At 69.7% G+C, this 57,671-nt stretch carries 56 protein-coding genes, 1 tRNA gene, 1 rRNA gene and 1 pseudogene (1 of these 59 running past the window's edge); 22 read left to right on the top strand and 37 right to left on the bottom strand.

The window, feature by feature from the left end:
- Nucleotides 1-259: the 3' portion of a TetR/AcrR family transcriptional regulator gene (locus ACWEPG_RS27160; protein WP_452595769.1), read on the top strand. It extends 488 nt beyond the left edge of the window; 259 of the gene's 747 nt are visible here — the last part of the coding sequence; its start codon lies off the left edge, out of view; the stop codon is at nt 257-259.
- Nucleotides 260-347: 88 nt separating this feature from the next.
- Here the strand turns inward: ACWEPG_RS27160 and ACWEPG_RS27155 are convergent, their stop codons facing one another.
- The 8 genes from ACWEPG_RS27155 to ACWEPG_RS27120 all read right to left on the bottom strand — a co-directional run bounded on the left by ACWEPG_RS27155 (nt 348) and on the right by ACWEPG_RS27120 (nt 9,338).
- A complete protein-coding gene (locus ACWEPG_RS27155) occupies nt 348-1,835 on the bottom strand; it encodes an MCE family protein (protein WP_452595768.1) in 1,488 nt (495 codons plus the stop codon).
- On the bottom strand, nt 1,832-2,989 hold the full coding sequence (locus ACWEPG_RS27150) for an MCE family protein (protein WP_452595767.1): 1,158 nt from the start codon (nt 2,987-2,989) through the stop codon (nt 1,832-1,834). The genes ACWEPG_RS27155 and ACWEPG_RS27150 overlap by 4 nt, the downstream gene beginning before the upstream one ends.
- Entirely contained in the window at nt 2,986-4,245 is a 1,260-nt protein-coding gene (locus ACWEPG_RS27145; protein WP_452595779.1) for an MCE family protein, read from the bottom strand. The genes ACWEPG_RS27150 and ACWEPG_RS27145 overlap by 4 nt, the downstream gene beginning before the upstream one ends.
- A gap of 86 nt (nt 4,246-4,331) precedes the next feature.
- Complete coding sequence (locus ACWEPG_RS27140) at nt 4,332-5,402, bottom strand: MCE family protein (protein ID WP_452595778.1); 1,071 nt, start codon at nt 5,400-5,402, stop codon at nt 4,332-4,334.
- An 85-nt stretch (nt 5,403-5,487) separates the two neighbouring features.
- Nucleotides 5,488-6,513 carry an MCE family protein gene (locus tag ACWEPG_RS27135; protein WP_450116335.1) on the bottom strand — a complete coding sequence of 342 codons (1,026 nt, stop codon included), beginning with the start codon at nt 6,511-6,513 and terminating at the stop codon, nt 5,488-5,490.
- The gene (locus ACWEPG_RS27130) at nt 6,510-7,649 is read right to left on the bottom strand and encodes an MCE family protein (protein ID WP_452595766.1); all 1,140 of its coding nucleotides are present in this window, start codon (nt 7,647-7,649) and stop codon (nt 6,510-6,512) included. Before ACWEPG_RS27130 ends, ACWEPG_RS27135 begins: the two co-directional genes overlap by 4 nt.
- 67 nt (nt 7,650-7,716) lie before the next feature.
- Nucleotides 7,717-8,559 carry an MlaE family ABC transporter permease gene (locus tag ACWEPG_RS27125; RefSeq protein WP_450116342.1) on the bottom strand — a complete coding sequence of 281 codons (843 nt, stop codon included), beginning with the start codon at nt 8,557-8,559 and terminating at the stop codon, nt 7,717-7,719.
- 14 nt (nt 8,560-8,573) lie between these two features.
- The gene (locus tag ACWEPG_RS27120) at nt 8,574-9,338 is read right to left on the bottom strand and encodes an MlaE family ABC transporter permease (protein ID WP_450116333.1); all 765 of its coding nucleotides are present in this window, start codon (nt 9,336-9,338) and stop codon (nt 8,574-8,576) included.
- Nucleotides 9,339-9,708: 370 nt separating this feature from the next.
- Between ACWEPG_RS27120 and ACWEPG_RS27115 the strand changes: the two genes are divergently transcribed.
- The 3 genes from ACWEPG_RS27115 to ACWEPG_RS27105 are packed head-to-tail and all read left to right on the top strand — an operon-like array spanning nt 9,709 to nt 13,050.
- Nucleotides 9,709-11,412 carry an acyl-CoA synthetase gene (locus ACWEPG_RS27115; RefSeq protein WP_450116332.1) on the top strand — a complete coding sequence of 568 codons (1,704 nt, stop codon included), beginning with the start codon at nt 9,709-9,711 and terminating at the stop codon, nt 11,410-11,412.
- Between the two features lie 58 nt (nt 11,413-11,470).
- Nucleotides 11,471-11,908: a Zn-ribbon domain-containing OB-fold protein gene (locus tag ACWEPG_RS27110; protein WP_450116331.1), complete on the top strand. Its 438-nt coding sequence runs from the start codon at nt 11,471-11,473 to the stop codon at nt 11,906-11,908.
- A complete protein-coding gene (locus tag ACWEPG_RS27105; RefSeq protein WP_450116330.1) occupies nt 11,905-13,050 on the top strand; it encodes a thiolase family protein in 1,146 nt (381 codons plus the stop codon). Before ACWEPG_RS27110 ends, ACWEPG_RS27105 begins: the two co-directional genes overlap by 4 nt.
- A 68-nt stretch (nt 13,051-13,118) precedes the next feature.
- On the opposite strand, the gene ACWEPG_RS27100 is transcribed toward ACWEPG_RS27105, so the two are convergent.
- Complete coding sequence (locus ACWEPG_RS27100; protein WP_450116329.1) at nt 13,119-13,310, bottom strand: ferredoxin; 192 nt, start codon at nt 13,308-13,310, stop codon at nt 13,119-13,121.
- Nucleotides 13,307-14,512: a cytochrome P450 gene (locus ACWEPG_RS27095; protein WP_450116328.1), complete on the bottom strand. Its 1,206-nt coding sequence runs from the start codon at nt 14,510-14,512 to the stop codon at nt 13,307-13,309. Before ACWEPG_RS27095 ends, ACWEPG_RS27100 begins: the two co-directional genes overlap by 4 nt.
- A 210-nt stretch (nt 14,513-14,722) precedes the next feature.
- Between ACWEPG_RS27095 and ACWEPG_RS27090 the strand changes: the two genes are divergently transcribed.
- The 6 genes from ACWEPG_RS27090 (at nt 14,723) to ACWEPG_RS27065 (ending at nt 18,466) form a co-directional block, all read left to right on the top strand.
- Entirely contained in the window at nt 14,723-15,538 is an 816-nt protein-coding gene (locus tag ACWEPG_RS27090; protein ID WP_452595765.1) for a coniferyl-alcohol dehydrogenase, read from the top strand.
- 36 nt (nt 15,539-15,574) lie between these two features.
- Nucleotides 15,575-16,861 (top strand): cytochrome P450, encoded by a 1,287-nt coding sequence (locus ACWEPG_RS27085; RefSeq protein ID WP_450116326.1) that lies wholly within the window; start codon nt 15,575-15,577, stop codon nt 16,859-16,861.
- A 100-nt stretch (nt 16,862-16,961) separates the two neighbouring features.
- The gene (locus ACWEPG_RS27080; RefSeq protein WP_450135640.1) at nt 16,962-17,381 is read left to right on the top strand and encodes a MarR family winged helix-turn-helix transcriptional regulator; all 420 of its coding nucleotides are present in this window, start codon (nt 16,962-16,964) and stop codon (nt 17,379-17,381) included.
- 34 nt (nt 17,382-17,415) lie between these two features.
- Complete coding sequence (locus ACWEPG_RS27075; RefSeq protein WP_452595764.1) at nt 17,416-17,871, top strand: hypothetical protein; 456 nt, start codon at nt 17,416-17,418, stop codon at nt 17,869-17,871.
- Nucleotides 17,868-18,134, top strand: a complete 267-nt coding sequence (locus tag ACWEPG_RS27070) for a hypothetical protein (RefSeq protein WP_452595763.1) — start codon at nt 17,868-17,870, stop codon at nt 18,132-18,134. The genes ACWEPG_RS27075 and ACWEPG_RS27070 overlap by 4 nt, the downstream gene beginning before the upstream one ends.
- The gene (locus ACWEPG_RS27065) at nt 18,131-18,466 is read left to right on the top strand and encodes a rhodanese-like domain-containing protein (protein ID WP_450116322.1); all 336 of its coding nucleotides are present in this window, start codon (nt 18,131-18,133) and stop codon (nt 18,464-18,466) included. Before ACWEPG_RS27070 ends, ACWEPG_RS27065 begins: the two co-directional genes overlap by 4 nt.
- Here ACWEPG_RS27065 and ACWEPG_RS27060 read toward each other — a convergent pair.
- The 7 genes from ACWEPG_RS27060 to ACWEPG_RS27030 form a co-directional block, all read right to left on the bottom strand.
- A complete protein-coding gene (locus ACWEPG_RS27060; RefSeq protein ID WP_452595762.1) occupies nt 18,459-19,256 on the bottom strand; it encodes an SDR family NAD(P)-dependent oxidoreductase in 798 nt (265 codons plus the stop codon). The genes ACWEPG_RS27065 and ACWEPG_RS27060 overlap by 8 nt on opposite strands.
- Nucleotides 19,257-19,286: 30 nt before the next feature.
- Nucleotides 19,287-20,057, bottom strand: a complete 771-nt coding sequence (locus tag ACWEPG_RS27055; RefSeq protein WP_450116320.1) for an SDR family oxidoreductase — start codon at nt 20,055-20,057, stop codon at nt 19,287-19,289.
- An 84-nt stretch (nt 20,058-20,141) separates the two neighbouring features.
- On the bottom strand, nt 20,142-20,903 hold the full coding sequence (locus ACWEPG_RS27050; RefSeq protein ID WP_450135644.1) for a crotonase/enoyl-CoA hydratase family protein: 762 nt from the start codon (nt 20,901-20,903) through the stop codon (nt 20,142-20,144).
- Between the two features lie 100 nt (nt 20,904-21,003).
- The gene (locus tag ACWEPG_RS27045) at nt 21,004-22,179 is read right to left on the bottom strand and encodes a thiolase family protein (protein WP_452595761.1); all 1,176 of its coding nucleotides are present in this window, start codon (nt 22,177-22,179) and stop codon (nt 21,004-21,006) included.
- Between the two features lie 120 nt (nt 22,180-22,299).
- Nucleotides 22,300-23,205, bottom strand: coding sequence for an enoyl-CoA hydratase/isomerase family protein (locus ACWEPG_RS27040; protein ID WP_450116317.1), 906 nt, complete (start codon nt 23,203-23,205; stop codon nt 22,300-22,302).
- Nucleotides 23,202-24,443, bottom strand: a complete 1,242-nt coding sequence (locus ACWEPG_RS27035) for a CaiB/BaiF CoA transferase family protein (protein WP_450116316.1) — start codon at nt 24,441-24,443, stop codon at nt 23,202-23,204. Before ACWEPG_RS27035 ends, ACWEPG_RS27040 begins: the two co-directional genes overlap by 4 nt.
- Entirely contained in the window at nt 24,440-25,105 is a 666-nt protein-coding gene (locus ACWEPG_RS27030; protein ID WP_452595760.1) for a hypothetical protein, read from the bottom strand. Before ACWEPG_RS27030 ends, ACWEPG_RS27035 begins: the two co-directional genes overlap by 4 nt.
- A 151-nt stretch (nt 25,106-25,256) precedes the next feature.
- On the opposite strand from ACWEPG_RS27030, the gene ACWEPG_RS27025 reads away from it, so the two are divergent.
- From ACWEPG_RS27025 to ACWEPG_RS26975, 11 genes and pseudogenes are all read left to right on the top strand, one after another.
- Complete coding sequence (locus ACWEPG_RS27025; RefSeq protein WP_452595759.1) at nt 25,257-26,093, top strand: enoyl-CoA hydratase/isomerase family protein; 837 nt, start codon at nt 25,257-25,259, stop codon at nt 26,091-26,093.
- Between the two features lie 65 nt (nt 26,094-26,158).
- On the top strand, nt 26,159-26,962 hold the full coding sequence (locus ACWEPG_RS27020) for an enoyl-CoA hydratase/isomerase family protein (RefSeq protein WP_452595758.1): 804 nt from the start codon (nt 26,159-26,161) through the stop codon (nt 26,960-26,962).
- Between the two features lie 101 nt (nt 26,963-27,063).
- Nucleotides 27,064-27,864 carry an enoyl-CoA hydratase/isomerase family protein gene (locus tag ACWEPG_RS27015; RefSeq protein WP_452595777.1) on the top strand — a complete coding sequence of 267 codons (801 nt, stop codon included), beginning with the start codon at nt 27,064-27,066 and terminating at the stop codon, nt 27,862-27,864.
- A 17-nt stretch (nt 27,865-27,881) separates the two neighbouring features.
- The gene (locus ACWEPG_RS27010; RefSeq protein ID WP_452595757.1) at nt 27,882-29,432 is read left to right on the top strand and encodes an AMP-binding protein; all 1,551 of its coding nucleotides are present in this window, start codon (nt 27,882-27,884) and stop codon (nt 29,430-29,432) included.
- Nucleotides 29,422-30,099, top strand: a pseudogene (locus tag ACWEPG_RS27005) (hypothetical protein); the annotation flags it as partial. The gene ACWEPG_RS27010 and the pseudogene ACWEPG_RS27005, both read left to right, overlap by 11 nt.
- 120 nt (nt 30,100-30,219) lie before the next feature.
- Complete coding sequence (locus ACWEPG_RS27000; protein ID WP_452595776.1) at nt 30,220-31,899, top strand: class I adenylate-forming enzyme family protein; 1,680 nt, start codon at nt 30,220-30,222, stop codon at nt 31,897-31,899.
- Nucleotides 31,896-33,023, top strand: a complete 1,128-nt coding sequence (locus ACWEPG_RS26995; RefSeq protein ID WP_452595756.1) for an NDMA-dependent alcohol dehydrogenase — start codon at nt 31,896-31,898, stop codon at nt 33,021-33,023. Before ACWEPG_RS27000 ends, ACWEPG_RS26995 begins: the two co-directional genes overlap by 4 nt.
- A gap of 138 nt (nt 33,024-33,161) precedes the next feature.
- Nucleotides 33,162-33,983: a mycofactocin-coupled SDR family oxidoreductase gene (locus ACWEPG_RS26990; RefSeq protein WP_452595755.1), complete on the top strand. Its 822-nt coding sequence runs from the start codon at nt 33,162-33,164 to the stop codon at nt 33,981-33,983.
- An 18-nt stretch (nt 33,984-34,001) separates the two neighbouring features.
- Nucleotides 34,002-35,501: a class I adenylate-forming enzyme family protein gene (locus ACWEPG_RS26985; RefSeq protein ID WP_452595754.1), complete on the top strand. Its 1,500-nt coding sequence runs from the start codon at nt 34,002-34,004 to the stop codon at nt 35,499-35,501.
- A gap of 67 nt (nt 35,502-35,568) precedes the next feature.
- Entirely contained in the window at nt 35,569-36,186 is a 618-nt protein-coding gene (locus tag ACWEPG_RS26980) for a TetR/AcrR family transcriptional regulator (protein ID WP_450116308.1), read from the top strand.
- Nucleotides 36,183-37,757: an MDR family MFS transporter gene (locus tag ACWEPG_RS26975; protein ID WP_450116307.1), complete on the top strand. Its 1,575-nt coding sequence runs from the start codon at nt 36,183-36,185 to the stop codon at nt 37,755-37,757. The genes ACWEPG_RS26980 and ACWEPG_RS26975 overlap by 4 nt, the downstream gene beginning before the upstream one ends.
- Before the next feature lie 86 nt (nt 37,758-37,843).
- Here ACWEPG_RS26975 and ACWEPG_RS26970 read toward each other — a convergent pair.
- From ACWEPG_RS26970 to ACWEPG_RS26935, 8 genes are all read right to left on the bottom strand, one after another.
- Nucleotides 37,844-37,917, bottom strand: a tRNA-Pro gene (locus tag ACWEPG_RS26970).
- 164 nt (nt 37,918-38,081) lie between these two features.
- Complete coding sequence (gene der, locus ACWEPG_RS26965) at nt 38,082-39,518, bottom strand: ribosome biogenesis GTPase Der (RefSeq protein ID WP_450116306.1); 1,437 nt, start codon at nt 39,516-39,518, stop codon at nt 38,082-38,084.
- Nucleotides 39,515-40,177, bottom strand: coding sequence for a (d)CMP kinase (gene cmk / locus ACWEPG_RS26960; protein WP_450116339.1), 663 nt, complete (start codon nt 40,175-40,177; stop codon nt 39,515-39,517). The genes der and cmk overlap by 4 nt, the downstream gene beginning before the upstream one ends.
- Before the next feature lie 32 nt (nt 40,178-40,209).
- Nucleotides 40,210-41,241: a pseudouridine synthase gene (locus ACWEPG_RS26955; protein ID WP_452595753.1), complete on the bottom strand. Its 1,032-nt coding sequence runs from the start codon at nt 41,239-41,241 to the stop codon at nt 40,210-40,212.
- 81 nt (nt 41,242-41,322) lie between these two features.
- On the bottom strand, nt 41,323-42,108 hold the full coding sequence (scpB, locus tag ACWEPG_RS26950; protein WP_450116304.1) for an SMC-Scp complex subunit ScpB: 786 nt from the start codon (nt 42,106-42,108) through the stop codon (nt 41,323-41,325).
- Nucleotides 42,105-42,941 carry a segregation and condensation protein A gene (locus ACWEPG_RS26945; protein ID WP_450116303.1) on the bottom strand — a complete coding sequence of 279 codons (837 nt, stop codon included), beginning with the start codon at nt 42,939-42,941 and terminating at the stop codon, nt 42,105-42,107. Before ACWEPG_RS26945 ends, scpB begins: the two co-directional genes overlap by 4 nt.
- Complete coding sequence (locus ACWEPG_RS26940) at nt 42,942-43,907, bottom strand: ParA family protein (protein WP_450116302.1); 966 nt, start codon at nt 43,905-43,907, stop codon at nt 42,942-42,944.
- 109 nt (nt 43,908-44,016) lie between these two features.
- Nucleotides 44,017-44,427, bottom strand: a complete 411-nt coding sequence (locus tag ACWEPG_RS26935) for a hypothetical protein (RefSeq protein WP_452595752.1) — start codon at nt 44,425-44,427, stop codon at nt 44,017-44,019.
- A gap of 274 nt (nt 44,428-44,701) precedes the next feature.
- On the opposite strand from ACWEPG_RS26935, the gene ACWEPG_RS26930 reads away from it, so the two are divergent.
- Nucleotides 44,702-45,496: a potassium channel family protein gene (locus tag ACWEPG_RS26930; protein ID WP_452595775.1), complete on the top strand. Its 795-nt coding sequence runs from the start codon at nt 44,702-44,704 to the stop codon at nt 45,494-45,496.
- Nucleotides 45,497-45,533: 37 nt separating this feature from the next.
- Here ACWEPG_RS26930 and xerD read toward each other — a convergent pair whose 3' ends face one another.
- From xerD to rrf, 12 genes are all read right to left on the bottom strand, one after another.
- Nucleotides 45,534-46,457, bottom strand: coding sequence for a site-specific tyrosine recombinase XerD (gene xerD / locus ACWEPG_RS26925; RefSeq protein WP_450116300.1), 924 nt, complete (start codon nt 46,455-46,457; stop codon nt 45,534-45,536).
- A gap of 1 nt (nt 46,458) precedes the next feature.
- Nucleotides 46,459-47,100, bottom strand: a complete 642-nt coding sequence (locus ACWEPG_RS26920) for an NUDIX domain-containing protein (RefSeq protein ID WP_450116299.1) — start codon at nt 47,098-47,100, stop codon at nt 46,459-46,461.
- Between the two features lie 7 nt (nt 47,101-47,107).
- Complete coding sequence (locus ACWEPG_RS26915) at nt 47,108-48,856, bottom strand: CTP synthase (RefSeq protein ID WP_450116298.1); 1,749 nt, start codon at nt 48,854-48,856, stop codon at nt 47,108-47,110.
- 148 nt (nt 48,857-49,004) lie between these two features.
- The gene (locus ACWEPG_RS26910) at nt 49,005-49,949 is read right to left on the bottom strand and encodes a copper transporter (RefSeq protein WP_450116297.1); all 945 of its coding nucleotides are present in this window, start codon (nt 49,947-49,949) and stop codon (nt 49,005-49,007) included.
- Nucleotides 49,946-51,130: a putative cytokinetic ring protein SteA gene (steA, locus tag ACWEPG_RS26905; RefSeq protein ID WP_450116296.1), complete on the bottom strand. Its 1,185-nt coding sequence runs from the start codon at nt 51,128-51,130 to the stop codon at nt 49,946-49,948. Before steA ends, ACWEPG_RS26910 begins: the two co-directional genes overlap by 4 nt.
- 134 nt (nt 51,131-51,264) lie before the next feature.
- Nucleotides 51,265-53,040, bottom strand: a complete 1,776-nt coding sequence (gene recN, locus ACWEPG_RS26900; RefSeq protein ID WP_450116295.1) for a DNA repair protein RecN — start codon at nt 53,038-53,040, stop codon at nt 51,265-51,267.
- On the bottom strand, nt 53,030-54,043 hold the full coding sequence (locus tag ACWEPG_RS26895) for an NAD kinase (protein WP_452595751.1): 1,014 nt from the start codon (nt 54,041-54,043) through the stop codon (nt 53,030-53,032). The genes recN and ACWEPG_RS26895 overlap by 11 nt, the downstream gene beginning before the upstream one ends.
- Nucleotides 54,040-54,855: a TlyA family RNA methyltransferase gene (locus ACWEPG_RS26890; RefSeq protein WP_452595750.1), complete on the bottom strand. Its 816-nt coding sequence runs from the start codon at nt 54,853-54,855 to the stop codon at nt 54,040-54,042. The genes ACWEPG_RS26895 and ACWEPG_RS26890 overlap by 4 nt, the downstream gene beginning before the upstream one ends.
- 1 nt (nt 54,856) lies before the next feature.
- Complete coding sequence (locus ACWEPG_RS26885) at nt 54,857-55,072, bottom strand: hypothetical protein (RefSeq protein WP_450116292.1); 216 nt, start codon at nt 55,070-55,072, stop codon at nt 54,857-54,859.
- Between the two features lie 84 nt (nt 55,073-55,156).
- A complete protein-coding gene (locus ACWEPG_RS26880) occupies nt 55,157-56,116 on the bottom strand; it encodes an HAD-IIA family hydrolase (protein WP_452595774.1) in 960 nt (319 codons plus the stop codon).
- 5 nt (nt 56,117-56,121) lie between these two features.
- Nucleotides 56,122-57,498, bottom strand: coding sequence for a hypothetical protein (locus tag ACWEPG_RS26875; RefSeq protein WP_452595749.1), 1,377 nt, complete (start codon nt 57,496-57,498; stop codon nt 56,122-56,124).
- Nucleotides 57,499-57,585: 87 nt separating this feature from the next.
- Nucleotides 57,586-57,671, bottom strand: a 5S ribosomal RNA gene (rrf, locus tag ACWEPG_RS26870); the annotation flags it as partial.

The raw sequence follows: 57,671 nt of genomic DNA, 5'->3' as shown, positions 1-57,671 counted from the left end.
CGTCGTCCTCGCCCGACTGGGCGACAAGGCGAAGGCCGCCGACCCCAATTCGCATGCCTACTACGAGGACCTGAGGATCACCGCGGAGGACACCCCGCTCCTCGCGGAGGCCGCCGCCCAGGGACGCAGCGGTGCCGCCCCGGACGACAGCAACTTCGAGTACGGCCTCGAGTGCATCCTCGACCACGCCGCATCGGCGATCGGCGCCCAGCGGCCGCCGGCGAAGGCAAGCCGGCGCCCCGCGCGCAAAGCGAAGTAGCCCGCTCACCCGAAGCGGGCTCGGCCGCAAGGCTTCCCGACTCCACGCCACGCCGGTCCCTCATCCCGCGCACAACCCTGCTGTGCGATCAACCCTGCTGCGCGGTCATCAGGTCCTGCCAGGCGGGAGCCTCCCGAGCGGCTCCGCCGGGGGCGATGCCCGGCTGCGTGTAGCGGCGTCCGTCGGGGCCGACGTAGACACCCGTCTGCGGGTCGTACAGTCGCGCCGCGGGCTGGGGTCGACCCGACTCGCCGTACGAGAACGGCTGCACCTGCACCCCGTCCGCGGCGCGGCCACTTTCCACGCCGGACGCGGCGCGGCCACCTTCCACACTGGGTGCCGGATGAGCCGAACGCCAGGGGTTGTCCCCTTCGGGGGCGTACGGCTCACCGCTGCGGCACTCCTCCACCGTCGCGGCGCGCCTGCCCGGGTACTCCATGCAGGGCGCGTTGCGTGCGCCGCGCACCACCATCGGACTGTCCTGCGGAACCTTGCAGAACAGGTTCGACGGTGTGTCCGGCACCGACAGGTCGTCGGGCGACCGCCATTGCGTGGACGACAGGAACCCGGTGGTGCACGCCGGCGGGTCGCCGAACTGCAGGTGGAAGTCGACCAGGGCACCGTCCTCGAGCGGTCCACGCACGACGGTGCCGAGGGCCGCGATCAGCGGCGGGAAGACGACCAGGACCTGTTCGATGCTGGGGTTGTAGATGCTGGTGACCTGCCCGACGCTGACCAGGTTCGCCAGGAGCAGCGGCAGCGTCGGCTTCAGTTCGGCGAACAGCCGGTCGGCCTCGTGCACCGCGGCGGGACCGTGCTCGATCAGCGACCGCAGCTGTGGTTCGCTCTCCCGCAGTTGGTCGGTGACGCGTGCGAGGTCGGCGGTCCAGGACCGGATCGCGTCGGCGCTCTCGACCTGGGTGTCGAGCAGTGGACCGGCCTGCTCGATCAGGGTCCGCGTCGGCTCCGCACCGTCCAGGGCCTCCTGCACCAGCAACTGCGCGGAATCCAGCAGCCGCTGCAGGTCCGGCCCCGTGCCGTTGAAGGCCTCGAACGCCCCCTCGACGAGTTCGTGCAGTTTGGTGTCGGCGATGCCGTCGAGCAGCCGGTCGGCCTGATCGAGGATCGCGCCGACATCCTGCGGGAGCTCGGTCCGCTGCACCGGGATCACGGCACCGTCGGACAGATCCCCGGTATCGCTCGCGGCGCCCGGATCGCCGGCAGTGCCCTGCGGCGGGACGAGGTCGACGTACTGCTCGCCGATCGCCGACACACTGCGGACCCGCGCCAGCACGTCGGCGGGGATCGGGTGGTCACGGGAGATCGTCAGGTGGGCGTCGACGCCGCCCGGGCCAAGCACGACGGAGTCGACCGTGCCGACGTTCGTACCGAGATAGGCGACGTTGGCGTGGGGGTACAGACCGCCGCTCGCCTCGAGTTGCACAGTGACCCGGTAGCGGCCGATGCCCACCATTGCGGGCACCCGGATGTAGGAGGTCGCCATGACGACGAGGCCGATGACGGTGAGGACGGCGAAGACGACCAGCTGGCCGCGCACGAATCGGGTCAGGGTCACGGTGCGCCTCCGGGGGTGGCACCGCCCACGGGCGCGCGCAACGGATCGGTGGCGTGGCCGGCAACGCCGGCCACGGTGCCGAGAGCCCCCTCGACCCCGCCGAGGGTCCCACCCAGCGGGGTGCCGATCAGGAAGTTGTTGTCGAGCCGGGCGTTCGTCAGGTCGAGGTTGATGTCCAGGTTCGCGTAGTCACCGAGCAGCCACTTGTCCATGTTCTTCGTCGAGAATGGGAAGGTCGGCAGGAGCGACATGACGCCGGCGAGGTGCTCCCCGGTACCGGCCAGTGTCTGCAGGACCGGCGCCAGGTGCTTCAGGTCCGCCTGCAGGTCTGCGCCGCTGGTGTCGAGGATCTGGTTCGTCACCGCGGCGAGCCGCCCCACGGAGGTGACCGCCGTGGTGATGTCCTGCCGTTGTCCGACCAGCACGTCCAGCGCCGGAGGGAGTCCGTCCAGGGCGTTCGTCAGCACCTGCCGGTCCTGGTCGAACTCGCCCGAGAGGCGCTCCAGTCCGTCCAGGGCCGCCACGATGTCGCCGCGCTGATCGTTCAACCCGGAGGTGAGCGAGTTCAGTTTCACCAGTACATCTCTGGTCGTCTCACCCCGACCACCGAGAGCGGTGTCGAGCTCACGGGTGATGTCCTGCAGCTGCGCCAGGCCACCGCCGTTGAGCACGACGGACAGCGCCGAGAGGGTCTGCTCCGTGGTCGGGAAGGCACCGGCCCGCTCCAGAGGGATGACGTCACCGGCCTCCAGACGCCCCTCCGGTGCGACGTCCGTGGGCGGGGCCAACTCGAGGTGGTTGGAACCGAGCAGACTGGTCTGCCCGATCCGCGCGGTCACGTTCGCCGGGAGCACCACATCCGCGTCGAGACCGATGGTGACCATTGCGTGCCAACCCTCGGCGGCGATCCTCCGGACCGACCCGACGGTCACGTCGTCGACCCGCACCGGCGAGTTCTGCGTCAGCGTGGTGGCATTCGGCAACTGGACGGCAACCTCGTAGGAGTCCTCGCCGGTCCCCCGCGCCCCCGGCATCGGCACCGAGTTCAGGCCGTCCCACTCGCAGCCTGACACCGACAGCGCCACCGCGATCGAGGTGGCGAGTGCGAACACACCCCGGCGCAGCCTCGGCATGGTCGTGATCCGGACGTTCATCGGGTACCTCCGGGGAGGAGCAGAGCACCGAGATCGGTGGGAGCAGTGGCATTTCCGGCCACGGGCCGGGTGATGTCTCCGGCCGCGCCGGGGGCCGTGGCCCCCGCTGCCGTGGTCTTCGAGGCCACCTGCGCCTCGACGCTCGGCGGCTGGAACTCCAGCTGATCGGGGAAGGCGGTGATGCCGCTGACCGGGTTGGTCATGATCGGCGGGTAGTTCACGATCATCCCGTTCATCAGCGGCGCCAGGTATTGACGACAGAGCTCGCCGGTGCGTTCGGTGCCCTCGTTCGCGGTGCCCTCGATGGCACCGCACAGCAACGCCGCCGGATTGGCGACCTCGTTGAGGCCGAACACCCCGGTCAGGGTGCCCTGGGCGGGTTGGTACAGGTTGTAGAAGTTCACCAGGGCGGTCGGGGCGATGTGCAGGACCTGCTCGATCTCCGGACGCTTGTCCGCGAGAACCTGTGTCGCGGTGGCGAGTTCGGTGACACTGTGCGCCAGCTGGTCGGTGTTCGCACCGAGGAACCGCTGCACATCCCCGACTGCCGTGTCCAGGTCGGTCAGTGCGGTCCCGAGCTGATCGGAGCTGGACGCGAGGACGTCCCCGACGGTGGCCAGCCGTCCCCCGAACTGGACGATCTGGGAGTTGCTGTTCGACAGTGCGGTGACGAACGTCTGCAGGTTGCGGATCGTGCCGAGCAGGTCTGTGCGACCATCCGAGAGCGTGCTCATCGTGTGCGACAGTTCGCGCAGCGCGGCGTTCAGCGCCGGACCGTTGCCGTCCAGGTTGTCGGCTGCGGTGTCGACGAACCGGCCGAACGAGCCCTGCGGATCGTCGGCCTGGGGACCGAGAGCGTCGGTGAGTTTGTCGAGCTCGTTCTTGATCTCGTCCCACTCGACCGGAACGGCGGTGCGTTCGAGGGGGATCTCGGTGCCCGCGGCCAGCGTCACTCCTCCGGTGAAGGCCGGGGTCAGCTGCACGAACCTCCCGGACACCAGGGACGTCGCCATGATCACGGCCTTGGCGTCCTCGGGAATCTCGACACCGCGGTCGAGCGACATCGTCACCACCGACGAGTCCCGTCCCGGTTCGATCCGCTCCACCGTGCCAACCCGTACTCCCATCACACGCACGTCGTCGCCCTGGTAGAGGCCGGTGGTGGACGGGAACCGGGCCGACAGCCGGTAGTGCGTGGCGCGGTCGACCACCAGGTATCCGGCCACGGCCAGTGCCGCGACGAGCACGGCGACCATCCCCCAGCGCAGCACGGTCCGGCTGGGACGCAGTGCGGTCAGCGCACTCGCGGACGGCTTCGCCGTCGGTCCACTCGTGAACGGTTTCATCGCGGGTTCACCCCCTGGTACTTCTCGATGCTCGGCGGCGGGTCCATCAGTGCCTGCAGGTCCTTCGGCAGCTGGCCCGGATTGACCAGGGAACTCATCAGCGGGGCCAGGAACTCGCCGGCCGCGTAGTTCTGAACGAAGGCCTGGAAGTAGGGCCCGCTGCCCACCGCCTCGCCGAGGGCGGTCGAGTACGGGCCGAGCCCGTCGAGGGCGCCGACGAGGCTGTCGCGGTTGCGGATGAGCAGGGCGGTCACCTGGTCGAGCTTCTGCAGGGTCGGACCGAGCTGTGCCTCGTTGTCGTGGACCACCCCGCTCAGCTGCCTCGAGACCGCCGACACGCTCGAGATGAGTTCGGTGATCGCGTCCCGGCGCCGCTCGAGTTCCCCGAGCAGGTCGTTGCCGTCGAGCAGGAGGGCGTTGATCTGGTCACCTCGCTGCGCGAGCACCGTCGTGACCGAGTGCGCCTTCGCCAGGAGTTCCTCGAGCCCGGCGTCCCGCTGGTTCAGGGCGGTGGTGAGATCGGTGATGCCGCGCACCGCCTCCCCGAGGGGCTGCGGTGTGCCGGACAGCGCACCCGACATCGCGTCGAGGGCCGAGTTCAGCTGCACGGTGTCGAGGTCGTGCACCGTGCCCGTCAGATCGCCGAGCGCATCGGTCAGCGAGTACGGCGAGGTGGTGCGGTCGTCGGAGATGGTGCCCCGCGCAGGCAGCCGACCCGCGCCCTCGGGAACGACGGCGAGGGACTTGCGTCCGAGGATGGTGTTTGTCTTGACGGCCGCGGTCGTCCGGTCACCGAGGGCGACGTCCTCGGCCAGGGTGAACGACACCACGATCCGGTCGCCCTCGATGTCGATGCGGTCGACCGATCCGGAGGTGATCCCGGCAACCTGGACCTTGTCACCGGGCAGCAGTCCGCCTGCGTCGACGAACACCGCACGGTACTGCAGTCCAGAGTGCAGGAACGGCAGCTTGGCGTACTGCAGGGCGGCGAGCACCACCGCCACCGCGAGGACGGTGCCCACCGTCCCGCGACGCAGCAGGCGCCGCCCCGCGGCGTCGGGGTTCATCGGCCGCCCGCTCACCCGATCCCCCCGCTTGTTCTCACTGGTACGGACGCCATTTCGGCCACGCAGCGAAAGTCCTCGGGTCGGCTCATTTCGGTCCGCACCTTCCCTCGTTGCTCGATCCGGGAACCTTGATCTTGATGGTCTGGCCGTCGCCGGCGCTGAAGCGCAACGAGGCGGTGCAGATGTAGAACTGGAAGAAGGAGCCGTACGCGCCGAGGCGGCTCAGCCGGCGGTAGACGTCCGGCAGGGCCTGCAGGTTCTCCTCCAGCGTGTCGCTGCTCGCATCCAGATTGCCCGCCAGGATGCCGGTCTGTTCGATGGTCTTCTGCAGGTCGGGGCGGCCGGCCTGCAGCAACTCGGCCAGTCCCGATGTGGCGTCGGCGATCCGCGGAATCGCGTCGCCGATCGGGTCCCGGTCGGCGGAGAGTCCGCTGACGAGTTGCTGGAGCCGGTCGAGGGTGCCGGAGAACTCGTCACGTTTGCCGTCCAGGGTCGCCAGGACGGAGTTCAGGTTGTCGATGACCTCACCGATCACCTGGTCTCGCTCCGCCAGTGTGGAGGTCAACGACCCGGTGCTGCCGAGCAGGGAGACGAGGGTGTCGCCCTGCCCCTGGAACACCTGGACCAGCGCCTCGGACAGGCTGTTGACCTGATCCGGATCGAGTCCGCGCAGCAGCGGCTTGAAGCCGCCGAGCAGCAGGTCGAGGTCCAGCGCGGGTTCGGTCTGCGACAGCGGGATGGTGTCGCCGGCGGCCATGGGCTCCGTCGATCCGGGCCCCTCGCCCAGTTCGAGATAGCGATCCCCCACCAGGTTCTCGTAGCGGATCGTCGCACGTGTCGCGGCGGGCAGCGAGTAGGTGTCCTCCACATCGAAGGTGACGTGCGCGAGATTGTCCCGTCCGCGGTCGACGCCCGTGACGGTGCCCACCTCGGCGCCGGCGATGCGAACCTTGGCACCGGAGTGCATCCCGGACGAATTGGTGAACACCCCGTGGTAGGTGGTCGTGGACGCGAAACGGGCCTCGCTGAAGACCACAACGAGCCCTGCGAAGATCAGGGCCATCACCGCCGCGAAGACGGCGAACTTGACGATCGTCGCGTTCCTGCTCACTGTCCCATCCCCGGGTAGAGGCCGTCGAAGAACACCTGGAAGAACTTGGGCGGATTGGTGATCGACGTCGTCCGCGGCGCGTACGGCACCGGCGCGTTGTCGGTGACCACGAACGGTGGCCGATCTCCGGGTCCGGGCACGTGCGGCAGGTCGGCACAGTTCGGTCCGCCCGAGGCGTTCACGCGCGGCAGGCTTTCCGGATAGGTGTAGGGCTCGACGCCGTAGGTCATGCCCACGCTCAGCGCGAAGCCCTGCGACATACCGCCTTCCACCGCCTCGGCTTTCGGCCGGAGCAGGTCGAGACCGATCAGCATGCACGAGATGGACGGCGAGTACTCGTCGAGCAGTTCCGCGGTCGGGCGCAGCAGGCCGATCGCGGACGTCAGGTCGCGCTGGTTGTCGGTGAGGACCCCGGTGGCGTTGTCGGCGAGTCCGGTGACATCCAGCAGCAGGGTCTGCAGGCCGCTCGCCTCCTCGGTGACCATCCGGCCGGTCGAGGTCACGTTGTCGACCGTGCGCAGCAGGTCGTCGGCGGTGTCGGCGTACACCCCGGTCACCGTTGCGGCTGCGGACAGACCGTGTTGCAACGCGGGCAGACTCGGGTTGATCTGCCGCAGGAGTGCATCGGTGTCGTCGATCAGGGTGCCGATCCGCTCGCCTCGCCCGCGCAGTGCGGTGGAGATCGCGCCGAGCGTTTCGTTGAGTTTCTCCGGTTCCACCCGGTGCAGGACGGTGGCGAGATTCTCGAACAGGGTGTTGAACTCGACCGTGACGGATTCCGCGGAGAGCGTCGTTCCCGCCTGGAGGTAACCGGCGGTCGGCGTCGCGGGCGGTGTGAAATTGACGTACTTCGCGCCGAACACGGTGGTGGACCTGATGTCCACCGTGGCGTTCGCGGGGATCTGCTCGAGTCCGTGCGGATCCATGTCGAGTGCGATGACGGCCTCGTCCCCGTCGTAGTCGATGGAGGCCACCCGGCCCACCTCGACGCCGCGCATCATGACCTTGGCCTGCGGTTCCATCACCAGGCCTGCGCGCGGGGACACCACGGTGACCCGCTCGGCGCGGCTGAACCCGCCGAGGAAGGCGGTCAGCGCGGTGGCCACGACGAGGACCAGCGCGGTGGCGAATGCCACTGCCACGATCCGACGAGGCACGGGCCGGTCGAACAGTTCGGTACCTGACATCGCCACGCGCCGCCGCCTATCCGGTGAGGTGGAAGTTGCCGGACATCCCGTACACCACCAGCGAGATGAGCAGGGTCACCGTCACCACCACGATCAGGGAAGCGCGCACCGCGTTGCCCACCGCCAGGCCGACCCCGACGGGGCCACCGGAGGCGTGGAAGCCGAAGTAGGTGTGGATGAGCATCACCGCCAGTGCCATCACGATCGCCTGGACGAAGGACCAGAGGATGTCGGTGGGTACCAGGAAGGTGGAGAAGTAGTGGTCGTAGAGGCCCGGCGACTGCCCGTACATCCACACGGTGGCGAACCGGCTGGCGACGAAGGACGCGGCCACCGCGAGTGCATAGAGCGGGACGATCGCGATCATCCCGGCGACCACTCGGGTGCTGACCAGGTACGGAACCGACGGGATCGCCATCGTCTCCAGTGCGTCGATCTCCTCCGAGACCCGCATGGCGCCGAGCTGGGCGGTGGATCCGGCCCCGATCGTGGCCGCGAGCCCGATGCCGGCGATCACCGGGGCCGCGATCCGGACGTTGACGAACGCGGCGAAGAATCCGGTCAGCGCCTCCACGCCGATGTTCCCGAGCGAGCTGTACCCCTGCACTGCGATGGTGCCGCCGGTGAACAGCGTCAGGAAGCCGACGATCACCACGGTGCCACCGATCACCGCGAGCGCACCCGTTCCCATGCTGATCTCCGCGACCAGACGCACGGTCTCCCGGGGATAGTGCTTGATCGCCTTGGGCGTGTGCCACAACGCTTTTGCGTAGAAGACCGCCTGGCCACCGAAGCCGTCCACGGCATTGAGCGACCGGCGGTACCGGCGGCGGGCGATCGGATACCTGCTGCGAACCACGTCGACCACGGCGGTCACCGCGCCGTCAGGGAGATGCCGACCGCGGTCACGACGATGTTGACCACGAACAGCGCCATGAAGGCGAATACGACGGTCTGGTTGACCGCATCCCCCACGCTCTTGGGACCGCCGCGTACGTTCAGTCCGAGGAAGCAGGCCATCAGACCGGCGATCAGCCCGAACAGTCCGGCCTTGACCTGGGAGATGAGCAGTTCACCGAGTCCGGTCAGCAGCGTGATCCCGTTGACGAAGGCGCCCGGGTTGACGCCCTGGAGCAGCACGGAGAACAGGAATCCACCGGCGATGCCGATGGTGCACACCAGCCCGTTGAGCAGGAGCGCGACCGTGGTCGAGGCCAGGACGCGGGGCACAACGAGCCGCTGGATCGGATCGATGCCCAGTACGCGCATCGCGTCGATCTCCTCGCGGATGGTGCGCGCGGCCAGGTCCGCACAGATCGCGGTGGCGCCGGCACCTGCCACGATGAGCACCGTGACCACCGGACCGACCTGGGTCACCGATCCGAGCGCCGCACCCGCACCGCTGAGGTCGGCGGCGCCGATCTCACGCAGCAGGATGTTGATGGTGAAGCTCACCAGCACGGTGAACGGCACGGCCACCAGGACGGTGGGGACGATCGAGACGCGGGCAACGAACCACGACTGCTCGATGTACTCGCGCCACTGGAACGGCCGGCGAAACGATGCGCGGGCCACGTCGACCACGAGATCGAAGAAGCCCCCTGCCGCCCGTAACGGGACTGCCACAACACTGTTCATCGCGCCCCCAAGTCGGCCCAACGGGAAATGCGGTCTCGCCACGCTCCGGGAACCTCGGAACGGGCCACCGGACGCACTCCATTCGCGGCGCGTTCGGTGTCTCGAACCACCCGGGGCACCAATCTGATTCGCCTCCGCTACGGCGTCACCAGAGCCTCGTAGGCGCCGATGCTAGCAGATACCGCATGGCCAACAGTAGATGTTCCGATAGCCTTCCATGAGGCGTGGACGCGCCTCCCCGGCACATCCGGTCCACCCCACCGAATCTCCTGGCACTTTCGCCCGCGGCGCTCTATCGTAATGGTTTCAGTAGTACTTACAGTGAACCCTGAACCGAGTGCCGTACCCGTATACGACCCGAGGAGCAGCGTTGCCCGACCCCAAGACGGAAGCCGCACCGACGATTCCGCAGTTCACCCTTCCCGCCGTCGCGGACGCCGTCGCCGCCGCGATCCCCGATCGCGAGCTCATCGCGTTCGGCGACCGCCACCTCACCTACGCCCAGGTGGCCGACCGCTCCCGGCGGCTTGCCACCTACCTGCGATCACGCGGACTCGGTTGCCGGACCGAGCGGTCGCAACTGGCCGCGCACGAGACCGGCCAGGACCTGATCGGCATCTACGCGTACAACGGCAACGAGTACGTCGAGTCCCTGCTCGGCGCGTTCCGCGCCCGGGTCGCGCCGTTCAACGTCAACTACCGATACGTCGAGAACGAACTGCGCTATCTGCTCGGGGACGCCGGCGCGAGCGCACTGGTCTACAACGCGAGCTTCGCCCCGCAACTGCAGAAGATCCGCGACCAGCTGCCGCAGCTGTCCGTGCTGGTCCAGATCGCCGACGAATCCGGCAACGCGCTGCTCGACGGCGCCGTCGACTACGAGGAAGCGCTCGCGAGCGTCGACCCGCTCGACGATCTTCCGGAGAACTCTCCGGACGACCTCTACGTCCTCTACACCGGTGGCACCACCGGCATGCCGAAGGGCGTGTTGTGGCGTCAGCACGACATCTTCATGGGCGCCTGTGGCGGCAAGGACTTCTACAGCGGCATTCCGGTCGGCTCCTACGAGGAGATCGCCGACCGCGCGCGGTCGAATCCCGGATTGAAGGTGTTCGTCGTGCCGCCACTGATTCACGGCGCCGCCCAGTGGGCCGCGCTCACCGCCCTCACCACCGGGCAGACTCTGGTCTTCCCGCCGGCCTCGGATCGTCTCGACGCCGAGGCGGTGGTGAGCACCATCGAACGCGACCGTCCGAACGTCGTGATGGTCGTCGGGGACGCCACGGCCCGTCCCCTGCTCGCCGCCTTCGAGCGGGGCGACGCCGACACCTCGTCGCTGAACATCGTCGCCAACGGCGGCGCCCAGCTGACACCCGGGATCAAGCAACGCCTGCTCGCCGCGTTGCCGGGCACGATCGTCATGGACGGCGCCGGCTCGTCCGAGACCGGTGCCCAGATGATGCACGTGTCCTCTGCGGGCGCGGTGTCGACGGGCACGTTCAACCCGAGCTCGTACACCTGTGTCCTGTCCGAGGACCTGACGGCCGTCGCCGAGCCCGGGCACGAGGGCATCGGCTGGCTGGCGCAGCGGGGCTACGTTCCGCTCGGCTACAAGGGCGACGAAACCAAGACGGCGGCAACCTTTCCGGTGATTGGCGGGGAGCGCTACGCGCTGCCCGGTGACCGGGCCCGGCACTTGGCGGACGGCAGCTTCGAACTGCTCGGCCGGGACTCGGTCACGATCAACTCCGGTGGCGAGAAGATCTTCGTCGAGGAGGTCGAGTCGGCCATCGCCTCGCACCCCGCCGTCGGGGACGTAATCGTCGCCGGACGCCCGAGTGACCGGTGGGGCGAGGAGGTCGTCGCGATCGTGCAACTGGCCGACGGCGCACAGGCCACCGAGAGCGAGATCGTCGACCATGCGGCGGCGTCGATCGCGCGGTACAAGTTGCCGAAGTCCGTGCTGTTCCGCGACCGGATCGAGCGCAGCCCCGTCGGCAAGGCCGACTACCGCTGGGCTCGCGAACAGGCCGCCGCCGCACCCCGCCCCGAGACCGCGCCCAGTCCGGCGTGACCTCCGGGCACGCACGCCCATCCCATCCGAACCCGGCAATCGGCACTCTGGAGGCCCCATGCCCACAGTCATCTCACCCGAGATCTCGACCTGGCCCGACCCCGAACCGCACCTGCTCGGCAGCCGCTGCGACGCCTGCGCGGCGACCGTCTTCCCGGTCCAGGCGCAGTGTCCGCGCTGCAGCGCGGCGTCGATGACGGATGTGGAGTTGCCCAGACGCGGCACTCTCGTCTCCTGGACCACCCAGGGATTCCTCCCCGGGCCGCCCTATCTCGGCAAGGAGACCGCGAAGACGTTCACCCCGTTCGGCGTCGGGCTCGTCCAACTCGGTGACGTGATCCGCGTCGAGGGCCGGCTCACCGAGAACGACCCGGCCGCACTGCGATTCGGAATGGAGATGGAACTGACGATGATTCCGCTGAGCACCGACGAATCCGGGGACGAGATTCTGACCTTCGCGTTCGAGCCGGTCCCGACGACGGGAGGTGCCGCATGAACGACGTGGCCATCATCGGCGTGGGCATGCACCCGTTCGGCCGGTTCGAGGGCAAGACCGCCATGCAGATGGGCGCCGACGCCATCCGGGCCGCGCTGACCGACGCCGGGCTCGAGTGGCGCGACATCCAGTTCGCGGTCGGCGGCAGCTGGGAGGTCGCCAATCCGGATGCCATCGTCAGCCTGGTCGGGCTGACCGGCATTCCCTTCACGAACGTGTTCAACGCCTGCGCCACCGCAGCCAGCACGACCGAGGCCTGCGCCGACGCGATCCGCCTCGGTCGCTACGACATCGGTATCGCGATCGGTATGGACAAGCATCCCCGCGGCGCCTTCACGGTGGATCCCACGCTGGTGGGGATGCCGAAGTGGTACGGCGAGAACGGCCAGTACCTCACCACGAAGTTCTTCGGAATGAAGGCGAACCGGTACCTGCACGACCACGACATCTCCGAGATGACCCTGGCACGGGTGGCGGCGAAGAACTACCGCAACGGTGTGCTCAACCCGAATGCCTACCGACGCAAGCCGATCCCCGAGGAGGAGATCCTGGCGTCGCCGATGCTCAACCACCCGTTGACGCACTACATGTTCTGCTCCCCCGACGAGGGTGCCGCGGCGGTGATCATGTGCCGGGCGGACATCGCACACCGGTTCACCTCCAAACCGGTCTACCTGCGATCGGTCGAGGTCCGGACCCGCAGCTACGGCGCGTACGAGGTGAACACCACCTACGCGCCGGTCGAGGAGGATGCCTCCCCCTCGGTGTACGCCTCGCGCGCGGCCTTCGAATCCGCAGGTATCGGCCCGGGGGACATCGACGTGATCCAACTCCAGGACACCGACGCCGGCGCGGAGGTCATTCACATGGCCGAGGCCGGGTTCTGCGCCGACGGGGACCAGGAGAAGCTGATCGCCGAGGGCGCCACCGAAATCGGTGGATCCATGCCGGTCAACACCGACGGCGGACTGATCGCCAACGGTGAACCGATCGGCGCATCCGGGCTGCGTCAGCTGCACGAACTGGTGCTGCAGTTGCGCGGCGAAGCGGGGCCACGTCAGGTGGCGGACAACCCGCGGGCCGGGTTCGCGCTGCTCTACGGTGCGCCCGGCACGGCCGGCGCCACCGTGGTCAGCACCTGAGACACAGCGTGGACGAGCTGGGGGCCAACCGCTTTCGCGGCCGGCCCCCAGTTCGTTTCGCCCGACGGTCAGTCGACGATGGTGATGGCCTGCCTCGGACACTGCCGCGCCGCCTCGCGGATCCCCTGCTCGTTGTCCGGGGTCACCTCGGGCCGCAGCACCGTCAGGTGGTCGTCCTCGCCGAGGTCGAAGACGTCCGGGGCGATGCCGACGCACACCGCGTTGCTCTCGCAGACACCGAAGTCGACCTCGACCCTCATCGGAGCACCCGGACCGGCACGGTGTTCCAGCCTGCGACGTTCTGCATGGTGACGCGTGTGCAACGGTCGAAGTCCACCTCGAAGCGCGGCATGAAATCGAGCAGGCGATCGAGCGCGATCGCGCTCTCCATCCGGGCCAGAGCCGCGCCGAGGCAGCTGTGGATTCCGTAGCCGAAACCGAGGTTCGGCGATTCGGAGCGATTGCGGTCGATGTCGAAGACGTCCGGATCGCTGAACGCCTCGGGGTCCCGGTTGGCCGATCCCAGCATCAGGAAGACGGGCTTGCCCGCCGGGATCGTGACGCCGTGCAGTGTCACGTCCTTCATCGAGTACCGCACGTTGTACTGGTTCGGGGACTCGTAGCGGAGCAACTCCTCGACGGCCGCAGGAATGCGGCCGCGATCCTCGAGCAGCTTCTCCCACTCTCCGGGGTTACGAGCGAACAGCACACCGGCGTTGCCGATCAGCTTCGCGACCGTCTCGGCACCCGCACCGCCGAGGAGAGAGGCGAAGGCCGCGATCTCGAGCGTCGACAGCTTGGTCTTCTCACCGTCTTCCCGCTCCACCTCGGCCTGGACCAACTGGGTGATCATGTCGTCGCACGGGTTCTCCCGGCGCTCGTTCGCCAGCCCGTAGTAGTACCGGGTCATCTCGACGACCGCCTGCCGGCCGCGCTCGGACATGTCGACCTGTCCGATCTCCCGGTGCAGCAGGTCGTCGGTCCACAGCCGGACCTGGAGACGCATCTCCTCCGGAACGCCGAGCATCCGGGAGACCACCTCGATCGGGAACAGCACCGAGAAGTCCTGCACCAGATCGAATCCCGCGGGATCCACCTGGCCCAGGTAGTGGTCGACCAGTTCGGTGACGACCGGCTTGAGCGCCTGGATGGCGCGCGGCGTGAACACCCGGCTGACCAGGCTTCGCATGTGACGGTGTTCGGGCGGATCGAGCACGATCACCGACTTGAGCACCGGCGGCTCCCCGGTACGCACCATGGACAGGTCCATGCCGCGTGAGGAGGAGAAGGTCTCGAAGTCCCGGTACGCGGCCGACACGTCCTCGTGGCGGGTCAGCGCGTAGAAGTCGTACTCCTGGCTGTAGTAGACCGGCGCTTCCTCCCGCATGCGCCGGTACAGCTCGTACGGTCCGCCGAAGAACTCCTCGGAGAACGGGTCGAACACGAGCTTCGTCTTGGTCACTGCACCCTCCTGTCATCCCGCCATCCGGCCGGGCAGGACAGCTCGAAGTAACTTACCGTAAGGCATACTATAATTTCGTCGGTCCGTTCGCCACACTCCCACGAAGACCCCTTGCCGGAGCAGTCGGAAATTATTACAGTCGCGTTTACAGTACGAACATTCCAGGGGTGTCCCGACACCCGAACCGCAACACAGGACGGTGGCGCGCCAGTGGAATCCGAAGAGCAGAACTCCGGGAAACAGACGTCCGGGAAGCAGAAGATCGTCGTGGTCGGCGCCGGCTCGGGAATCGGGGCGGCCACCGCCGCTCATTTCCACCGGCAGGGACACCACGTCCTCGCGGTCGACGCTCGCGAGAACACCACTCCCGCAAGCGAACACCGCCGGTGCGACCTCCGCGACAAGGCGTCGGTCGACGCACTGCTCGCCGACATCGGCGACGGCTGGGACCTGCTGGCGCACGTCGCCGGGGTCCCCGGCACCGCCCCCGCCGGGGACGTCCTGCTCGTCAACTACCTCGGAGTCCGGCTGATGGCCGAGCGGATGCTCCCCCGACTCAACCAGGGCGGCGCCATCGTCGTGGTGGCCTCCACCGCGGCACTCGGCTGGCAGGACCGCACCGCCGAACTGGCCGGGCTCCTCGAGGCCACCGACGCCGACTCGGTTCTCGCCTGGCAGCAGACGCAGGACCCGAACTACCCGGTGTACAGCACCTCGAAGCAGGCGGTGCTCCACTACACGCGCCGGCTCAGCGCGCCGGCATGGGCGAAGTACGGCGTCCGGGTCAACACCGTCAGCCCCGGCCCCACCGAGACGCCGATCCTGACCGACTTCGAGCAGACCATGGGCAAGGACGTGCTCGACATGTCCCGCGGCACCGTCGGACGACACGCCACCGTCGACGACATCGTCCCGGTGATCGAGTTCCTCGGCTCCCCCGGCGCCCGCTGGGTCGTCGGCCAGGACATCCAGGTCGACGGCGGCTTCATCACCTCGATGCTGGCCGGCGCGCCGATCGCGCTCTGACCTCACGACACCCATCCGAACGACGACCGGAGCGCAATGACCATCGCCGAACCCCCGACGGAACAGCCGTCGACGTCCGACCGCCCCTACCACCCGCTGGACATCTCCGCGGGCACCTTCTGGGACAGCGACTTCCGCAGCCGCGACGAGACCTTCGCGCAACTCCGCGCCGAACCGGGCCTGACCTGGCACCCACCGTCCTCGGCGATCTTCCCGCACGAGGAGACCGGCTACTGGGCCCTCACCCGGCACGCGGACATCCGCCACGCCAGCCTCACCAACGACGTCTTCGTCTCCGGCCTGGGGATCACCGTCGATCCGATGCCCGCGGAGATCCAGCGGACGATGAGCTTCTTCCTCGCAATGGACGCGCCCGAGCACACCCGCTACCGGCGACTGATCGCCATGTCGTTCACGCCACGGCAGATCAAGCGCATCGAGGACCAGATCCGGGCGAACGCCCGCACGATCGTGGACGACCTGCTCGCCGATCTGCGGGCGAACGGGTCCGTCGACTTCGCTGCCGACTTCTCCGGACGGCTGCCGATGCGCACGATCTCGGAGATGATCGGCATCGCACCCGAGAACCACGAGGTGGTCGCGCACGCCGTCGAATGCCTGTTCAGCACCGGCGACGACGAGTACGCCTCGCTCGAGGATCGGGCCACCCATTCGATGACCCAGCTCGGCCTGCTGATGAATGCCGGCATCGAGCTCGCCCAGCTGCGCCGAGTCGAGCCGCACGAGGACCTGATGACGGGCATCGTCGAGGCCGAGGTCGACGGCCACCGGCTCACCGACACCGAGGTCGGCGCGTTCATGGTGCTGATCGGGTCGGCCGGCAACGACACCACCAAGCAGACCAGCTCGCACGCGCTCAAGGCACTGATCGATCACCCCGAGCAGCGGGACTGGCTCCTCGCGGACTTCGACAACCGGATCGACACCGCGATCGACGAGTTCGTCCGCTGGTCCACGCCCGTGCTCAACTTCGCCCGGCACGCGTCGGTGGACACCGAGATCGCAGGCACGCCGATCGCGGCCGGCGAGAAGGTCGCCCTCTTCTACTGCTCCGGCAACCGGGACGAGTCGGTCTTCGATCGTCCGCACGAGTTCGACATCTCACGCTCCCCGAATCCGCACGTCGGGTTCGGGGGTGGCGGCGCCCACTTCTGCCTCGGAGCCCAGCTGGCCCGGATGGAGCTGCGGCACCTGTTCCGCGAACTGCTCACCCGGCTGCCCGAGGTCGAGATCGGCGAACCCGAGTACCTGCACAGCAACTTCGTGCACGGCATCAAGCGGATGCGGCTGACGGTGCGCTGACACAGCGTCACCGGCGCTGCATTGGTTGAACGCAGACCGACACGTCCGGCTCGTGGAGCGCGCGACCGGTCGCGGGCTTCGGCGTGGGTAGCCTTCTCACATGTCCGAACCACCACCCTTCAGCCCGACGGTCACGCTGCTCACGGTGGGCCGGGTGTGGGAGGCCGCATTCACCGAGGCACTCAAACCGCTCGGCCTGACCACCCGCAAGTACGGGTTGCTGGGCCACATCCGCGGCACCCCGGGGATCTCCTTCAGCGAACTCGCCCGCCGCTCCCGCATCACCGTGCAGAGCGCCCACACGGCGGTCGCGGCATTCGTCGAGGCCGGGCTCGTCGATGACGGGACCGCGCACGCCGGGGCGGCGTCGACCCTGACGATCACGGCCGACGGTGAGTCGTTGCTGGCCCGGGCCGCCGAGGTGGTGGCCCGTCTCGACGCGGATTTCGCCGCGCAGCACCCCGAACTCACCGAGGCGTTGCGGGCGCACATGATTCGGGTGATGTCGGCCATCAACTGACACCCGACCGCAACCTTCAGTTAGACTGAAGGTTATGGAATCACTGCTGCTCTCCCTTCATGTGGTGGCGGGCATCCTCTTCGTGGGTCCCGTCGCGGTGGCCACGAGCCTGTTTCCCCGCCATGCGCCGGTGACCGCCGGGCCGAACGGGGCGAGACAGGCCGAGCGAAGCGTCGACATCGCCCGTGTGCTGTACCGCATCACCCGCATCTACGGCGCCCTGGCGATCGGAGTGCCGGTCGTCGGCCTCGTCCTCGCCACCGTGCAGGGGCGCACGGGCGACGCCTGGGTCGTGGTCGCGATGGTGCTGACCGCCGCCGCCGGCGGACTGCTCGCCCTGCAGATCACTCCACTCCAACAGGAGGCGCTCACCTCCCCCGATGACGGCGCCCGGCTCCGACACCTGAGCATGACTGCGGGCGTGTTCAACCTGCTGTGGATGATCGTCGTCGTCCTGATGATCGTGCGCCCCGGATCGAGCGCCGCATGACCGGGCAGCTGCGCGGTCTCGCTGCGCTCTCGGCACTCGAAACCGTCAGCCTCCTGGCACTCCTGACCAACCTCGGCACCGTGCGCAACAGCACGGTCGCGAGCATCCTCGGTCCGATCCACGGCGCGTTCTACCTCGCCGTCGCCGCCGTGGCACTCCTCGGTCGCGGGCTGGCGCCGAGGACCCGGACGTGGGCTCTCGCACCCGTGCTCAGCGGCCCGATCACGATGGTCAACCTGCGACAGGAGGCGCGTGACGCATGAGCCTGCGACACTACTTTCGCCGGCCACCGGCCGTGACGGCCGCCGAGGCGGTCCGTCTCGTCGAAGACGGCGCGCTCGTCGTCGACGTCCGACGCGAGTTCGAGTGGAATCGGGTACACATTCCCGGCGCCGTCCACGCACCTCTCGAAGTACTGCTCGACCGCTGTCCGGAGTTCCCGGACGATCGCCTCCTCATCACCTTCTGCACCGGGGGAATCCGGTCGGCCGGGGCGGCGAACCTGTTGGTGGAGAACGGTTTCGACGCCGTCAACATGAGCGGCGGACTCGTCCACTGGCGCGCCGCCGGCGGACCGCTCACACAGGTCAGGTGAAGTCCGTGCCGCCGTCGACGTTGACGTTGGCGCCGGTCATGTAGGAATTGCGCCGAGAGCCGAGGAAGGCGACGACCGAGCCCACCTCGTCGGGCAGGCCCACCCGCGGCAGCTGGGACGGATGGCCGAAGTGCTCGGTGATCGCCTCCATCAACCGGTACGGATCGTCGCTGTCGACTCCCACGGAGCGTGCCCATCCGGTCAGCGACGGTGAGGCCACGCTGCCCGGGGACACCACGTTGACCAGGATCTCGTCCTTCGCAAGCAGGAGGGACAGGTTCTTCGAGACACTGGTCACCATCGACTTCGCCGCCGTGTAGGCGACGAGCGAAACAGTCTGCCGCTGAGTCGAACTCGCGGAGAAGTTGACGATGCGGGCCCACTGCGCCGTGCGCAGCAGCGGCAACGCCGACTGCACGCAGTGCACCATGCCGAGCACACCGTCGTCCACGGCCGTCCGCCACTGGTCGTCGGTGAGGTCCTCGACGGTGCCGTGCACGTTCGGCCCGGCCGCGTTGACGAGGACGTTCAGTTCACCGTCCCAGCGCCGGTCCAGTTCGGCGAACACCTCGCCGATCCGGTCGCGGTCGCGCAGATCGGCCTCGAGGCCCACCGCGTCGGGGCTCCCCAGTGCGGTCAACTCCGACACCGCGGCATCGAGGTCGCGACGGGTACGGGAGAGCACGGCCACCCGGGCGCCGTCCGCGGCGAAACAGCGTGCGGCGGCCAGGCCCATGCCCCGGCCGCCGCCGGCCACCACGACGGTGGCACCCCTCAGTCCCAGATCCACGTCAGTTCCGGATCATTTGCGTCGGCGTGGTCACTTCGGCTGGAATCGCTGTGCGCCGTCGATACGGACGACCTCACCGTTGATGTACGGGTTCTCGAGGAGGTACGCCGCCAGGCTGGCGTACTCGTCCGGGGTGCCGAGGCGCTTCGGGAAGGGCACGCTGGCGGCGAACTTCCCGAGTGCCTCCTCCCCGAGGAACTCCATGATCGGAGTGCGCATGGTGCCGGGCGCGATGCTGTTGAGCCGGATCCCGACCGCACTGAGATCGCGTGCACCGGTGAGCGTGAGGGCGATTACGCCGCCCTTGGCGGCGGAGTAGGCGGACTGTCCGATCTGCCCCTCGTAGCCCGCGATCGAGCTGGTCATCACGATCGAGCCGCGCTCGCCGTTGTCCTTCGGTTCGTGTGTCGCGACCTTCGCGGCCACCAGCCGGAGCACGTTGTAGGTGCCGGTCAGGTAGAGCGCGATGGTGTCGGTGAAGCCCTTGAGGGTGTGCGGGCTGCCGTCCCGGTTGACGACCTTCTCGAGGACGCCGAATCCGCCGTGCGCGATCACCGCGTGACGGAGCGTCCCGAGCTCACCGGCCGCCTCGATCGCGGCGGCCACGGAGTCCTCGTCGAGAACGTCGGTGCGCACGTAGACGGCCTTGTTGCCCAGTTCCTCCGCGAGGGCCTTCGCCTTGTCGTCGGCGAGGTCGGCGATGACGACCGCCGCACCCTCGGCGTGAAGCTTGCGAACGGTGGCGGCACCGAGTCCGCCGGCACCACCGGTGACCAGGGCCACCTCTCCTTCGAATGACACTGTGACTCCCCTTCTCTCGTGTTCCGCGCTACTCGTGTGCGTGTACGGCCGCATCGGCCGGGTGGGTGGGTGAACGGAGCCCGGTCAGGAACCGGTCCACCGGGGGGCGCGCTTCTCCGCGAACGCCGCTGCGCCCTCCTTCGCGTCCTGGGTGCCGAAGACCGGCGCGACGAGTTCCATCTGCTTCTGCCACTTCTCGTCGTCGCTCCAGCTGCGGGCCGCCGCGATGACCTTCTTGGTGACCGCCACCGCAATCGGGCCGTTCGCGGTGATGCGCGCGGCCAGTTCCAGTGCCGCATCGAGCGCCCCGCCCGGCTCGGCCAGTGTGTTGACGAATCCGAAGGATGCACCCTCCTCCGCGGTGAACGGGTCACCGGTCAGCGCCAGTTCCAGTGCCTTCTGGTACGGAATCCGCTCGGGCAACCGCAACAGTCCGCCGCCACCGGCGACCAGACCGCGCTTGACCTCCGGGATGCCGAAGGTGGCGTCCCGGGCGGCGACGACCAGATCGGTGGCGAGCACCAGTTCGGTGCCGCCGGCAAGGGCGTTGCCCTCGACCGCGGCGATCAACGGTTTGACCGGCGGCTTCTCGGTGAATCCCATGCCGCGGCCCGCGATGTACGGGAACTCGCCCTTCGCGAAGGCCTTCAGGTCCATCCCGGCACTGAAGTTCCCGCCCGCCCCGGTGAGCACCGCCACGGACAACTCCGGATCGGCGTCCAGTTCGTCGAGCGCATCCGCGAGTCCCTGGGACACCGCCAGATTGATCGCGTTGCGGACCTCCGGACGGTTGATCGTGATGACGAGAACGCGACCACGGCGTTCCGTGAGTACTGCGTCGGACATGTTCCTCCCGGTTTCTGCGGGCCGGGCACACGGATGACGCGCGCCCGGCCGGGCACGTGGCGGGCACGCGACCCACCGCTGGACTTCTGAACCTGGCCTTCTAGACCTCGATGACGACGGCGCCACCCTGACCGCCGCCGGCACACATGGCGGCCACACCGATTCCACCGCCACGGCGCCGCAACTCGTGGACGAGAGTGGTGACCATCCGCGCACCCGAGGCGGCGATCGGATGGCCCAGGCTGCAGCCGCTTCCGGAGAAGTTGACCAGCTCCGGGTCGATCCCGTGTTCGCGGCAGGCGGCGATCGGCACGGACGCGAACGCCTCGTTGATCTCCCACAACGCCACGTCGGCAACGGAGATGCCGGCCCGGTCGAGCACGGCCGGAATCACCTTCACGGCGCCGAGTCCGCAGTCCCGGGGTGCGACGCCCACCGCGCCCCAGGCGCGGACCTTGCCGAGGACCGTCAGACCCTCGGCCGCCGCCAGGGACTCCTCCGCCAGGGTGACCGCGGCAGCGGCGTCGTTGATACCGCTGCTGTTGCCCGCGGTGATCGAGAATCCCTCGATCTCGGGATGCAGAACCGGCAACGAGGCGAGCCGCTCGAGGGTGGTGTCCCGGCGGGGATGCTCGTCGATCGCGAAGTCGACCACCGAGCCGTCGGGCAGTTCGACCTTGAGTGGGATGATCTCGTCGGCGAACTTGCCCGCGTCCTGGGCAGCGACCGCCCGCAGGTGCGAGTTCAGCGCCCACTCGTCCATCTCCTGCCGGCTGATCCCTTTGGCCTTCGCGGTGTTCCACCCGACGGTGACGGCCATGTCCAGGACCGGCGCGTCCGGCGTCTCGGGATGTGTCGGCGGCATCCAGGGCTCCTGGAAGGCGAGTTCGGGGCCGGGGATGCGCCACTTCATGAGCGGACCGGTCGAGAGCGACTGCACGCCACCGGCGACGAGCACCCGTTCCATACCGGACCCGATCTGGGCCGCAGCGTTGCCGATCGCGGTCAGACTGCCGGCGCAGTGCCGGTTCACGGCCTGTCCGGGCACCGACTCCAGCCCGGAGGCGGCCGCGGCATATCGCGCGAGATCACCTCCGCCGTAATGCGATTCGGCAAGGATGATGTCGTCGATCACGGCCGGGTCGACCCCGGCGCGGCGAATCGCCTCGGGGACGATCGTGGTGGCCAGGGCCTCGGCCGGAGTGTTCACGAGCGCCCCCTTGAAGGAACGCCCGATCGCGGTGCGGACGGCACTCACGATGACGGGTTGTGGCATCTTCTCGACCTCGTACTGGCGGGCTGCGCAGCGGGCAGCGGTGACGGACGGTTCGGATCGCGCGTTGATGGTATCACTTACCGTAGTACCAACAGTAGATAATTCTGGCGGCGTCGGTCTCTAGCGCAAATCGGGCTCGGGCACGTCGAAGTGCGCGTCACGCAGCCGGAAGGCCTCCCTGGTGCCCACCTCGGCACGGGTCTTCACGAAGTTGAACTCGCCCGGCGCGAACTGCAGATTCGTGCCGAAGGCGTGGAAGAGATAGCTCGCCACCTCCTCCCCCTGGTAGGCCTGACTCTGCTCGACCAGGCGGAACGCCTCCTTCGCGATCACCACACCGTCGGCGGGCATACGCGCCGCCTTCTCGGCCCAGTACCGCGCTCGCGCCGTCACGACGTCGCCGGCGCAGGTCTCGGTGAACACCCCCAGGTGCTCGACCGCGGCCGCCTCGACGATGTCGCCGGTCAGCAACAGCCGGCGCGCGAGCACCGGGCCGAGCCGATGGAAGAACATGTGCAGGCTGCCGAGCGCCGGCCCGAGAAACCTGGTGGCGGGCATACCGATCCGCGTGTCCCGGGCAATGACCGAGATGTCGGTCATCAGCGCCATCTCGAAGCCGCCACCGAGCGCATAGCCGCTGATCTCACCCACCGTCACCTTCGGGAACCCGAGAAAGTTGTGGTAGAAGTCGAACGACCTGCGATCCACCGTCAGCCGCCTGCGCTGGCTCGGCCTGCTCTTGACGGTCCGTGATCCGGCAGGCGAGTCGCCGTTGCGTTCGCCGTACCACCCGTACGCGTTGTTCATGTCCGCGCCGGTGCTGAACACCCCCTCGGCGCCCCGCAACAGCACCACCGTCAGGTCGTCGTCGTCCGCGACGGCGTCGAGGCATCGCGCGAGGCTGTCACGCATGGCGGCATCGTAGGAATTGCGCTGCTGCGGATTGTTCAGCGTGATGGTGGCAATCCTGCGATCCCTGTCGACATCGAAGAGAATGCGCGGATCGGACGGGGTCGGACCACTCATGAGTCGGATACCTTCCTGTTCGACAGGCCGAGTTCGGCCAGGATGTGTTCGGTGTCGGCACCGAGCGCGGGAATCGGCCCGAGCGCGACGTCCCAGCCCGAGCTGGGTGCCGGCGGAAGAAGGGTCGGCACGACCCCGACCGGGGAGTCGACCTCGACCCATCGATGCCGCTCGACGAGCTGAGGATGATCGACCAGGTCGCGGACCGAATTGATCCTCGCGCAGGCGATTCCGGCGCCGGTCAGTTCCTCGACGGCCTCCTCGAAACCCAGCGGCGCCAGATGTTCGCCGACCAGGGCGTCGACCAGCCCCCGGTGGGCGACGCGCGCGGCGTTGGTCGCGAACCGTGGATCGTCCACCAGTTCGTCGCGGCCGAGCACCAGGCGCGCCAGGCGTGCCCACTCCCGATCGTTCTGCACACTCAGCGCGACCAGACCGCCCGCCGCCACCGGATAGGCGTCGTAGGGCGCGATCGCCGGATGGCTCATGCCCGCGTTCATCTTCGGAGTGCCGCCGTGTTTGGCGACGGTCAGGGGATAGCCCATCCACTCCGCGACCGCGTCGAGCATGCTGACCTCGATGACGCAGCCGCGACCGGTGCGGTGCCGGGCGAGCAATGCCGCCAGGATCGAGGAGTACGCGTAGCTCCCGGCGGCGATGTCGGCGACGGCGATTCCGGGTTTGATCGGCGCTTCGACCGTGCCGGTCACCGACACCACGGCCGCCTCGCATTGCACCAGCAGGTCGTAGGCGCGTCGGCTGTCGTACGGGCCGCCGGTGCCGTAACCGGAGATCTCACAGACGACGAGATGTGGGTGAGCCACCGTCAGGTCCGCGGCGGCCAGCCCGAGATCGGCGGTCGCTCCCGGCGCCAGGTTGTGCAGGAAGACGTCGGCGCCGCTCAGCAGCGACCCGAGGACCTGCCGCCCGAAGTCGGACTTGACGTCCAGGGCGAGCGACTCCTTGGTGCGGTTGAGCCAGGCGAAATGCGCCCCCATCCCGCCGGCGGCGGCATCGAAGCCTCTGGCGAAGTCGCCTCCGTCGACCCGCTCCACCTTGATCACGCGGGCACCCAGGTCGGCTAGGTGACGGGTGGCGAAGGGGCCCGCGACCGCCTGCTCCATCGCGACGACGAGCACGCCCTCGAGCGGACGCTCGCCGACGGCACCGAGCGGACGCTCGCCGACCACGCCGGGCGGACGCTTGCCGGGGGCACCTGGCGGACGCTCGCCGGTCACGGCGCGCCCCCGTCCGCACGCCGGCCGTCGAATCGGAAGCCGGCGAGCTTGTCCGGCGAGAGCGCAACCGCGTCGACCTCTCCCGTGCACAACAGTTCGTCGCCGTGGAGCAGCCGAACCGTCGACAGGACGCCACGCTCGGTCGGCTGCCGGGCGATGTCGAAGGCCAGGTCGGTCAGGAGTGGTGTGGGCCGCCGGTAGCGGATGTTCATCGAACGGGTCTTGCCGGACGCCCGCACCGCGCAGTTGTGATGCTGCGCCACGCAGTCGAAGAACACCCCGAGGAACCCGCCGTGCACCAGTCCGGGCGGCCCCTCGTACGGCACGGGAAAGCACACGGTCCCTGATGCGGAGTCGGCTTCGATCCGGTCGAAGCGGTATTCGGGGAAGCTCGGATTGAATGCGCCGATGTCGAAGGCGTGGTCCAGGTAGACGCGCCGACCAGGATCGGGGTTCGGACCGATCCGCGGCGCCGGGTCGCGCGGCGCGGAGGGCGCGATGGCCCGCTCCCATTCGGCCAGCCGCGCCAGCATCTCGTCCACCGCCGGATGGTCTCGCTCGAGCGCCAGCAGCAGCCCGGTCATCCGCCGCATCGCCGCTGCTGCCGCCATCGTCTGCCCGAGCGGCTTCTCGCCGAATCGGGCGTCGTCCTGCTGCGCCATGGGCCACCTTCCTCGGCAGCGTGGTTCCGTCCGCGGCCGATCCTTGCTAACTTGTGTCAGCAATAACGGTATCGCCTACCGTATAGCTAACAGTATCTGTCTGGGAAGAACGGATTCACCGAAGAGTGGACGCAGAAGATCGGAGCCGGCGGTGACCACGGACATCGACTCGGCGGGCGCGACCGCCGCCGTCAGGACACATCGGGAGGGCGCCCTGCTCGACGTCGTCCTCGACCGCCCCCGAGCGCGCAACGCACTCAGCCACGCGATGATCGACGACCTCGTCCGCACTCTCACCGACGCGGCCTCCGACGACACCCTGCGCGCGATCCACATCCGTGGCGCCGCCGAGAACTTCTGCGCCGGCGCGGACTGGGTCGACACCAATTCGCGCTCCGGCGACAACCCGGAAGCCGTCCGCCCTCGCGCCGGAAATCTCGTCCGGCGCGTTCCCCACGGCGCGCATCGCGTCATCGAACTCGTCCACACCATCGCACTGCCCGTCGTCTGCAGCGTCCGAGGCTGGGCCGTCGGACTCGGCTGCAACCTCGCCCTCGCCGCGGATTTCACCCTCGCCGCCGACGACGCCGTCTTCTGGGAACCCTTCCTGAGCCGCGGATTCAGCCCCGACTCCGGGTCCACCTGGCTGCTGCCCCGCCTCGTCGGACTTGCCCGGGCGCGCAGGATGCTCCTCCTTGGAGAGAAGGTCAGCGGCACCCGGGCCGCGGACTGGGGCCTCGTCCACGACAGCGTGCCCGCGGCCGATCTCGACCGGGCCGTGGAGGACCTGCTGCACCGGCTGACCACCGGGCCGACCGTCGCACTCGGCTTCGCGAAGCAGGCACTCGCGCACGCTCAGCACGCCACGCTGGAGCAGGCGATGACCCAGGAGCTCTACAACCTCGAACTCGCTTGTCGCACCGGCGATTTCAAGGAGGGACTGGCTGCGTTCACGCATCGCCGCAACCCCGCCTTCGAGGGCCGATGAACAACGCTGAGACAACCCGCACCGCGACGACCCGAACCGCGACAAGCCGCACCGAGAGGACCCGCATGTCGTACGACACGATCAAGTACGAAGTCGACGGCCACACCGCGACCATCACGCTCAACCGCCCCGACGCGCTGAACGCCCTGAGCCCTCACATGATCACCGAACTACGCGCCGCGTACGCCGAAGTCGAGAACGACGACAAGGTGTGGCTGCTCATCGTCACCGGCAGCGGCCGGGCATTCTGCACCGGCGCCGACGTCAAGGAGATCCCCGGTGACGGCAAGGTGATCAACGAGAAGCCCTACCTGTCCACCTACGAGCAGTGGGAGGCACCCCAGGAAGGCACTCCCCCGTTCCGCACGATGGCGAAACCCGTGATCACCGCGGTCAACGGACTCTGCTGCGGCGCCGGACTCGACTGGGTGACCACCGGCGACATCGTGATCGCATCGGCGAACGCCACATTCTTCGACCCCCACGTCTCGATCGGGTTGGTCGCCGGCCGTGAAGTGGTGCGTCTGGCCCGCGTGCTCCCCCGCTCCGTCGCGCTGAGAATGGCGCTGATGGGCAAGCACGAGCGCATGCCGGCCCAGCGGGCGCGCGAACTGGGGATGATCAGCGAGGTCGTCGAACCCGACCGTCTGCTCGAACGCGCACACGAAATCGCCGACATCGTCAACTCCAACGCACCCCTCGCGGTCCGTGGAACCCGGCTCGCCATCCTCAAGGGACTCGACCTGCCCCTGCACGAAGCCGAGATGCTCGCCGAATCCTTCCGCGAACGAGTGACCCGAACCGAGGACGCACTCGAAGGCCCCCGCGCCTTCGTCGAGAAGCGCGCACCGGATTGGCAGTGCAGATGACCGGCTCGCCGGAAGGGCAGATGACCGGCTCGCCGGAAGGGCAGACGACCGGCTCGCCGGAAGGGCAGACGACCGGCTCGCCGGGAGGGCGGACGTCCGCCCTGCGGACCGATTGGGAGACGCTCCTGGTCGAGGTGGACGCGGCGACCCACGTCGCCACCGTCACCCTCAACCGCCCGGACCGCCTCAACGCGTTCGACCGGACCATGTGCGAGGAGATGGCCCGGATGTGGCAGGACGTCAAGCTCGACGATCGCGTCCACGCCGTGGTGCTGCGCGCAGCGGGCGACCGGGCATTCAGCGCGGGCCTCGACGTCAAGTCCAGCTACGGACAGCCCGACAACATCTGGAGCCACGGGGATCCGGGCGAACTGCTCAGCCCGAAATGGCAGAAGATGTGGAAACCGGTCGTGTGCGCCGTCCAGGGCATGTGCACCGCCGGCGCGTTCTACTTCGTCAACGAGGCCGACGTCGTCATCTGCGGGGCCGACGCGACGTTCTTCGACTCGCACGTCTCGGCCGGCCTCGTCTCCGCACTGGAACCGATCGGCCTGATGCGCCGCGTCGGACTGGGCGAGACACTGCGAATCGCGTTGATGGGCAACGACGAACGTGTCTGCGCCGACACCGCGCTCCGCATCGGACTCGTCTCGGAGGTCGTCCCCGCCGCCGACCTCTGGGCCCGCGCCCACGAGATCGCCGCGACGATCGCCGCCAAACCACCGGCCGCCACCCAGGGAACGGTCAAGGCCATCTGGGAGTCGCTGGACAAGCCCTACCGTGCGGCGCTCGACCACGGCCTGATCTACACCCGCCTGGGCAATCCGATCGGCACCGCGCAGCTCGCGCAGCAGCGAGCCCGCTCGGGGAACCACGGCCGGACCGCCCCGAGAATTCGATAGGAACGGCAGCGACCACGATGAATGCCCCCGCCACCACACCGGATCACGTCCTCTCGCGTCGCATCGCCGACGTCCTCCGGATCGAACTCGACTCCGCAGCGATCGAATACGACGGCGCCTGGTGCACCTGGCGGCAACTCTCCGACTGTGCCGAGCGCATCCGGGAGACCGTCGGCCGGATCGCTCCCGGCCGGGCACCGAGGGTCGGGATCCTGCTGCGCAACCGGCCCGTCCACGTCGCCGCACTGCTCGGAGTCCTGCTCGGCGGCGGCTGCGTCGTGGTGGTCAATCCGTCCCGCGGCGACGACCGGACCCGCGCCGACCTGCGCGCCCTGGCCCTGCCCGTCGTTCTCGGCGAAGCCGACGACCTGGCCACATTCGTCGCCCCCGATGTCACCACCGTGTCCGTCACCGACCTGAGCGAGGCCCCCGTCGTGCACCCTGCGACCGGCACGGTCCCGGCCCCTGCCACGCAGAGCGGTTCCGGCAGGGTCGATTCCCCCGAGAGTGATCCGAAGGTGGCCGTCCTGATGCTCACCAGCGGCACCACCGGGCCGCCGAAGCGGGTCGCCCTGACCTACGACATGCTCACCCGGAGCGTTCTCGGACCCGAACCGGGCCGCTGCCCGGAGAAGCTCAGCAGTGGCGTCGGGATCGTCAACGCACCCCTGGTCCACATCGGCGGCGTGTTCCGGGTGCTGCAGTGCATCGTGGCCGCACGACCGTTCGTGCTGCTCCCCCGTTTCGAGATCCGGGCCTGGGCGGACGCGGTGCGGCGGTACCGTCCACGCGCGGTGTCGCTGGTCCCCGCCGCAGTGCGCAGCATCCTGCACTCCGATCTCACCCGCGAGGATCTCGACGGCATCACCGTCGTCACCTCGGGCACCGCACCGCTGTCCGCCGACGACGCCGACGCGTTCACCGAGCGGTTCGGGATCCCCGTCCTCACCTCGTACGCCGCAACCGAGTTCGGGGGCGGCGTCGCCGGCTGGACCCTGCCCGACCACCGACGCCACTGGGCCACCAAGCGGGGCAGCGTGGGCCGCGCCCAGCCCGGATCCCGGCTGCGGGTCGTCGACGAGGGCGGCAACGAACTGCCGACCGGCGAGGTGGGACTGCTCGAGGTCAAGCCGGGTCAGCTCGGCGCCGACGCCGACTGGATCCACACCACCGACCTCGCCCGCCTCGACGGAGACGGATTCCTCTGGATCGTCGGGCGGGCGGATCAGGCCGTCATCCGCGGCGGATTCAAGGTGCTTCCCGAGGACGTCCGCGCCGCACTGGAATCCCACCCCGACGTTCTCGGCGCCGCCGTCATCGGCCGCCGTCACGACCGGCTCGGCGAGGTGCCGGTCGCGATGGTCGAACTGAGCGCCGGCGGGACCGCCGACGCGACGGCGCTGACCACGTATCTGTCGGCACGACTGGCCCGCTACGAGATCCCCACCGAGATCGCCGTGGTCCCGGCGCTGCCCCGAACCCCTTCCGGGAAGGCCGATCTGGCCGCCGTCCGTGCCCACTTCGACAGCCTTGCCGATCACGACCCCGGGGTGGGCGATGTCCGCTGACGAACAGCCGACGGCGACGCCTGCGACCGGGCCCCGTGACCGGGAGACCCCCGACGCGCGAGCAGCCCGTGCCCTGATCGCGCTCGGCGCGGGCAAGGGCACCCGCGTCGGCATTCACGGCGGAGCCCGGTTCGCCGAGTGGGCGCCGGCGGCGCTGCGGGTCGGTGCCGTCGTCGTTCCGCTGCCCGACCCCGCCGACGACGCCGGCGGCACCGAGACCCGCCGCCGCCTCTCCGACGCCGAGGTGGAGATCGTGCTCGGTCCGCCCGACGACGCTCCGGCACCGGGGACCGACCTGCCGCACCTGCGACACGTGATCGGCACCGGCGAGGTCGAGGGGTTCCTGCGGCGAGGGAACACGATCTCGATGGATCTGGTGGAGGCGGTGGAGGCCGACGTCGCGGACGACGACCTGGTCGCGGTCCTGTACGGACCCGACCGCCACGCCCCGGGCGCGCTGCACACCCGTGCGGGAGTGGCCGACGGGCGGTCCGCCGAGCACCTCGTCGAACGCCTGCGCAGGTTCTGCGCACACAAGGACGGCGGCCCGGGGCACGCCGAGACCGCGGGCGCGACGGCGGCGGGCACGGAAACCAGGATCGTCGACCCCGACACCGGGGACGACACCGCCCCGGGGTCGGTCGGCGAACTCTGCGTCCGCGGCACCGGGGTGATGCTGCGCCACGTCGGGCACAGCCGCGAACAGTGTTTCGACCCGGACGGCTGGTGGCACAGCCCGGACCTGGTGCAGAGGTCCGCCGGGGCCACGGTGGCCGACGTACCGACCGTGACGGGACGCCGCGATCGACCGCGCTGCCGCCACGGCCGCACCGCCGGGGTCACGGTGCCTGCGCTGCTCCGCAGCCACAGCGCCGCGCATCCGGACCGGCCGATGGTCATCGACACCCGGGACCGGCTGAGCTACCGCGAACTCGACGCGGCGACGCACACCGTCGCGGCGACCCTCGTCCAACACGGCATCGGCAAGGGCACCCGAGTGGGCGTGCTGATGCCGAACAGCACCCGCTGGCTCACGATCGTCCTGGCGCTGGCCCGGATCGGCGCGGTCGCGGTCCCGCTCAGTACGCTGCTCACTCCCCGCGAACTGCGCGCGCAACTGGCCACCGCCTCGGTGCGGTTCCTGGTGGCGGTCGAGGAGTTCCGCGGACGCCGGCACCTGGAGGGCCTCGCCGCCGAACTCGGCTCGGCGCTGCCGACCGGCAAGGAGCCGCTGCTGAACCCGGCGCTCCCCGCGCTGCGCGGGGTGTGGACACCGGAGTACCTCGCGCTGCACCGGCCGGCCCCCGAGGCGCTGGCCCTCGTCGATTCGCTGTCCGACCGGGTCACCGCCGCCGACGACCTGGTCGTCATCTTCACCTCCGGAAGCAGTGGGAGCCCCAAGGGCGTGATCCACTCCCACGGCAGCGCCCTCGCAGCGGTGATCGCCACCCTCGCGGACCGGTGCATCGGACCGGACACCCGCCTGTACCTGCCGATGCCGTTCTTCTGGGTCGGCGGATTCGGGGCGGGCATCCTGTCCGCGCTGGCCGCCGGGGCGACACTGGTCACCGAGGAGATCCCGAGCCCGGAATCGACCCTGAAACTTCTCGAACGCGAACGCGTCACCCTGTTCCGGGGCTGGCCGGACCAGGCGCAGGCGTTGGCCGCGGAGGGCGCGCACGCCGACCTGTCGTCACTGCGGCCGGGCAGCCTCGAGGCGCTGCTGCCTGCCGAGTTGCGGTCCGCGCCCGGTGCCCGGGCGAACCTGTTCGGGATGACGGAGTCCTTCGGCCCGTACAGCGGCCACGCGGCCGACACCGACATGCCCCGGACCGCGTGGGGCAGCTGTGGCCGGCCGTTCGACGGTGTCGAGCTGCGGATCGTCGACACTCGCACAGGCGAGACCGCGCCGGTGGGCACCGTCGGCGAGATCCGGCTGCGCGGCACCCATCTGCTCCGCGGAATCTGCCGGCGCCGCCGGGAGGACGTGTTCACCCCCGACGGGTTCTACCGCACCGGCGACCTCGGCCGGGTCGACGAGGACGGATTCCTCTTCTACCAGGGCCGTTCGGACGACATGTTCAAGGTGAGCGGCGCGACGGTGTACCCGAGCGAGGTGCAGGCCGCGCTGCGCACGCTGCCCGGCGTCCACGCCGCCTTCGTCACCAGCCTGCCCGGACCTGCCGGCGACCGGGTCGCCGCCGCGGTCGTCGGAGATCCGGAGCTGACGCCCGAGACGCTCCGGCGGGGTGCGCGTGCCCTCCTGTCCGCGTTCAAGGTCCCCTCGGTGTGGCGGATCGTCCACGACGATGCCGACATCCCCCGCGGCGCCACCGGGAAGGTCGACCCGTCCCGGCTGCGCGAGCTCCTCGCCGACACCGGCGACAACCCTCGTCCCCACACCGGATCTCCGCTCGCGGCGACGGTACCCGCAGGCACTGCAACGAAAGTCGAGGTGAACCCGTGAAGACGAAGGGCGCACTCATCCACGGCGCCAACCAGCCGTGGTCGATCGAGGAGATCGAGATCGGCGAACCCCGCCGCGGCGAGGTCCTGGTCCGCATGGAGGCAGCCGGGCTCTGTCACTCCGACCACCACCTGGTCACCGGGGACGTCGAGATGGCGGGCTTCCCGGTCCTCGGCGGTCACGAGGGCGCCGGCGTGGTCGTCGAGGTCGGCGACGGCGTGGACGACCTGACGGTCGGCGACCACGTCGTGATGTCGTTCATCCCGTCGTGCGGCAGGTGCCCGTCCTGCCAGTCCGGCAACCGGAACCTGTGCGACATGGGCGCGAACCTGCTCGCCGGGGCGTCGGTGTCCGACGGCTCCTTCCGGATCACCTCCGCGGGCCGGAACGTGTACCCGATGTCGCTGCTGGGCACCTTCGCCCCGTACGCGGTGGTTCACCAGACCTCGGTGGTCCGCATCGACCCGACGATCCCGTTCGAGGTCGCCTGCCTGGTCGGCTGCGGGGTCACCACCGGTTACGGCTCCGCCGTGCACACGGCCCGGGTCCGGCCCGGGGACGACGTCGCGGTCGTCGGGGTGGGCGGCGTGGGGACCGCGGCACTGCAGGGCGCGGTGATCTCCGGTGCCCGCAGGGTCTTCGCGGTGGACCCGGTGGAGTGGAAGCGCGAGCAGGCGGCGAAGTTCGGGGCCGACGAGGTGTTCGCGGATCTGGACGCCGCGCTGGCCGGGGTGACCGCGGCCACCGAGGGGCGCATGTGCCGGAAGGTGATCGTCACCGTCGGCCGGTGCGACGGACGCGATGTGGAGAGCTGGCTGCGGCTGACCGCGAAGAACGGCACCTGCGTGGTGGCCGGCATGGGCAGCGTCACCGCCACCGACGCTTCGCTCAACCTGTCCACCCTGACCCTGCAGCAGAAGAAGCTGCAGGGCAGCATCTTCGGCGGCGGCAACCCGCATCTCGACATCCCCGAGGTGCTCGCGCTGTACAAGCTCGGCGATCTTCGGATCGACGACATGGTCACCCGCGAGTATCGGCTCGACCAGATCAACGACGGCTACCGGGACATGCTCGAGGGCCGAAACATCCGCGGAGTCGTCCGGTTCACCGACGAGGATCGGTGACCGGCCGCCACGGTGGGCGCGCGGGTTCCCGGAATCCCGCCGCCCCGGAAGCCGAACACACTTCGCGCACAATCCGATACGAGACGAACGAGGGTGCCCGGCAGGCGGGCGGCCGCGGTTCGGAAGGGAAACGGCACGATGGGTGATCGACTCGCAGGCAAGGTTGCCTTCATCACCGGCGCCGCACGCGGCCAGGGTCGTGCCCACGCGGTCCGGATGTCCACCGAGGGCGCCGACATCATCGCCGTCGACGTGGCAGGCAAACTGCCCGACTGCGTGCCCTACGACTCGGCCACACCGGACGACCTCGCCGAGACGGTGCGGCTGGTCGAGGCCAACGGCGGGCGGGCGATCTCCGCGCCCGTCGACACCCGGGACCTGGACGGCCTGCGTGAGGCCGTGGACGCCGCGGTGTCCGAGCTCGGGCGGCTGGACGTGATCGTCGCGAACGCCGGGATCGCATCCCCGCAGCCGTGGGACGAGATCACCCCGGAGGCGTTCCGGGACGTGATGGAGGTCAACGTCACCGGCACCTGGAACACCGTGATGGCCGGCGCCCGTCACATCGTCGACGGCGCGCGCGGCGGCTCGATCATCCTGATCAGCTCTGCCGCCGGCGTGAAGATGCAGCCGTTCATGGTGCACTACACCGCCAGCAAGCACGCGGTCACCGGCCTGGCCCGCGGGTTCGCCGCCGAACTGGGCAAGCACTCCATCCGCGTCAACAGCGTCCACCCCGGTCCGGTGAACACCCCGATGGGCAGCGGGGACATGGTCACCGCGGTCGGGCACGCCACCGAGAGCAATCCGCAGCTCGCGCACATGCTCACCCCGTTCCTGCCGGTCTGGATCGCCGAACCGGAGGACATCGCCGACACCGTGCTCTGGCTGGCGTCCGACGAGTCGAAGAACGTGACCGCCGCCCAGATCTCGGTCGACCAGGGATCCACGCAGTATTGACGAGAGGTCCGCCGCATCATGGTCCAGCAGCACGCCGAGCCGGACGACGGCGCCCGGTTCGCCGCCGAACTCGCCGACCACCTGGCCGGATACGGGCATCGCCCGTTCATCGAGTTCGAGCACCGTTGGTATTCCGGCGACGAGGTCGCGGCCCGGATCGACAACCTCGCGGCGGCACTGGACCGCGCCGGGGTACCGCCGGACGCACCGATCGCATTGGTGGCACGCAACCGGCTTCCGCACGCGGCGGCGGCGCTCGGCCTGGTCGCCGCCCGCCGCCCGCTGGCGATGGTCTACTCGTACCAGTCCCCGGCGTCGATCGCCCGGGACATCGAGACCCTGCGGGCGGCCGCGGTCGTCGCCGACCGAACCGACTGGACCGAACCGGCACTCGAGGCGCGCCACCGCGCCGGAAGCGCAGCGCTGGCGCTGACGACGGACTCGCCCGACCCGCGAGTGCTGGCGCCGTACCGACCCGGGGATGCGCAGCACACCGACTCGGAAGCCGTTGCCGGCCTGCACATCCTGACCAGCGGTACCACCGGACCACCTCGGCGCATGCCGTTGCGGACCGCGGTCCTGCAGCACACCGTGCTCACCATGACCGGCGGACTCACGGCCTCACCGGACGATCCCCCGGAACTGGTGTTCTGGCCGTTCGGCAGCATCGGCATCTGCCAACTGCTCGCGGCGCCGTTCCAGGACAAGCGGATGGTCCTGCTGGAGAAGTTCACGGTCGACGAGTGGGTGCGCGCCGTCAAGACGTACCGGATCCGGCGAACCGGCGTGCAACCTGCGATCCTGCGGATGCTGCTCGACGCGGACGTCCCACGCGAGGACCTCGCGTCCCTCGAGTCGCTGCCCGGCGGCTCCGGCCCCCTCGACCCACAGCTGCGTCGCCAATTCGAGGACCGGTACGGCATTCCGCTGTTGTGGGCCTACGGGGCCACGGAGTTCGCGGGTTCGGTGTGCGCCTGGACCCCCGAGCTGCACCGGCAGTTCGGAAAGAGCAAGCCCGACAGCGTCGGTCGACCGTTGCCCGGCGTGCAGGTCCGGATCGTCGATCCCGAGACCGGCGCGCAGCTGGGCGTCGGCGCCCGCGGCGTGCTGGAGGGCCGGGTCGAGGTCATCGGACCGGAATGGATCCGCACCACCGACCTGGCGTCGATCGACGCCGACGGGTTCGTGACGCTGCACGGACGGGGCGACGGCGCGATCAATCGCGGCGGTTTCAAGGTGATCCCCGAACGCGTCCGCGCCGTGCTGCTCGGACACCCCGCGGTTCTGGACGCGTGCGTCGTCGGTGTTCCCGATCGCAGGCTCGGGCAGGTGCCGTTCGCCGCCGTCGAACTCCGCCGTGGGGCACCGGCACCCACCGAGGGTGATCTGCTCGGCCTGGTCCGCGACGCCCTGCCCAGCCACCACGTGCCGGTGGCGGTCGCGATCGTCGACGGCCTGCCACGCAATGCCGCGATGAAGGTGACCGTGCCGGAGGTCGCGGCCCTCTACTGCACCTGAGCCGGGACCGGGGTCATTCCTCCGGTTTCGCCACGTACTCGCGTGCACCAGTGCAAATATTGCCCGGGTGAATGATTCTCGGACCACGCTGCGCGCCCGTCACCGAGCACGGACCGCCCTGGAACTGCATGCGGCCGCGATGTCCCTGGCGCGCGAACACGGTCTGCCTGCCGCGACGATCGACGCGATCACCGATCGGGCGGGCGTGTCGCGGCGCACGTTCTTCAACTATTTCGCGTCGAAGGAGGACGCGATCCTGGGCACCTCGGCGCCGTCGGCACCCGAGGACGCGCTGTCGCGCTACTTCGACTCGGGCGACGGGGACCGGTTCACCCGCACCATGCGCCTGATCGTCGCGGTCGTGCAGTCCACGTTCGGCCCCACCTCGGCCACGGACGTGCCGGCCCTCGTCCGTGAGTTCCCGGTACTGCGCGAGCGCCTGTCCGAGCACGTCTCGGCCGCCGAGAAACTGGTCGGCGCCGCGCTCGACGAGCACGCCGCCGGTGGAGCGGGCGGGGCTGGAGGCCACCGGTCCGCGGAATCCACCCGGGCACTGGTGATGCTGGCGGGCACCGTGCTCCGGTTCGCCTACACCCGCGACCCGAGCGCGCTGAACTCCGCGCACTCCGATGCGCTCGAGTCCGCAATCTCCGTGTTCCGCAACGCAATCGAGGAGATCTCGTGACCACCGTGAAGACCGACGGACCGGACACCACGGACAGCACCACCGGATCGGGCAGCATCACGCTGCTCTTCGCCGGACTGATGGTGACGATGCTGCTGGCGTCACTGAACCAGACCGTCCTGTCCACCGCGCTTCCCACCATCGTGGGTGAGCTGAACGGCGTGGACCACATGACCTGGGTGATCACCGGCTACATCCTGGCGAGCACCATCATGATGCCCGTCTACGGCCGCATCAGCGACCTCCTGGGCCGAAAGCCGGTGCTGATCTTCGCCATCGGAACCTTCGTCGCCGGATCGGTGGTCGGCGCGCTCGCCGGTGACATCGAATGGCTCATCGCCGGCCGCGTCGTCCAGGGCATCGGCGGCGGCGGGTTGATGATCCTCTCGCAGGCCGCGATCGCGGACGTGGTGCCCGCCCGCAGCCGCGGCAAGTACATGGGCGTGATGGGCGCCGTCTTCGCCGTCTCCTCCGTCGCCGGGCCGCTGCTCGGCGGATGGCTGACCGAGGGGCCGGGCTGGCGATGGGCGTTCTGGATCAACGTGCCACTCGGCGCCCTCGCGGTGCTGGCGACCGTGCTGTTCCTGCGACTGCCGAAGGTCCACCGCGAGCACCGCCCGAGCATCGACTACCCCGGCATGGCCCTGGTCGCGGGCGCGACCACCGCGATCGTGCTGGTCTGCACCTGGGGCGGCAACCAGTACGAGTGGGGTTCGGCCACGATCATCGGCCTGATCGTCGCGGCGGTCGTGCTCGCGGTCGCATTCGTGTTCACCGAACTCCGGGTCGCGAACCCGGTGATCCCGATGTCGCTGTTCGCGGACCGGAACTTCGTCCTCACCGTCGTCGCCGCACTCATGTTCGGCATCGCCATGTTCGGTGTCATCGGCTACATGCCCACCTACATCCAGATGGTCTCCGGTGTCGACGCCGCCCAGGCCGGCCTGCTGATGATGCCCATGATGGGGTCGTTGCTGGTCGCCTCGACCGCCTCGGGCGCGCTGGTCACGCGGACCGGTCGGTACAAGATGTTCCCGATCGCCGGCGCCGCCGCCATGGGCGTCGGGCTCGCCCTGCTGTCCACCCTCCACATCGACAGCCCGCTGCCCCTGCTGTGCCTGTACCTGGGCGTCTTCGGCTTCGGTCTCGGTCTGAGCCTGCAGATCCTGACCCTGATCGTGCAGAACTCGTTCCCCGGCAGCATCGTCGGCACCGCGACCGCGTCGATCAACTACTTCCGCCAGGTCGGCGCCACCGTCGGCTCGGCGATCGTGGGGTCGATCTTCGGGGCCCGTCTCACCGACCTGCTCGGCGACCGGTTGCCGGGCCCGGGCGAGGCCGGCGCCGGGGACCTGAACTCGCTGACCCCGGCCACGGTCAACGCGCTGCCCGACACCGTGCGGGTCCCGGTGCTGGAGTCCTACAACGAGGCGCTGCTGCCGATCTACGGATACATGGTGCCGCTGGCCGTCGTCGCCCTGGTCGCACTTGTGTGCCTGGTCGAGAAGCCGTTGGCGACCACGGTCGACCGCGACGTCCCCGATTCGGACGCCACCGCGGCCGAAAGCTGACCGGTCACCGGGCGTGCCGTGAGTGGCCCACGTCAGTACACACGAGAAAGGCCCCGGCGAGATGTCTCGCCGGGGCCTTTCGTCTGTCGGGCTGACAGGATTTGAACCTGCGACCACCTGACCCCCAGTCAGGTGCGCTACCAAGCTGCGCCACAGCCCGTCCACGTCCTTGCGGGCGCTTGAGAAGATTACAACAGTGACACTCCCAACCGCGAATCGGCTGGTCAGCGCGTCACGATTACCGCCGGAGGCGGTGGGGCGTCACGATCTACGCCCGTGCGGTGGCGCGCCCTCGGTGACCGAGGGCGCGCCGCCCGCCCGCGTCTAGCGCTTCTTGCGGTCCCGCTTCTCCCGCACCCGCACGGAGATCCGCACCGGGCTGCCGTCGAAGCCGAACTCCTCACGCAGCCGGCGTTCGAGGAACCGGCGGTAGCCGGCCTCGAGGAATCCGGTGGTGAACAGCACGAACGTCGGCGGCCGGGTGCCCGCCTGCGTGGCGAACATGACCCGGGGCAGGCGTCCACCGCGCATCGGCGGCGGGGTCGCGGCGACGACCTCCTTGAGCCAGGTGTTGAGGCGACCCGTCGGTACCCGCTTGTCCCACGACTCCAGTGCCGTCTCCAGCGCGGGAACGAGCTTCTGGACGGCCCGGCCGGTGTGGGCGGAGATGTTGACGCGCTGCGCCCACGGCACCCGCACCAGTTCCCGGTCGATCTCCTTCTCCAGCATCAACCGGCGGTCCTCGTCGACGAGGTCCCACTTGTTGAACGCCAGGACCAGCGCGCGGCCGGTCTCGGCGACCATCGACAGCACCCGCAGGTCCTGCTCGGTGATCGGCAGCGACGCGTCGATCAGCAGGATCGCGACCTCGGCGGCCTCGATCGCCGACTTGGTGCGCAGCGAGGCGTAGAACTCGTGCCCGCTGGCGTGGCTGACCTTGCGGCGCAGCCCGGCGGTGTCGACGAAACGCCACACCTTCCCGCCGAGCTCGACGAGCGAGTCGACCGGGTCGACGGTGGTGCCCGCGACGTCGTGCACGACGGACCGTTCGTCGCCGGACAGCTTGTTGATCAGGCTCGACTTGCCGACGTTCGGCTTGCCGACCAGCGCGACCCGGCGCGGGCCCTGCCCGCCGGTGCCCTCGCGCGGCGTCTCCGGCAGCACGGCGAGCACCTCGTCGAGCAGGTCGCCGGTCCCGCGGCCGTGGATGGCGCTGACCGGGTACGGCTGCCCCAGCCCGAGCGACCACAGCGCGGCCGCCTCGGCCTCTGTACGTTCGTCGTCAACCTTGTTGGCCACCAACAGAACCGGCGTCTTGGATCGGCGCAGCACCCTGGCGACCGCCTCGTCGGTTGCGGTCGCGCCCACCACCGCGTCCACCACCAGGATGATGGCGTCCGCGGTCTGCATGGCCAGTTCGGCCTGCCGTGCGACGGACTGCTGCAGCCCCTTCGCGTCCGGTTCCCAACCACCGGTGTCCTGAACCATGAATCGGCGTCCGGCCCAGTTCGCGTCGTAGGAGACGCGGTCCCGGGTGACACCGGGGATGTCCTCCACGACGGCCTCACGGCGGCCGATGATCCGGTTCACCAGGGTGGACTTGCCGACGTTGGGTCGGCCGACGATCGCCAGCGTCGGGACGGCGACGTGTTCCTCGCCCTCCTCCTCGCCGATGAAGTCGGCCATCTCCCAGTCGGTTTCCTCGTTCCAGGTGCCGTCGCCGGAATACGCGTCCCCGCCGAATTCGAATGCGTCGCTCACTGCACCACTCCAGTCCTGTCGCGGACCACCAGCAGCAGCCGGCCGATCACGTCGTCGATTCCGATCTCGCTGGTGTCCACGATCACCGAGTCCTCGGCGGGCCGCAGCGGGGACACCGCGCGGGTCGAGTCCAGGTGGTCGCGACGCTGCACGTCCGCGAGCACGGCCTTGTAGTCGTCGCCGCGGCCCTCCGCGACGTTCTGCGCGTTGCGCCGCAACGCGCGGGCCTCCGCGGAGGCGGTGAGGTAGATCTTCACGTCCGCGTCCGGCAACACGACGGTGCCGATGTCACGGCCCTCCACCACGATCCGTGGGTGCTGCGCGATGAACGCGCGCTGCTTGTCGACGAGCAGGTCCCGCACCCGGGGCACCGCGGACACCGCGGACACGGCCCCGGTGACGGCGCCGCCGCGGATCTCGTCGGTGACGTCCTCGCCGGCGAGCAGCACCCGGTCCGATGCGGGGTCGGTGCCGATCGACAGGTCGAGCGCCTCGGTGGCGGCGGCAACGGCGTCCGGGTCGTCGACGTCGACGCCCGACCGCAGCACGTGCAGTGTCGCGATCCGGTACATCGCACCGGTGTCGAGGTACCGGGCGGCGAGGGCGTCGGCGAGCCGCCGGGACACGCTGGACTTGCCGGTACCGGACGGGCCGTCCATCGCCACCACCAGGGGCACGATCACGTCGTCGCTCACAGTCCGACCGCCTTGTACAGGCTGCCGACCTCGCCGCGGCCGAGCACCCGCAGGGTGCCGGGACGCCCGTCGCCGAGGGAGACGGCACCGATGTCGGTGCGGACCAGGCGCACCACCGGGTGCCCGACTGCGTCGAGGAGACGGCGCACGATGTGCTTGCGACCCTCGTGCAGCACGACCTTCACCAGCGACTGGCCGCCGTTGATGTCGAGGAGCGTGAACGAGTCGACCTTCGCGGGCCCGTCCTCGAGCTCGACGCCGGCCTTGAGCTTCTTGCCGAGGCTGCGGTCGACGACACCGTGGACGGTCGCGAGGTACGTCTTCGGCACCTCGAACGACGGGTGCATCAGCCGGTGCGCGAGGTCGCCGTCATTGGTCAGCAGGATCAGTCCCTCGGTGTCGGCGTCGAGCCGGCCGACGTGGAACAGTCGCTGCCCCGCGGACACCCGCTCGGAGACGATGTCGCCGATGCACGGCCGCCCCAGGTCGTCGGACATCGTCGACTGCCAGCCGCGCGGCTTGTTCAGCGCGATGTGCACCAGGTCCTTCTTGACGACGACGCGGATGCCGTCGACCCGGACCACCGCGTTCTCGGGGTCGACACGCAGTCCCTGCTCGACGACGATGCGGCCGTCGACCTCGACGCGGCCCTGCTCGATGAGTTCCTCGGCGGCGCGGCGCGAGGCGACGCCGGCCTGCGCGAGCACCTTCTGCAGCCGCACGCCCTCACCGGCGGGCAACTGCGTCGGCGCCACGCTCTCGGTGTGCTGGTGCCGGGCGGGTTTGGCGTTGCTGATCTTCGGGGTGACCGGCACCTGCTGGCGCTGCGGCTTGGCCTGCTTCGGCTTGCCCCGCTTGTTGGTCGCGCCTGCCCCTGCGCCCCGGGTTGCGGCTGCGGCCTGGCCGCGGTGCGGCTTCTTCGGACCGCCAGCACTGGTACGCGGGGCGTCCTTCTTGCCTGTCGTCTTACGGGCCGGGTTTCCCCTGCCCCTGTCCGGTGTGCCATCTCGGCGAGCGGATCTGTTCACTTTTCTTCCTGTCACTTCTTCTCGTTCGAGTGAACGGATGCGTTCACTCGATCAGATCGAATGAATGTTGTCGTTCATCGATCAGTTGTGCTCGTCGTCGACGCCGGTGTCGACGACGGGTTCGGTGTCCGTCCGCGCAGCTCGCAGCTTCGCGAATCGCGGGTCGGACTCCATGTCCTCGCTGATGTCGTCGATCACGTCGACATCGGGCAGCAACGGTGCCAACGGCGGCAGATCCGCCAGCGAAGCCAGCCCGAGCCGTTCGAGGAACAGCTCGGTCGTCACGTAGGTTGTCGCGTTCGTCCCGGGGTCCGTCCCGGCCTCAGCGATCAGTCCCCGGGCGATCAGGGTGCGCATGACGCCGTCGACGTTCACTCCGCGCACCGCGCTCACCCGTGCACGGGTCAAAGGTTGACGGTACGCAACAACCGCCAAGGTTTCCAACGCTGCACGTGTGAGCTTCGACCTGACCCCGTCGAGGAGCAGTCGTTCGACATACGGCGCGTACTCGTTGCGGGTGTAGTACCGCCAGCCGTCCCCGGCGTGGCGGAGGTCGATCCCGCTGCGGCGCGCGGTCAGGGCGGCCGACATCCGGCGGAGCATCTGCGCCACCCGCTTCGGAGGTTCGCCGACCGCGGTCGCCAGCGCCTCACCCGGCACGGGAGTGTCGATCACCAGCAGCATCGCCTCCAGCGCGGACTCGAGCTCGTCGTCGTCGAGCCTGTCCTCGGCCCCTTCCTCGACGTCCAGCCGGTCCGCGCCCTGCGGCGCCCCCAAGCCCTCCGGTGGCACCGCGTCCTGCTGGGTCACCGTGTCGTGCGGTGACCCCGCGTCCTGCGATGCCTCGGCGCCCTCGAGCTCACTCATCCGTAATCCTCCGCACTCACCAACGCCCGACCGTCGGTCGATCCTTCCCCGGTCCAGCTGACCCGCAGCTCCCCGAGCGGCTCGGGCTGGTCGAACGCCACGGCCCGCTGCCGGTACAGCTCGAGCAGCGCCAGGAATCGTGCCACGATCTGCACGGTCACCTCGCAATCGGCGACGAGCTCACCGAAACCCGACCACTCCCCCGGCCCGCGTTCCCGAAGCAGGTCCAGGAGCAGCGCCGCCTGTTCCGGCACCGACACCGTCGACGCGTGCAGGTGGTCGAGACCGACGGTCGGAACCGGCCGCGGGACGAACGCGGCGGCGGCGATGTCCGCGAACGCGGCCGCATCGACGCCGAGCAGCACCTCGGGCAGCAGCCCGACGTAGCGGTCCTCCAACGCGACCGAACGGGGGTAGCGGCGCAGCGCGACCGATTCGAGCTCGGCGAACAGTTGCGCGACCTGCTTGTACGCCCGGTACTGCAGCAGGCGCGCGAAGAGCAGGTCCCGGGCCTCGAGCAGGGCCAGGTCCTCGGGATCCTCGACCTCGCCGGACGGCAGGAGCCGCGCGGCCTTGAGGTCCAGCAGGGTTGCCGCGACGACCAGGAACTCGGTGGTCTGGTCGAGGCCCATGTCGGCGCCGAGTTCCCGCGTGTAGGCGATGAAGTCGTCGGTGACCTGGTGCAGCGCGACCTCGGTGACGTCGAGGCGACGCTGGCTGATCAGCGTCAGAAGGAGGTCGAACGGTCCCTCGAAATTGCGCAGCCGAACCCGGAATCCGCCGCTCTCGGCACCGTCCTCGGGCTCGGTCGCGGCGGTGGTTTCCGCGTCCATCTACCGACCGGACCTCGCGATCACCTCGCGCGCGAGCGCCCGATACGCTTGCGCACCACCAGATTTCGGAGCCCAGGTGGTGATCGGCTCACCGGCAACGCTGGTCTCCGGGAAGCGTACGGTGCGGTTGACGACGGTGTCGTAGACGAGGTCCCCGAACACCTCCACCACGCGGGTCATCACCTCGCGGGCGTGCAGGGTGCGCGCGTCGAACATGGTCACCACGATGCCCGACATCTGCAGGCGTGGGTTGAGCCGGTCGCGGACCTTCTCGACGGTGTCGTTGAGCAGCGCCAGCCCGCGGAGGCTGAAGTACTCGCACTCCATCGGAATGATCACGCCCTCCGCGCAGGCGAGCGCGTTGACGGTGAGCAGACCGAGGGAGGGCTGACAGTCGATGAGGATGTAGTCGTAGCGGTCGAGCACCGGGTAGAGCGCGCGGCCGAGCGTCTGTTCCCGACCGACCTCGGTGACCAGCTGGATCTCGGCGGCGGAGAGGTCGATGTTGCTGGGAAGCAGGTCCAGTCCGTCGACGCGCGTGCGCATCAGCACGTCGTCGATCGAGACCTTCCGGTCGACGAGCAGGTTGTGCACGGTGAGGTCGAGATCGTGGTGTGCGACGCCGAGGCCCGCCGACAGCGCACCCTGCGGGTCGAGGTCGACGAGCAGGACCCGGCGTCCGTACTCCGCGAGGGAGGCACCGAGGTTGATGGTCGAGGTGGTCTTGCCGACGCCACCCTTCTGGTTGCACATCGCGATGACCTTGGCGGGGCCGTGGGAGGCGAGGGGCTGCGGTTCGGGAACCTCCCTCAGGGGTCGGCCCGTCGGGCCCAGTTCCGGCTCACCGCCGGCGCCCGCAACGCTGTCCACGCCGGGTGTGCCCGACAGGTCCGGTTCCCGCGGAACCGGACGCGTTTCGGCGATGTCGTCGTGCGCCGTCGCCGAGGGCGGCTGAGGTGTCATCACAGTCCGATGGCCCCCTTCCTCGCTCGTGCATGCTCGCCACAGACGCTACCGTCTGGCCGCCCGAACCCCTCACGGACACGCGCGCCCAGCCCGGTCACGTCCGGCGACTTCAGCGCAGCGACCCCGGCAACACCGGCCGGGAGCTGCGCAGTTCGTCGTTCCGGTAACCCCACTTGTGCGTGCCCACCGGTCGCAGATTCATCGTGTGCGCGATGCCCTGCCCGGCGAGCACCGATCCCGTCGTCGCCGGGCAGACGAGGGAATCGAACTCCCCGGACACGCCGGTCTCCATAGGCGGGTCGGCGAGCAGCTGCGCGCCGGCGACGGCGTTGCCCCCGTGCGCGCAGTCGATCGGTCGCGGCAGCTCCCGAGTGAGAAATGTCTCGTAGGCCGGCCTGCCCGTCACCGGATCCGCCGCCTGCCAGTCGGTGTGGGTGTGCGCGCCGCCGACCGACGGCACCACGTTGACGTTCTCGGCCGCGGCGACCGAGCGGGCGGCGGTACGGAATCGGGTTCGCATGGAGCTCCTCGGGTCCGGTTGCGAACATCCAACCACCCGAATGCCGACTCGGCCCGCCGACTCACCGCGGCCAGGCCGCTCGGCTGGGCGACCGGTCCCACTGACGGGTCGCAGTGTTCCTGTCCCCCGCCTCCGGCCCCGACGGCCGGAGGCGTCGACGTCGCGGCCCACCGGCCGCAATCGCGGTGGGCCCGCCCTCGAGCCGCTACCGTTCTCCCTCGTGGTGAGCGCGAACGGCGGGGAGAACCGCGGCCAGTGGTGGCAGCGACCGAACATCGATTCGACCGTCGGAGCGACCCGGCTCGAACGGTGGGAACGGCGAGCCGAGTGGCCCCTCGCGCTGGTCGCTCTCACGTTCCTGGTCGCCTATTCGGTGCAGGTACTCGCTCAGCCCCGCACGTGGACGGACGCGGCACTGGACGTCGTCGTCGTCCTCTCCTGGGCGGTGTTCGCCGTCGACTACGTAGTCCGACTGACCCTCGCGCCCGACCGCGGACGCTGGTTCGTACTCCATCTCGTCGATCTCGCAGTGGTGGCGCTTCCCCTGTTGCGTCCGCTGCGGATGCTGCGCCTGCTGGTGCTGGTTGCGGCGTTGCAGCGGGCGCTCGGCGGCGCCATCCGGGGACGCGTCGTCGTCTACACGGTCAGCAGCGCGGTCCTGTTCATCTATGTCGCCTCACTGGCCATGCTGGAATCCGAACGCGGACACCCTGACGCCGTGATCTCGTCGTTCGGCGAGGCGCTGTGGTGGTCGATCACCACCGTCACCACGGTGGGTTACGGCGACTACGCGCCCGTCACCACGAGTGGCCGGATCATCGCGGTGCTGCTGATGGTCGGCGGGATCAGCCTCATCGGTGTGGTGACGGTGACCGTCGCGTCGTGGATCGTGCAACGGGTCGCCGAGGAGGACGACGGCAACCGCGCCGCGACCGCACAGCAGATCACCTCGCTGCACGCCGAGATCGCCGAACTGCGCGACGCGGTGCGCGCCCTCACCGCCGGCGGGGGCGACCCGAGCGCCCTGCACGCGAACGGGGACCGCGAGAAGGCCCCGGTCCGCCCCTGAGGCGCGAGCGTCCCCAGGGGCGGATGGGGCCGGAGGATCACAGGGCGCGCGGATGCGCGCCGGCCCACACCTCGCGCAGGGAGCCGATGGTCACGAGGGTGTAGATCTGCGTGGTGGTCACGGACGCGTGCCCGAGCAATTCCTGCACGACCCGGACGTCGGCACCACCGTCGAGGAGGTGCGTGGCGAACGAGTGCCGCAGCGTGTGCGGGGAGACGCCGTCGGCGAGACCGACCCGGTCCGCCGCCGACCGCAGCACCTGCCAGGCGCTCTGCCGGGTCAACCGGCCTCCGCGGGAGTTCAGGAACACCGCGGGACCGCCCCGGGAGACGAGTGCGGGCCGCCCGCGCACCAGATACGCCTCGAGCGCGGCGAGGGCGGGGCGGCCGATCGGAACGATGCGGTCCTTGCCGCCTTTGCCACGGAGCAGCACGGCCCGGTCGACGGCATCGATGTCGTCGAGGTCCAGCCCGACGGCCTCCGAGATGCGGGCGCCGGTGGAGTACAGCACCTCGAGCAGCGCCCGGTCCCGCAGGGCACGAGGCTGGTCCCCGGCGTCCTCCCCACCGGTGGACTCGATCAGGGCGAGCACCTGGTCGACGGGTAGCGATTTCGGCAGTCGCCGGCTCGGGGACGGCGGTTTGACGGCGTGCGCGACGTCGGCGCGGGTGTATCCCTCGGCGGTGGCGAACTTGTGCAGCCCACGGACCGCGATCAGGGCCCGGGCCGCGGACGCGGGCGCAAGCGGGCGGACGCCGTTCCCGGAGTCGCCGCGGCGCAGCACCACGACGAAGTCGGTGATGTGCCGTTCGGCGACCCGGTCGAGGTCGTCGATGCCACGGGACGTGAGGTACTCGCTGTATCGCTCCAGGTCGCGGCGGTAGGACGACAGGGTGTTCTTGGCCACCCCACGTTCGACCGCGAGGTGGGCCAGGTACCCCCCGACCTGTTCGGCGAGCACGTCAGGCGCCGTGCCTGCGCCGGTCCAGTGCGGTGGGCCGGTCCACCCAGGCGGCGTCGGTGGGACGACCGACGACGTCCGCACCGTCGCGGGCACGGGCCGCGGCGAGCGCCAGGATGCCCGACAGTGCGGTCGCGTTGACGATCTCCCCCGACAGGGCGCGCTCGACCGTCTCGGCGACCGGGACCCGCACTATCTCGAGGTCGGCCTCCTCGTGTTCGGGGTCGGGCCGGTCCACTTCCGACAGGCCCGTCGCCAGGTACACGCGGATCGCCTCGTCGGTGAATCCGGGTGAGACGGCCACGTCGACAAGCACCGACCAGTGCGCGGCCGCCAGCCCGGTCTCCTCGACGAGTTCACGCCGGGCCGCGTCGACGGGGTCCTCCCCCGCGGCGTCGAGGAGACCGGCGGGCAGTTCCCAGAGCCGGCGCCCGAGGGGATGCCGATACTGGTTGATCATCACGAGCCGGTCCTGGTCGTCGACCGCGACCACCGCGACCGCGCCGTGGTGTTCGACCACTTCGCGGCTCGCGATGGTGCCGCCCGGCATCGCGACCTGGTCCACCCGCAACGCGACGATCGCACCCTCGTAGACGGTGCGGCTGGCGAGGGTGTCGAAGTCGTGTTCTCCCGGGCGGCTCATCGCCGGATCAGCCGGCGCTGGGGGCGTCGGCGGCGGCGGCGGTCTCGACCGTCTCGACGGCGTCCTCGGGGTGCACGTCGACCTCGAGCCGCTCGGCGGCCTTGTACTTCAGGGCCGCCCCGACGAACGCCGCGAACAGCGGGTGCGGGCGAGTGGGCCGGCTCTTGAGCTCCGGATGTGCCTGCGTCGCAACGAAGAACGGGTGCTTGTCGGCCGGCAGTTCGACGAACTCGACGAGGTGCCCGTCCGGGGAGGTGCCGCTGAACTTCAAGCCGGACTTCGCGATCCGGTCCCGGTACGAGTTGTTCACCTCGTAGCGGTGACGGTGCCGCTCGGACACGGTTTCGGAACCGTACGCGCGGGCGACGACCGAGCCCTTGTCCAGCACCGCCGGGTACGCGCCGAGGCGCATGGTGCCACCGAGGTCGGCTTCGCCGGCGACGATGTCCTCCTGGTCGGCCATCGTGGAGATGACGGGATGCTTGGTGTCGGGCTCGAACTCGGCGGAGTTGGCGTCGGTCAGCCCCACCGAGCGGGCGGCCTCGATCACCACGGCCTGCAGGCCGAGGCACAGCCCGAGCAGCGGGATGCCGCGGGTGCGGGCGTAGGTGATGGCGCCGAGCTTGCCCTCGATCCCGCGGATGCCGAAGCCGCCGGGGATCAGCACCGCGTCCACCTCGCCGAGCGCCTCCTGGGCGCCGGCCTCGGTCTCGCACACGTCCGACGGCACCCAGTCGATCTCGACCTTGGCGCGGTGCGCGAATCCACCGGCACGCAGTGCCTCGGTGACGGACAGGTAGGCGTCGGGCAGGTCGACGTACTTGCCGACGAGAGCGACGCGCACCGTCTCGCGCGGGTTGTGGACGCGCTCGAGCAGGTCGCCCCACACGGTCCAGTCCACGTCCCGGAACGGCAGGCCGAGCTGACGCACCACGTAGGCGTCGAGGCCCTCGCTGTGCAGCACCTTCGGGATGTCGTAGATGGACGGGGCGTCCGGGGTGGAGATGCAGGCGTCGACGTCGACGTCGCACATCAGCGCGATCTTCGCCTTCAGTGCCTGCGGCACGTCCCGGTCACAGCGCAGGATCAGTGCGTCCGGCTGGATGCCGATGTTGCGCAGCGCCGCCACCGAGTGCTGGGTGGGCTTGGTCTTGAGCTCACCGGACGGGCCGAGGTACGGCACCAGCGAGACGTGCAGGAAGAACACGTTGTCGCGGCCGACGTCGTGGCGCACCTGGCGGGCGGCCTCGAGGAACGGCTGCGACTCGATGTCGCCGACGGTGCCACCGATCTCGGTGATCACGACGTCCGGTTCCTGGCCCTGCGCGTCCGGGCCCGCCATCGCGAGGATGCGGGACTTGATCTCGTCGGTGATGTGCGGGATGACCTGGACGGTGTCGCCGAGGTACTCGCCGCGGCGCTCCTTGGCGATCACCGAGGAGTACACCTGCCCGGTGGTCACGTTCGCGAACGCGTTGAGGTCGCGGTCGAGGAACCGCTCGTAGTGGCCGACGTCGAGATCCGTCTCCGCCCCGTCCTCGGTGACGAAGACCTCACCGTGCTGGAACGGGTTCATGGTGCCCGGGTCGACGTTGAGATAGGGGTCGAGTTTCTGCATCGTCACCCGCAGTCCACGGGCGGTGAGCAGCTGCCCGAGGCTGGACGCCGTCAGGCCCTTGCCGAGCGAGGACGCGACGCCCCCGCTGACGAAGATGTGCTTGGTGGCGGTACGCGTGTGACTGCGTGACAGTGGCAAGAAGGGCTCCCGTGACGACTTGCAGGACTTGATCAATGGTAGAGCTGGGGCCTGCCGACCCACGGGTCTTCACGGTAACACCTGTGCGCCGGAACCTCCGCACCGCGCGCCGCTTCCCGCAATTTCACGATGGGTCGCCGTGTGACGCTCAGCCGATCGGGGCTCCGACCGTGACGGCCGTCGCATTCGGTCCGGTGCCGTAGCGGCCGGACCCGCCCCCGAGCTGTTCCTGGAGGGCGAGCACGGTGGTGATCCGGCCGGATTCCCGGTCCGCGTTGTCGACGGTGCTCACTCCCGCGGACAGTGCGGTGTCGGAGCGGACGACGGCGATCGGACCGTTGCCGTGGGCTGCGTCGGAGCGGCCGACGAGGACGGTGCCCGCGCCGCGGCCGTCCAGTGCGCCCGCGAACCGGGCGACGATCGATCCACGGTTTCCGCCGTCGCCCGCGTTGCCTGCGCCGGTGAGGACCACTGCGAGCTGCGCGGGCGCCACCGAGCCGTTGTCGTACGCGACGAAGCCGCCGGCCCGCAGCGCGTCGAGCGCCAGTGCCAGCTCCTCGGGCGTGCTCTGCGGCTGCGCGGACTGCGCGTTGAGCAGCAGCACCGATCCGAGCAGGTCGCCCGCGAGGCTCCCCTGGTCGACGGCCCCGGTTCGCAACTGGATCCCGGCGGGGATCACGTTGGTGACGGTGGTACGCAGCTGGTCGCCGTTGGCCGCGTCGACGAACGCCTCGGTCAGCGCGACCCGGCCGGTGACGGTGCCACCCGCGGCGCCGATCAGCCGGGTGACCCCGTCGAGGTCGCCGGGGTCGGCGTCGGGGGTGGTCACGACGACGACGGTGCGTTGCGCGAGCGTGTCGCGCACCACCCGGCCGGCGACCGCGGAGTCGAAACCGTCCGCCGCGGAGAGCTGTTCACCCAGTTGGTTGTTCGTCTCGTGCAGGTCGTTGATCTGGTTCTGCAGTTCGGACTTGTCGTCCCGCATCCCCGACAACAGGGAGTCGGAAAGGGTGCCCGATCCGAGCACCACACCGATGGCCAGGGCCAGGAAGATCGCCGCGATCGAGATCGCGTGTTGACGCGCAGAGATCACTTGAAGAGCCCCTGCACCCAGAGCGCGAAGCTGTTCCACGTCTGCACGGCCCAGTCGAGGGCCTCGCCACCGATGTTCGACACCACCAGTGCCACGATCACCGCCGTCAACGCGGCCAACACGAGCAGGGCGATCGCGGCGCCGGAGACCCGGCTGCGGTACAGGGTCGCGACGGCCTTGGCGTCGACCAGCTTCGGCCCGACCTTGAGGCGGGTCATGAACGCGGCCGGGTTGGCGTCCCGCCGGCCACGGTCGAAGAACTCGTCGAGCGAGACCGTGCTGCCGACGGTGACGATCAGCGACGCGCCGTGATGATCGGCGAGCAGCAACGCCAGGTCGGCGGGAGCGCAGGCAGCGGGGAACGTCATCGCTCCGATACCGAGGTCCTGGATGCGCTCCAGGCCGGGCGCGTGCCCGTCCGGGTCGGCGGGCAGAACCACCTCGGCACCCGACTTGAGGGTGTCCGCGGTGACCTCCTCCGGGTCGCCGACGATCAGGTCGGGCCGGTAACCGGCGGCGGTCAGGGCGTCCGCGCCCGCGCCGACACCGACGAGAATCGGCGAGTACTCCTTGATGAACGGCTTGAGGTTCTTCAGGTCCTGTGCGTGGTCCGGGCCGTCCGCGACGACCACAACGTGCCGATCCCGCAGATCGACGTCGACGTCGGGCACCCCGACCCCGTCGATCAGCAGGGGACTCTCGGTGCGGATGAACTCGATGGTGTTGCCGGAGAACGCCTCGAGGTGGTCGACGAGGCCGGTCTTCGCCTCGATCATCAGGTCGGAGATCTCCGCCTCCGACTGCTCGACCCCAGTCACCAGGCGGCGTTCACCGGTGTAGACGCCGCCGTCGTGCAGACGGACCTTGGCCCCGTCCTTGACCTTCTTGAACGCCTCTTCGCCAACGGAGTCGACGAGGACGATCCCGTTGGCGACGAGCACCTCGGGGCCGAGGTTGGGGTACCTGCCGGAGATCGACGGGGAGACGTTGACGACGGCGGTGACGCCGGCCTCCACCAGCGTGTCGGCGGTGATCCTGTCCAGGTCGAGTTCGTCGAGGACGACGATGTCGCCGGGGCCGACGCGGCGAAGCAGCTTCGCCGTGTTGCGATCAACCCTGGCGATGCCGGTGACTCCCGGCAGCGATTCGGTGTTTCGTGACAACAGAGCGGGCATCTTCATGCCCACGATGATGACGCCGACACGTCCCGCCGTTCGGGAGGCGCGCCGAGTCTCTTACCTCACTTTTCACTCGTACACCACCAGCGACACGGCTGCAGGCGCCGCGAACCTGTCACATGTTGCGCGTGACGGCCTCAGGAGTTCCGCTCGGCACCCGCCGTCGCGAGCAGTTCCTCGGCATGCGCGCGACCGGTCTCGGTGTCCCCTAGACCTGCGAGCATCCGTGCGAGCTCCCCCACCCGTTCGTCGTCGGTGAGGGTGCGCACTCCGGAGTCGGCACTGCGCTTTCCGTCCACCTTGTCGACCACCAGGTGGGTGTCCGCGAACGCCGCGACCTGCGGCAGGTGCGTGACGACGATGACCTGGTGGGTGCGTGCCAAGCGGGCCAGCCGCCGGCCGATCTCGACCGCCGCGCGGCCGCCAACACCCGCGTCGACCTCGTCGAAGACCATCGTTGCGCCGGACTGCGCACCGGCGAGCACGACCTCGAGCGCCAGCATCACCCGGGACAGTTCACCTCCCGAGGCACTCTTGCCGAGTGGCAGCGGCGCCGATCCGCTGTGTGCGGCGAGCCGGAACTCCACCTCGTCGACACCGGCCGATCCGGCGTGCAGCAGGCGTCCGCCGACCTCGAGCGGGGCCGAGTCCTCCGCGGTCGCAGGTACCGGGTGCACGGCGATGTCGAGTTTCGCCTTCCCCATCGCGAGCCCGGCGAGTTCTGTGGAGACGGCCTTGCCCAGCTTGACGGCGGCCTTCGCCCGGGCCTTGCTCAGCGCGTCCGCGGCGACGGCGAGCGCCCCGGCGGCCTCGTCGACGCGGGCCGCCAACGCGGCGAGGGCGTCGGCGGACACGTCGATCCGGCCGCGCCGCTCGCGCGCCTGCGCCGCCCATTCCAGAACACCGTCCACGTCGGCGGCGTACTTGCGGGTCAACGTCTTCAGCTCGGCCTGCCGGCTCAGCAGGGTGTCCAGCGCACCCGGGTCCGAGGGCAGGTCCTCGAGGTAGCCCGTCAGGTCCGAGGAGACGTCGGTGAGGATCGTGATCGCCTCGGCCAGCCGCGGCGCCAGGACGGTCAGCGCCTGGTCCTCGGACGACTCGACCCGGGACCGGGCGTCGCCGAGCAGGTCCAGGGCACCGGCAGCATCGGACGCCATGTCCGCGCCGAGGTCGGCAGCGCCGACGAGCGCGGCCTGCGCCGCGGCGGCCGCGGACCGCAACGAGTCCAGGTCACCGAGCCGGCGAACCTCCGCGACGATCGCGGCGTCCTCACCCGGTTGGGGGTCGACGGCGTCGATCTCGTTGAGCGCGAACTCGAGCCGGTCCACCTCCTGCGCGAGTTCGCGACTGCTCCGGGTGCGTTCGTCGAGTTCGGTGCGTGCCTCCAGCCAGCGCGCCCGCAGGTCCCGATATTTGTCGAGCAGGGAACCGATTGTGGCGCCGCCGAATTCGTCGAGAGCCTGGCGCTGCTGGTCGGGTCGCTGCAGCCGCAGCTGGTCGTTCTGACCGTGGACGGTCAGCAGCGGGGTGGTCAATTCGGCGAGCGCCCCGGCGGGAACGCTGCGGCCCCCGAGATGGGCGCGGGAGCGCCCGTCCGCACCAACGGTCCGAACCGCGATGACGGTGCCGTCCTCGTCGCGTTCGGCTCCGGTGGACTCGAGCAGACGATCGACCTCGGCCGCCGCCTGGGCTCCGACGTTCGTCGTGGCGAAGCGGCCCTCGACCACCGCCCGCTGCGCGCCGACCCGGACCCGACCGGCATCGGCGCGGGCGCCGCTGAGCAGGTGCAGGCTCGTCACGACCATCGTCTTGCCCGCGCCGGTCTCACCGGTGAGCACGGTCAGGCCCTCATGGAACTGGGCTCCGGCCTTCGAGATCGCGCCGAGGGAGTCGATGCGGATTTCAGTGAGCACGCCTGCTGTCCCCTTCCCCACGGCCGCCGCGGCCCCGCCATCCCCGCACCGGCAGATCGAACTTCCGCACCATCCGGTCCGCGAACGGCGCCGAGTCGAGGCGGATCCACTTGACCGGGTCTGCGCCCCGCACCACCTCGACACGTCCGCCCGCCGGCAACGACAGGGTGCGGCTGCCGTCGCAGAACACCAGCCCGTCGTGGCCTCCGGAGAACGTCTCGACCGCGATCAGCGACTCCGGGCTGGTGACCATCGGCCGGGCGAAGAGCGCATGGGCGTTGCTCGGAATCACCAGCAGCGCTTCGAGTTCCGGCCACACGATCGGGCCACCGGCGGAGAACGCATACGCCGTCGATCCGGTCGGTGTCGACACCAGCACGCCGTCGCAGCCGAACGACGACACCGGCCGCCCGTCGACCTCGAGTACCACCTCGAGCACCCCGAGCCGGGAGACGTTCTCGATGCTCGCCTCGTTCAGCGCCCACCCACGGTCGACGATCACGTCGTCCACCCGGACGGCGATGTCGATGGTCATCCGGCGCTCGACGCGGTACTCCTGCCGCACCAGGTGTCCGAGCGCCTCCTCCAGATGCTCAGCCTCCGTCTCGGCGAGGAACCCGATCCGGCCCAGATTGATGCCGAGCACCGGAATGTCGGCCGCCCGGGCCAGGTCGGCGCCGCGCAGGAACGTGCCGTCGCCGCCGAGCACGAGAACCAGTTCGCACCCCTCCGCCGCGGCGGGGCCCGGCGGGACGACGGTCAGGCGCACGCCGTCGAGGTCCGCGCGGGCGGGCTCGACCGCGAGCGGCGGAGTGGTGTGGTCGGCCTCGGAGGCAAGCACCCGCAACCCGATCCCGGCCTCGGCGAAGACCCGCGCGATCCGTCGGGTGGTGTCGGCGATCTCGGTGTGGCCCGTGTGCGCCACGACGAGGATCTCGCGCCCGGCGGCGGTGCCGCCCGCACGCCCGCCGGCGGTGCCGCCCGTACCTTCGGCGCCCGTCACTGGGGACCCTCCTCGACGGCCTTCCGGACGAGGGCCTCGACGTCCTCGGCACCCGGTCCGGCCTGCTTGCGCAGCCACAGGAAGAACTCGACGTTGCCGGACGGTCCGGGTAGCGGGCTGGCGACCACTCCGAGGGTGCGCAGTCCCAGTTCGTCCGCCGCACGCGACACCTCGAGCACGGCCTCCGCGCGAAGGGCGGGGTCTCGGACCACGCCACCGGATCCGACCCGCTCCTTGCCTACCTCGAACTGAGGTTTGACCATCGGCACCAGGTCGGCGCCGTCCGCCGCGCAGGCGACGAACGCCGCCAGCACCAACTTCAGCGAGATGAACGACAGGTCCGCGACCACGACCTCGACCTGGCCGCCGATCTGTTCGGGTTCGAGGGAACGCACGTTGGTCCGGTCCACGACGGTCACGCGATCGTCGGACTGCAACCGCCATACCAGCTGGCCGTATCCCACGTCGACGGCCACGACCCGGGCCGCGCCCCTACTGAGCAGGACATCGGTGAATCCGCCGGTGGAGGCGCCGGCGTCGAGACAGCGTTTACCGGACACCGACAGTCCCTGCGGTTCGAACGCCTCGAGTGCGCCGAGCAGTTTGTGCGCGCCGCGCGACGCCCAGGAGACCTCGTCGGTCTCCTCGGTGACCAGCAGCGGTGTCCCGGCCTCGACACCGGTGGCCGGTTTGACGGCGACCGACCCGTTGATCAGGACCCTTCCGTCCGCGATCAGTTGAGCCGCATGTTCCCTGGAGCGAGCCAGACCCCGCCGAACCAGTTCGGCGTCGACTCGTGCACGCCTGGCCACCTCAGATCTTGTCCACTGTCGCCAGCGCCTGCACGAGTACGTCGTGCGCACGCTCGAGAATGTGTGCCTGCCGGGGTATCGCCTGATGACCGTCCGGCATGTCGCTCGCGGTCAGGCCCGCGAGGAGCGAGTCGACCTCGGCGTGAATCTGTGCGGGGTCGACGGTCGGTGGTGGACCCGGTAGGTGCTGGCCGGGCTTGGGTGTCGGCGTACTCATCGCCGACAACGCTAGTCGATCGACGCGACAATGCGCGCCTCGCGCCCGCAAGCGATTCTCACCCCAGGTACGGGTGAGATGCACTCACAGGTGCGGAGCGCCCCGTACCTCGGTCACCTCGGGAGCCGCCCAGGCCGCGGCCAACGCGGCACGCAGGACGGTCGCCTCCTCGACAGACGCCGACGGATCCGTCCGAACGGTGAGTGTTGCGCCGTCCAACGACACCGACACGTGCGGGTGCGGAGCGATCGCAAGGGACTCGGGGGCCTCGTCGAGCGACGCCAGCGAGTACGCAAGGTAGGTCGGGCGCTGCGACGGCGGCGCCGTCACCAGGTCGAGGGGCGTGCTGACACCGGTCAGCACGAGCAGGGAATCGAGCCCGGCGGCGTTGGCGCCGGCGATGTCGGTGTCGATCCGGTCCCCCACCACGAGTGGACGGCCGGCCGCGCTGCGGCGAACGGCATCGTCCATCAGCGGACGCGCCGGCTTGCCCGCGACATCGGGTTCGCACCCGGTCGCGGTACGCACCGCCGCAACCATCGAACCGTTCCCGAGGCAGAGCCCACGCTCGGTGGGCAGGGTGGTGTCGACGTTCGTCGCCACCCAGTACGCGCCGGCGCGGACGGCCAGTGTCGCCTCCGCGAGCATCCGCCACCCGGTGTCGGGCGAGTGGCCCTGCACGACCGCGACCGGCGCATCGTCGAAACTGCGCACCGGATGCAGGCCGACGACGCGGACCTCGTCGGCGAGGGCCTCGGTGCCCACCACGAGCACCGGCGAACCGGGGGGTACTCGGTCCGCGAGCAGACGCGCGGCCGACTGTGAACTCGTGACGACCTCGGATTCCGTTGCAGGGAAACCGAGTTCGTTGAGATGCCCGGCGACCTGGGCGGGACTACGGCTGGCGTTGTTGGTGACGTAGAACAGCCGCGGCCCGCCGTCGACGACCAGAGCCTCCCGTGCACCGGGGATCGCGTGCGGGCCGGCATACACCGTGCCGTCCAGGTCCAGGAGCAGCACGTCGTGCCGCTCCCGCAACGTCATTTCACTCACTGGTCGCCGGACAGTTCGGCAGCACGCTCCTCGGCATCGGTGTCGCCGTCGAGGTCGGCGGCAGCCGAGTTCAGGAACCACTTCAGGCCGTCCTCGCGGCGTCCGGCCGCAACCAGTGCGTCTGCGTAGGCGTAGAAGAGCCGCGCCGCGGTCGGACCGGACTTCGACGCATCCAGTTCCGGGGTCTGCAGCGTGACCACAGCCTGGTCGAACTGGCCGAGGTCCATCCTCGCGCCGGCGACGACGATCCGAAGCTCGGTGGCCTCGTCACCCTTCAGCGCGCGGGCCTCCTCGCTGCGGCCGAGCTCGATGGCCCGCTCGGGGCGGCCGAGGCCGCGTTCGCAGTCGGCCATCACGGCGAGCAGACCCGGACCACCGGCCATACGTCGGGCAGCCCGCAGTTCGGACAGGGCTTCCGCCCATTCGCCGGCGTGGTAGGCGACGATGCCCGCGGTTTCGCGGACGACCGCGACACGGCCGGCGCGTTGCCGGGCGGCGCGGGCATGCGCGAGCGCCAGCTGCGGATCGTCCTCGAGCAGCTTGCTCGCCATCACCAGGTGCCGGGCGACCGTGTTCGCATTCGACTTGTCGAGGCTGAGCAGGTCACGCCGGACCGCGGGATCGAGCTCGCCGGCCTGGATGTCTTCGGGCAGGTCCGGCTCGTCGGGACGCGGTGCACGCCGTTCAGGAGATGCGCCGCCGTCGCGAGGCCGCGGCGCGAAACCGCCCTCGCCGCCGCGTCGCTGCGGGCCTCCACTGCGGCGGTCCCCACCTCGGCGCTCACCGCCACCGCGACGATCCTCGCCGCCACTGCGATCGCCTCGGTACTCGCCGCCACGATGGCCGGAGCCGGGATCGCTGCGTCCTTCGCCGCGGTATCCGCCGCCGCGATGTTCACCGGAACGCCGATCGTCGCCGGCACGCCGATCGTCCCGCCCGCGGTATCCACCGCCGGAACGCTCACCACCAGATCGCCGATCGTCGCCGCCGCGGTATCCACCGCCACGGTGCTCACCGGAACGCTCACCACCGGAACGCCGATCGTCGCCGCCGCGGTATCCACCGCCACGGTGCTCACCGGAACGCTCACCACGGCGATCGTCGCTGCGCCGTTCACCACGCTGTTCTCCGCCGCTGCGGAAACCCCCGCCCTCTCGGCGGTCACCGCCACCACGATGTTCGCCACCGCGGCGATCGTCACCACGGTGACCACCACGGGGTCCGTCACCGCCACGACCTGCACTGCTCTGACCGTCTCGCCGTTGCCCGTCCTGCCGATGGCCGCCGCGAGCGTTCCCGCCCTGCGAGGCGCCACCGTGACGCCGATCCGGATCACCGTTTCCATACGGACGGCGATCTTCGTTGTTGTCCACCACAACATCTCCTTCGAAGACAACACTGGCATGACCATGAAAACACGAAAGGGGACCCAGTAGAATGGGTCCCCTTTCGGATGTTATGTACGGCGGTGTCCTACTCTCCCACACCCTGTCGAGTGCAGTACCATCGGCGCTGGAGGGCTTAGCTTCCGGGTTCGGAATGGGAC

The sequence above is a fragment of the Rhodococcus sp. NPDC004095 genome (assembly GCF_053604015.1).
Note: the sequence above shows the minus strand (reverse complement) of the source record. Positions and strands in the feature narration are given on the sequence as shown.

Coding starts and splice junctions, on each gene's coding strand:
- ACWEPG_RS27150 (WP_452595767.1), bottom strand. CDS start 2,989: ATGAACGTCCGGATCACGACCATGCCGAGGCTGCGCCGGGGTGTGTTC.
- ACWEPG_RS27145 (WP_452595779.1), bottom strand. CDS start 4,245: ATGGTCGCCGTGCTCGTCGCGGCACTGGCCGTGGCCGGATACCTGGTG.
- ACWEPG_RS27140 (WP_452595778.1), bottom strand. CDS start 5,402: ATGAACCCCGACGCCGCGGGGCGGCGCCTGCTGCGTCGCGGGACGGTG.
- ACWEPG_RS27120 (WP_450116333.1), bottom strand. CDS start 9,338: ATGAACAGTGTTGTGGCAGTCCCGTTACGGGCGGCAGGGGGCTTCTTC.
- ACWEPG_RS27110 (WP_450116331.1), top strand. CDS start 11,471: ATGCCCACAGTCATCTCACCCGAGATCTCGACCTGGCCCGACCCCGAA.
- ACWEPG_RS27105 (WP_450116330.1), top strand. CDS start 11,905: ATGAACGACGTGGCCATCATCGGCGTGGGCATGCACCCGTTCGGCCGG.
- ACWEPG_RS27100 (WP_450116329.1), bottom strand. CDS start 13,310: ATGAGGGTCGAGGTCGACTTCGGTGTCTGCGAGAGCAACGCGGTGTGC.
- ACWEPG_RS27085 (WP_450116326.1), top strand. CDS start 15,575: ATGACCATCGCCGAACCCCCGACGGAACAGCCGTCGACGTCCGACCGC.
- ACWEPG_RS27080 (WP_450135640.1), top strand. CDS start 16,962: ATGTCCGAACCACCACCCTTCAGCCCGACGGTCACGCTGCTCACGGTG.
- ACWEPG_RS27075 (WP_452595764.1), top strand. CDS start 17,416: ATGGAATCACTGCTGCTCTCCCTTCATGTGGTGGCGGGCATCCTCTTC.
- ACWEPG_RS27070 (WP_452595763.1), top strand. CDS start 17,868: ATGACCGGGCAGCTGCGCGGTCTCGCTGCGCTCTCGGCACTCGAAACC.
- ACWEPG_RS27065 (WP_450116322.1), top strand. CDS start 18,131: ATGAGCCTGCGACACTACTTTCGCCGGCCACCGGCCGTGACGGCCGCC.
- ACWEPG_RS27050 (WP_450135644.1), bottom strand. CDS start 20,903: ATGTCCGACGCAGTACTCACGGAACGCCGTGGTCGCGTTCTCGTCATC.
- ACWEPG_RS27045 (WP_452595761.1), bottom strand. CDS start 22,179: ATGCCACAACCCGTCATCGTGAGTGCCGTCCGCACCGCGATCGGGCGT.
- ACWEPG_RS27040 (WP_450116317.1), bottom strand. CDS start 23,205: ATGAGTGGTCCGACCCCGTCCGATCCGCGCATTCTCTTCGATGTCGAC.
- ACWEPG_RS27030 (WP_452595760.1), bottom strand. CDS start 25,105: ATGGCGCAGCAGGACGACGCCCGATTCGGCGAGAAGCCGCTCGGGCAG.
- ACWEPG_RS27020 (WP_452595758.1), top strand. CDS start 26,159: ATGTCGTACGACACGATCAAGTACGAAGTCGACGGCCACACCGCGACC.
- ACWEPG_RS27010 (WP_452595757.1), top strand. CDS start 27,882: ATGAATGCCCCCGCCACCACACCGGATCACGTCCTCTCGCGTCGCATC.
- ACWEPG_RS26990 (WP_452595755.1), top strand. CDS start 33,162: ATGGGTGATCGACTCGCAGGCAAGGTTGCCTTCATCACCGGCGCCGCA.
- ACWEPG_RS26985 (WP_452595754.1), top strand. CDS start 34,002: ATGGTCCAGCAGCACGCCGAGCCGGACGACGGCGCCCGGTTCGCCGCC.
- cmk (WP_450116339.1), bottom strand. CDS start 40,177: ATGGACGGCCCGTCCGGTACCGGCAAGTCCAGCGTGTCCCGGCGGCTC.
- scpB (WP_450116304.1), bottom strand. CDS start 42,108: ATGAGTGAGCTCGAGGGCGCCGAGGCATCGCAGGACGCGGGGTCACCG.
- ACWEPG_RS26945 (WP_450116303.1), bottom strand. CDS start 42,941: ATGGACGCGGAAACCACCGCCGCGACCGAGCCCGAGGACGGTGCCGAG.
- ACWEPG_RS26935 (WP_452595752.1), bottom strand. CDS start 44,427: ATGCGAACCCGATTCCGTACCGCCGCCCGCTCGGTCGCCGCGGCCGAG.
- ACWEPG_RS26920 (WP_450116299.1), bottom strand. CDS start 47,100: ATGAGCCGCCCGGGAGAACACGACTTCGACACCCTCGCCAGCCGCACC.
- steA (WP_450116296.1), bottom strand. CDS start 51,130: ATGAAGATGCCCGCTCTGTTGTCACGAAACACCGAATCGCTGCCGGGA.
- ACWEPG_RS26885 (WP_450116292.1), bottom strand. CDS start 55,072: ATGAGTACGCCGACACCCAAGCCCGGCCAGCACCTACCGGGTCCACCA.
- ACWEPG_RS26880 (WP_452595774.1), bottom strand. CDS start 56,116: ATGACGTTGCGGGAGCGGCACGACGTGCTGCTCCTGGACCTGGACGGC.